The organism is Kocuria tytonicola (assembly GCF_003687175.1).
In the GTDB taxonomy this organism is placed as follows: domain Bacteria; phylum Actinomycetota; class Actinomycetes; order Actinomycetales; family Micrococcaceae; genus Kocuria; species Kocuria tytonicola.
Genome location: NZ_RDEX01000003.1, coordinates 171,666 through 229,336 on the forward strand (window position 1 = coordinate 171,666; position 57,671 = coordinate 229,336).

The 57,671-nt window shown below is 71.4% G+C and carries 47 protein-coding genes (3 of these 47 running past the window's edge); 34 read left to right on the top strand and 13 right to left on the bottom strand.

Annotated elements, in window-relative coordinates:
* Positions 1 to 3, top strand: partial view of a restriction endonuclease gene (locus EAE32_RS11905; RefSeq protein ID WP_207803885.1) — the 3' end only. Its footprint begins 1,599 nt before the window's first position; the window shows 3 of its 1,602 coding nt (coding positions 1,600-1,602); its start codon lies off the left edge, out of view; its stop codon occupies positions 1 to 3.
* A protein-coding gene (locus EAE32_RS10585) for a type ISP restriction/modification enzyme (RefSeq protein WP_207803886.1) crosses the window boundary here: on the top strand, positions 1 to 3,235 show its 3' portion. 107 nt of this gene lie to the left of the window's left edge; 3,235 of the gene's 3,342 nt are visible here — the last part of the coding sequence; its start codon lies beyond the left edge, outside the window; its stop codon occupies positions 3,233 to 3,235. Before EAE32_RS11905 ends, EAE32_RS10585 begins: the two co-directional genes overlap by 110 nt.
* A 185-nt stretch (positions 3,236 to 3,420) precedes the next feature.
* Positions 3,421 to 4,311 (top strand): Abi family protein, encoded by an 891-nt coding sequence (locus EAE32_RS10590; RefSeq protein ID WP_243635688.1) that lies wholly within the window; start codon positions 3,421 to 3,423, stop codon positions 4,309 to 4,311.
* A gap of 203 nt (positions 4,312 to 4,514) precedes the next feature.
* The gene (locus EAE32_RS10595) at positions 4,515 to 5,693 is read left to right on the top strand and encodes a hypothetical protein (RefSeq protein WP_121865139.1); all 1,179 of its coding nucleotides are present in this window, start codon (positions 4,515 to 4,517) and stop codon (positions 5,691 to 5,693) included.
* Positions 5,694 to 5,781: 88 nt separating this feature from the next.
* The gene (locus tag EAE32_RS10600; RefSeq protein WP_121865140.1) at positions 5,782 to 6,540 is read left to right on the top strand and encodes a metal-dependent transcriptional regulator; all 759 of its coding nucleotides are present in this window, start codon (positions 5,782 to 5,784) and stop codon (positions 6,538 to 6,540) included.
* A gap of 13 nt (positions 6,541 to 6,553) precedes the next feature.
* Here the strand turns inward: EAE32_RS10600 and EAE32_RS10605 are convergent, their stop codons facing one another.
* On the bottom strand, positions 6,554 to 7,678 hold the full coding sequence (locus EAE32_RS10605) for a lipid II:glycine glycyltransferase FemX (RefSeq protein WP_243635689.1): 1,125 nt from the start codon (positions 7,676 to 7,678) through the stop codon (positions 6,554 to 6,556).
* Positions 7,679 to 8,004: 326 nt separating this feature from the next.
* On the opposite strand from EAE32_RS10605, the gene EAE32_RS10610 reads away from it, so the two are divergent.
* Positions 8,005 to 9,543: an LTA synthase family protein gene (locus EAE32_RS10610; RefSeq protein WP_121846398.1), complete on the top strand. Its 1,539-nt coding sequence runs from the start codon at positions 8,005 to 8,007 to the stop codon at positions 9,541 to 9,543.
* Between the two features lie 215 nt (positions 9,544 to 9,758).
* Here the strand turns inward: EAE32_RS10610 and pgm are convergent, their stop codons facing one another.
* The 5 genes from pgm to EAE32_RS10635 all read right to left on the bottom strand — a co-directional run bounded on the left by pgm (position 9,759) and on the right by EAE32_RS10635 (position 17,842).
* Positions 9,759 to 11,393: a phosphoglucomutase (alpha-D-glucose-1,6-bisphosphate-dependent) gene (pgm, locus tag EAE32_RS10615; RefSeq protein ID WP_121865141.1), complete on the bottom strand. Its 1,635-nt coding sequence runs from the start codon at positions 11,391 to 11,393 to the stop codon at positions 9,759 to 9,761.
* A gap of 210 nt (positions 11,394 to 11,603) precedes the next feature.
* On the bottom strand, positions 11,604 to 13,124 hold the full coding sequence (locus tag EAE32_RS10620; protein WP_121865142.1) for an amidase: 1,521 nt from the start codon (positions 13,122 to 13,124) through the stop codon (positions 11,604 to 11,606).
* A 139-nt stretch (positions 13,125 to 13,263) separates the two neighbouring features.
* Positions 13,264 to 14,745 carry an amino acid permease gene (locus EAE32_RS10625; RefSeq protein WP_121865143.1) on the bottom strand — a complete coding sequence of 494 codons (1,482 nt, stop codon included), beginning with the start codon at positions 14,743 to 14,745 and terminating at the stop codon, positions 13,264 to 13,266.
* A gap of 210 nt (positions 14,746 to 14,955) precedes the next feature.
* Positions 14,956 to 16,299 carry a 4-aminobutyrate--2-oxoglutarate transaminase gene (gene gabT / locus EAE32_RS10630; protein ID WP_121865144.1) on the bottom strand — a complete coding sequence of 448 codons (1,344 nt, stop codon included), beginning with the start codon at positions 16,297 to 16,299 and terminating at the stop codon, positions 14,956 to 14,958.
* Between the two features lie 67 nt (positions 16,300 to 16,366).
* Positions 16,367 to 17,842 carry an NAD-dependent succinate-semialdehyde dehydrogenase gene (locus EAE32_RS10635; RefSeq protein WP_121865145.1) on the bottom strand — a complete coding sequence of 492 codons (1,476 nt, stop codon included), beginning with the start codon at positions 17,840 to 17,842 and terminating at the stop codon, positions 16,367 to 16,369.
* 299 nt (positions 17,843 to 18,141) lie between these two features.
* Between EAE32_RS10635 and EAE32_RS10640 the strand changes: the two genes are divergently transcribed.
* The gene (locus EAE32_RS10640; protein WP_121865146.1) at positions 18,142 to 19,521 is read left to right on the top strand and encodes an NAD-dependent succinate-semialdehyde dehydrogenase; all 1,380 of its coding nucleotides are present in this window, start codon (positions 18,142 to 18,144) and stop codon (positions 19,519 to 19,521) included.
* Positions 19,522 to 19,698: 177 nt separating this feature from the next.
* On the opposite strand, the gene EAE32_RS10645 is transcribed toward EAE32_RS10640, so the two are convergent.
* From EAE32_RS10645 to EAE32_RS10655, 3 genes are all read right to left on the bottom strand, one after another.
* On the bottom strand, positions 19,699 to 21,327 hold the full coding sequence (locus tag EAE32_RS10645; protein WP_121845282.1) for an amidohydrolase: 1,629 nt from the start codon (positions 21,325 to 21,327) through the stop codon (positions 19,699 to 19,701).
* A gap of 248 nt (positions 21,328 to 21,575) precedes the next feature.
* Positions 21,576 to 23,222, bottom strand: coding sequence for a thiamine pyrophosphate-dependent enzyme (locus EAE32_RS10650; RefSeq protein ID WP_121845281.1), 1,647 nt, complete (start codon positions 23,220 to 23,222; stop codon positions 21,576 to 21,578).
* A 171-nt stretch (positions 23,223 to 23,393) separates the two neighbouring features.
* Complete coding sequence (locus EAE32_RS10655) at positions 23,394 to 25,067, bottom strand: amidohydrolase (RefSeq protein WP_121865147.1); 1,674 nt, start codon at positions 25,065 to 25,067, stop codon at positions 23,394 to 23,396.
* 489 nt (positions 25,068 to 25,556) lie between these two features.
* Between EAE32_RS10655 and EAE32_RS10660 the strand changes: the two genes are divergently transcribed.
* The 4 genes from EAE32_RS10660 (at position 25,557) to EAE32_RS10675 (ending at position 29,916) form a co-directional block, all read left to right on the top strand.
* Positions 25,557 to 27,050 carry an amino acid permease gene (locus tag EAE32_RS10660; RefSeq protein WP_121865148.1) on the top strand — a complete coding sequence of 498 codons (1,494 nt, stop codon included), beginning with the start codon at positions 25,557 to 25,559 and terminating at the stop codon, positions 27,048 to 27,050.
* A gap of 132 nt (positions 27,051 to 27,182) precedes the next feature.
* Complete coding sequence (locus EAE32_RS10665; RefSeq protein WP_121865210.1) at positions 27,183 to 27,518, top strand: rhodanese-like domain-containing protein; 336 nt, start codon at positions 27,183 to 27,185, stop codon at positions 27,516 to 27,518.
* On the top strand, positions 27,515 to 28,516 hold the full coding sequence (gene pheA / locus EAE32_RS10670) for a prephenate dehydratase (protein ID WP_121845278.1): 1,002 nt from the start codon (positions 27,515 to 27,517) through the stop codon (positions 28,514 to 28,516). Before EAE32_RS10665 ends, pheA begins: the two co-directional genes overlap by 4 nt.
* A 5-nt stretch (positions 28,517 to 28,521) precedes the next feature.
* A complete protein-coding gene (locus tag EAE32_RS10675) occupies positions 28,522 to 29,916 on the top strand; it encodes a GntP family permease (RefSeq protein WP_121845290.1) in 1,395 nt (464 codons plus the stop codon).
* Between the two features lie 164 nt (positions 29,917 to 30,080).
* Here EAE32_RS10675 and EAE32_RS10680 read toward each other — a convergent pair whose 3' ends face one another.
* Positions 30,081 to 31,022, bottom strand: a complete 942-nt coding sequence (locus EAE32_RS10680; protein ID WP_121845277.1) for a diacylglycerol/lipid kinase family protein — start codon at positions 31,020 to 31,022, stop codon at positions 30,081 to 30,083.
* Positions 31,023 to 31,148: 126 nt separating this feature from the next.
* Here EAE32_RS10680 and serS point away from each other — a divergent pair, with 126 nt between their 5' ends.
* The 3 genes from serS (at position 31,149) to EAE32_RS10695 (ending at position 34,335) form a co-directional block, all read left to right on the top strand.
* The gene (gene serS / locus EAE32_RS10685; protein WP_121845276.1) at positions 31,149 to 32,453 is read left to right on the top strand and encodes a serine--tRNA ligase; all 1,305 of its coding nucleotides are present in this window, start codon (positions 31,149 to 31,151) and stop codon (positions 32,451 to 32,453) included.
* Positions 32,454 to 32,621: 168 nt separating this feature from the next.
* A complete protein-coding gene (locus tag EAE32_RS10690) occupies positions 32,622 to 33,638 on the top strand; it encodes an HAD family hydrolase (RefSeq protein WP_341537807.1) in 1,017 nt (338 codons plus the stop codon).
* A gap of 64 nt (positions 33,639 to 33,702) precedes the next feature.
* Positions 33,703 to 34,335 (top strand): hypothetical protein, encoded by a 633-nt coding sequence (locus EAE32_RS10695; protein WP_121865149.1) that lies wholly within the window; start codon positions 33,703 to 33,705, stop codon positions 34,333 to 34,335.
* A 15-nt stretch (positions 34,336 to 34,350) separates the two neighbouring features.
* Here EAE32_RS10695 and EAE32_RS10700 read toward each other — a convergent pair whose 3' ends face one another.
* Entirely contained in the window at positions 34,351 to 35,130 is a 780-nt protein-coding gene (locus EAE32_RS10700; protein ID WP_240625013.1) for a hypothetical protein, read from the bottom strand.
* Positions 35,131 to 35,417: 287 nt separating this feature from the next.
* Entirely contained in the window at positions 35,418 to 35,933 is a 516-nt protein-coding gene (locus tag EAE32_RS10705) for an inorganic diphosphatase (RefSeq protein ID WP_121845274.1), read from the bottom strand.
* A 141-nt stretch (positions 35,934 to 36,074) separates the two neighbouring features.
* Here EAE32_RS10705 and dacB point away from each other — a divergent pair, with 141 nt between their 5' ends.
* From dacB to EAE32_RS10805, 20 genes are all read left to right on the top strand, one after another.
* Complete coding sequence (gene dacB, locus EAE32_RS10710; protein WP_121865150.1) at positions 36,075 to 37,508, top strand: D-alanyl-D-alanine carboxypeptidase/D-alanyl-D-alanine endopeptidase; 1,434 nt, start codon at positions 36,075 to 36,077, stop codon at positions 37,506 to 37,508.
* 75 nt (positions 37,509 to 37,583) lie between these two features.
* On the top strand, positions 37,584 to 38,681 hold the full coding sequence (locus EAE32_RS10715) for a zinc-dependent metalloprotease (protein WP_121865151.1): 1,098 nt from the start codon (positions 37,584 to 37,586) through the stop codon (positions 38,679 to 38,681).
* A 53-nt stretch (positions 38,682 to 38,734) separates the two neighbouring features.
* Complete coding sequence (locus EAE32_RS10720) at positions 38,735 to 39,196, top strand: DNA-binding protein (RefSeq protein ID WP_121865212.1); 462 nt, start codon at positions 38,735 to 38,737, stop codon at positions 39,194 to 39,196.
* 4 nt (positions 39,197 to 39,200) lie between these two features.
* Complete coding sequence (gene tilS, locus EAE32_RS10725) at positions 39,201 to 40,421, top strand: tRNA lysidine(34) synthetase TilS (RefSeq protein WP_121865152.1); 1,221 nt, start codon at positions 39,201 to 39,203, stop codon at positions 40,419 to 40,421.
* Complete coding sequence (gene hpt / locus EAE32_RS10730; protein ID WP_121865153.1) at positions 40,418 to 40,969, top strand: hypoxanthine phosphoribosyltransferase; 552 nt, start codon at positions 40,418 to 40,420, stop codon at positions 40,967 to 40,969. The genes tilS and hpt overlap by 4 nt, the downstream gene beginning before the upstream one ends.
* Before the next feature lie 240 nt (positions 40,970 to 41,209).
* Positions 41,210 to 43,339, top strand: a complete 2,130-nt coding sequence (ftsH, locus tag EAE32_RS10735) for an ATP-dependent zinc metalloprotease FtsH (RefSeq protein ID WP_121845269.1) — start codon at positions 41,210 to 41,212, stop codon at positions 43,337 to 43,339.
* Positions 43,340 to 43,987 carry a GTP cyclohydrolase I FolE gene (folE, locus tag EAE32_RS10740; protein ID WP_243635690.1) on the top strand — a complete coding sequence of 216 codons (648 nt, stop codon included), beginning with the start codon at positions 43,340 to 43,342 and terminating at the stop codon, positions 43,985 to 43,987.
* A gap of 2 nt (positions 43,988 to 43,989) precedes the next feature.
* Positions 43,990 to 44,928 carry a dihydropteroate synthase gene (gene folP / locus EAE32_RS10745; protein ID WP_243635691.1) on the top strand — a complete coding sequence of 313 codons (939 nt, stop codon included), beginning with the start codon at positions 43,990 to 43,992 and terminating at the stop codon, positions 44,926 to 44,928.
* A 13-nt stretch (positions 44,929 to 44,941) separates the two neighbouring features.
* Positions 44,942 to 45,352 carry a dihydroneopterin aldolase gene (folB, locus tag EAE32_RS10750; RefSeq protein ID WP_121845268.1) on the top strand — a complete coding sequence of 137 codons (411 nt, stop codon included), beginning with the start codon at positions 44,942 to 44,944 and terminating at the stop codon, positions 45,350 to 45,352.
* Positions 45,349 to 45,873, top strand: coding sequence for a 2-amino-4-hydroxy-6-hydroxymethyldihydropteridine diphosphokinase (folK, locus tag EAE32_RS10755; RefSeq protein WP_121845267.1), 525 nt, complete (start codon positions 45,349 to 45,351; stop codon positions 45,871 to 45,873). Before folB ends, folK begins: the two co-directional genes overlap by 4 nt.
* Positions 45,861 to 46,415, top strand: a complete 555-nt coding sequence (locus tag EAE32_RS10760) for a DUF3180 domain-containing protein (protein WP_121845266.1) — start codon at positions 45,861 to 45,863, stop codon at positions 46,413 to 46,415. Before folK ends, EAE32_RS10760 begins: the two co-directional genes overlap by 13 nt.
* Positions 46,399 to 46,914, top strand: a complete 516-nt coding sequence (locus tag EAE32_RS10765) for a PH domain-containing protein (RefSeq protein WP_121845265.1) — start codon at positions 46,399 to 46,401, stop codon at positions 46,912 to 46,914. Before EAE32_RS10760 ends, EAE32_RS10765 begins: the two co-directional genes overlap by 17 nt.
* Positions 46,915 to 47,180: 266 nt before the next feature.
* On the top strand, positions 47,181 to 48,716 hold the full coding sequence (locus EAE32_RS10770) for a PH domain-containing protein (RefSeq protein WP_243635692.1): 1,536 nt from the start codon (positions 47,181 to 47,183) through the stop codon (positions 48,714 to 48,716).
* A 98-nt stretch (positions 48,717 to 48,814) separates the two neighbouring features.
* The gene (locus tag EAE32_RS10775) at positions 48,815 to 49,837 is read left to right on the top strand and encodes a Rossmann-like and DUF2520 domain-containing protein (RefSeq protein WP_121865155.1); all 1,023 of its coding nucleotides are present in this window, start codon (positions 48,815 to 48,817) and stop codon (positions 49,835 to 49,837) included.
* 2 nt (positions 49,838 to 49,839) lie between these two features.
* Complete coding sequence (panC, locus tag EAE32_RS10780) at positions 49,840 to 50,682, top strand: pantoate--beta-alanine ligase (protein WP_121865215.1); 843 nt, start codon at positions 49,840 to 49,842, stop codon at positions 50,680 to 50,682.
* Positions 50,683 to 50,706: 24 nt separating this feature from the next.
* Complete coding sequence (lysS, locus tag EAE32_RS10785; RefSeq protein ID WP_121865156.1) at positions 50,707 to 52,239, top strand: lysine--tRNA ligase; 1,533 nt, start codon at positions 50,707 to 50,709, stop codon at positions 52,237 to 52,239.
* A 61-nt stretch (positions 52,240 to 52,300) separates the two neighbouring features.
* Positions 52,301 to 52,576 carry a hypothetical protein gene (locus EAE32_RS10790; RefSeq protein WP_240625008.1) on the top strand — a complete coding sequence of 92 codons (276 nt, stop codon included), beginning with the start codon at positions 52,301 to 52,303 and terminating at the stop codon, positions 52,574 to 52,576.
* 229 nt (positions 52,577 to 52,805) lie between these two features.
* The gene (locus tag EAE32_RS10795; RefSeq protein ID WP_121845261.1) at positions 52,806 to 53,153 is read left to right on the top strand and encodes a histone-like nucleoid-structuring protein Lsr2; all 348 of its coding nucleotides are present in this window, start codon (positions 52,806 to 52,808) and stop codon (positions 53,151 to 53,153) included.
* Between the two features lie 286 nt (positions 53,154 to 53,439).
* A complete protein-coding gene (locus tag EAE32_RS10800) occupies positions 53,440 to 56,058 on the top strand; it encodes an ATP-dependent Clp protease ATP-binding subunit (protein ID WP_121865157.1) in 2,619 nt (872 codons plus the stop codon).
* A 161-nt stretch (positions 56,059 to 56,219) separates the two neighbouring features.
* Positions 56,220 to 56,738: an amino-acid N-acetyltransferase gene (locus EAE32_RS10805; RefSeq protein ID WP_121865158.1), complete on the top strand. Its 519-nt coding sequence runs from the start codon at positions 56,220 to 56,222 to the stop codon at positions 56,736 to 56,738.
* Here the strand turns inward: EAE32_RS10805 and EAE32_RS10810 are convergent.
* Positions 56,722 to 57,671, bottom strand: partial view of an HhH-GPD family protein gene (locus tag EAE32_RS10810; RefSeq protein WP_243635693.1) — the 3' portion only. 34 nt of this gene lie beyond the right edge of the window; only the last 950 of its 984 coding nucleotides appear in the window; the start codon falls outside the window, past its right edge; the stop codon is at positions 56,722 to 56,724. The genes EAE32_RS10805 and EAE32_RS10810 overlap by 17 nt on opposite strands.

The following is a 57,671-nucleotide window of genomic DNA, read 5'->3' on the forward strand; positions in this document are numbered from 1 at the left end:
TGAGGCCGAGCCGGAGCAGGACGAGTGCCGCATCCTCACCAACGCGCGGTGCCTCTCCGAGGGTGTGGACGTGCCCAGCCTGGACGCGGTGATGTTCCTCAACCCCCGCAACTCACAGGTGGACGTGGTGCAGTCCGTGGGGCGGGTGATGCGCCGGGCCAAGGACAAGGACTACGGGTACATCATCCTGCCCGTGGGCATCCCCTCCGGGGTGGCTCCGGAGGCCGCGCTGAAGGACAGCAAGAAGTACAAGGTCATCTGGTCCGTGCTCAACGCGCTGCGCTCGCACGACGACCGCTTCGAGGCGATGGTCAACCACATCGACCTCAACCAGGACCGCGACGACCGCCTGGACGTGATCCCGGTGACCGTGGACGACGACTCCACGGTGGTGGTCCCCACCGACCAGAACGGCGAGCAGACCGTGCTGGACCTGCCGTTCGAAAACGCGCAGGAGTGGCGGGACGCCATCTACGCCAAGATCGTGCAGAAGGTGGGGGACCGCGAGTACTGGGAGAACTGGTCCGCAACCATTGCCGAGGTGGCGGCCAAGCACACCGAGCGGATCACCGCCTTGGTCACCCAGGACCCCTCCCCGGAGGTCGCGGAGCAGTTCGAGAGGTTCGTGACGGCGCTGCGGGCCAACCTCAACGACGGCATCTCCACCACGGACGCGATCTCCATGCTGTCCCAGCACCTGATCACCAAGCCGGTGTTCGACGCGCTGTTCGAGGGCTACGACTTCGCCGCGCACAACCCGGTGTCCGTGGTGATGCAGCGGATGGTGGACACGCTGGCCGGGAACAACCTGGAGTCCGAGACGGCCACGCTGCAGTCCTTTTACGACAGCGTGCAGCGCCGCGCCACGGGGATCGACAACCCCGAGGGCAAGCAGCGCATCATCACGGAGCTGTACGAGAACTTCTTCACCAAGGCGTTCCCCAAGCAGGCGGACGCCATGGGGATCGTGTACACCCCGGTGGAGATCGTGGACTTCATCCTGCGCTCGGTGGACGAGCTCTCCCGCCGGCACTTCGGGGTGGGGCTCACGGACCGGGACGTGCACGTGCTGGACCCGTTCACGGGCACCGGCACGTTCATGGTGCGGCTCATCGAGTCCGGCATCATCGAACCCCACGACCTCGCCCGCAAGTACGCGGAGGAGCTGCACGCCACCGAGATCATGCTGCTGGCCTACTACATTGCCGCCATCAACATCGAGGCCACGTACCACGGTGTGCAGGGCGGTATGTACGTCCCGTTCGAGGGGATCGTGCTGGGGGACACCTTCCAGATGTCCGAGGACCGGGACGTGATCGACAGCGAGGTGTTCACGGGCAACAACTTCCGAGCCCAGAAGCAGCTGGATGCGGACATCCGGGTGGTCGTGGGCAACCCGCCCTACTCGGTGGGGCAGACGAGTGCGAACGACAACAACGCGAACCTGGCCTATCCCACGCTCGACGCGCGAATCCGGGACACGTATGCGGCAATGGGGAGTGGGCAGAACAAGAACAGCCTCTACGACTCCTACGTGCGCGCCCTGCGCTGGGGCTCTGACCGGATCGGGGACCGGGGCATCCTGGCGTACGTGACCAATGGCGGGTACATCGACGGGAACTCGGCGGACGGCATCCGCAAGTCGCTGGTCACGGACTTCGACCACCTCCACGTGTTCAACTTCCGGGGCAACCAGCGTACGGCGGGTGAGCAGTCGCGGCGCGAGGGCGGCAAGGTCTTTGGCAGCGGCAGCCGCGCCACCGTGGCGGTGCTGCTCGCCGTGAAAGACCCTGCCCACACCGGGGACTGCGAGCTGCACTACCGGGACATCGGGGACTACCTCTCACGCGAGAAGAAGCTGGAACTCATTGCCACTGCCACACTCGACGACGACGCCTGGCAGACTCTGCGCCCCAACGCCAAGGGGGAGTGGCTCAACCAGTCCACGGACGAGTTCCAGGAATATGCGCCGTTGGGGGACCGCACAAACACTGATGCCGCTCCCAGGATCTTTGACCTCCACAGCCGTGGGGTGGCCACGGGTCGAGATCCGTGGTGCTTTAACTACTCCGCGACGGTTCTCGCCAATAACGTCCGCTCCACCATTGATTACTTCAACGAAATGGCTGAAGTAACAACGCCTTCAGGAGGGACGGCTACGGAAAGGGTGCGGGAAGCCAAGCAAAGCGTTGACTACGATCCTCAGCGGATTAGTTGGTCCAGTGGCTTGTTGGGTGACATCGCCGCGAATCGGCGACTTGAGTTCCAGAGAACAGGGATTCGCCGCAGCGTTTATCGCCCGTTCAGCAAGCAAATGGCCTACTTTGACAAGCACCTCAATGAACGTCGGTACCAGCTGCCCAAGATGTTCCCGACCCCGGAGCACGAGAACTATGGGTTCTACGTGGTCGGTGCCGGATCGGACAAGCCATTCTCGGTCTTAGCAACCGACGCGATCCCGGATCTCGCACTCTGGGGCAGCAGCAGCGGCCAGTTCTTCCCCCGCTACACCTACGAGCCCGTGGACACCCCGGCCGAGGACGAGGAGCCCACGGAACTGGACCTGGGGCTGGGGGAGGGCGAGAGCGGCGTCGTCGTCGGGGGATACCGGCGGCTCGACAATGTGAGTGACGCGACCCTGGCGCGCTACACCGAGGCGTTCGGGGAGGGTGTGAGCAAGGACGAGATCTTCGCGAGCGTGTACGCGCAGCTGCACGACCCGGTCTACCGGCAGACGTACGCGGCGGACCTGAAGCGCCAGCTGCCGCGCATCCCGCTGCCGGGCTCCGCCGAGGACTTTCGGGCGTACGCGGCGGCGGGGCGGGAGCTCATGGACCTGCACATCGGCTACGAGACCGTGGAGCCGTACCCGCTCACGGAGTCGCACGGCATGGGGGACGAGTCCGATCCCGCGTTCTACCGCGTGGGCACCATGCGCTGGGGCGGCCGCGGCAGGGCCAAGGATCGCTCGGTGATCGTCTACAACGGGAACATCACCCTCAGCGGCATCCCGGACGCCGCCCACGAGTACGTGCTGGGCTCGCGCTCCGGGCTGGAGTGGCTGCTGGACCGGTACCGGGTGAAGACGGACAAGGCGTCGGGGATCGTGAACGACCCCAACGACTGGGCGCTGGAGCACGAGGACCCGCGCTACATCGTGGACCTCATCAAGCGGGTGACCACGGTGAGCGTGCGGACCGTGGAGATCGTGAAGGGGCTGCCCGGGGCGGTGTGAGGCGGGCGCAGTGTGGGTGGTCAGTGTGTATTTCACGCTATACACTTGGGCCATCAAGACCGGTTCCGCCCCTCAGGGGGGCCAGGGCCGGTCCTCTTTTTGCGTAGCACGATGACATGCAGCTGCACGGTGATGACCCTCACGGAGGAAGGCCACCCAAGGTCTTTCGAACGTACGCTGACCAGGTGCGTCTGCTGGAGTCGCGCGGCATGCAGGTGGGTGACCGCGACCGGGCCGAGCGGTTGCTGCGCACCACCAACTACTACCGTCTGAGTGGCTACTGGTATCCCTACCGGCAGCGGAGCGCAGACGGTGAGGGCAGAAGCAATACGTTCGTTCACGGGACGACCTTTGACGACGTCATGGCGCTCTACGACTTCGATGCCCGGTTGCGAGCGGTAGTCCTCTCCACACTCGGACCCGTGGAACTCGCCGTCCGGGCGTTGCTCGGGCACCACCTGGGGCGAATCGACCCGTGTGCGCATCTGCACCCGGAGCTGCTGGGACCCAACGCCAGGCAACAGGGCAGCGCGTCCGAACCTTCCCCGGAGTACCAGCGGTGGATCAAGCGCCACACTGACGAGGTCGCCCGTTCACGTGAGGATTTCGTGGCGCACCACCGCCAGCACTACAGCGGTGTGCTGCCCATCTGGGCGGCCGTCGAGGTCATGGACTGGGGCGGTCTCTCTGTCCTGTACCGGCTCTCTCCGCTGAAGGTTCAGGGCACCGTGGCCGATGCGGTGGGCCTCACCAGCGCCCAGTTCGGATCCTGGTTGAAGTCCTTGAACATGCTGCGCAACTACGCCGCGCACCACGGGCGGCTGTTCAACCGGGTGTACACGCTCATCCCCAAAATGCCGCGCTCGGGCCACCCGCAGCTGACCGCGGTGGCCGAAAGTGGCAACGACCGGTCTTTCCTGCAGCTCACCACGGTGCAGCATCTCCTTCGGAGTCTGGACGTGGGCAATCCATGGTTGCTGCCGGCGGTCCTGAAAACGTTTCCCACCGTGGCGCGCCTGGACATCACAACCATGGGGGCGCCGGAGGGGTGGGAAATCCATCCCCTGTGGTCGTAGGGCGGGAGCGCGCGACACTCGGCATGCCGCCGTCCGCACCGCCTGCCGGGCGCCGCAACAACTGAGCAGATGCAGAATCCGGACCCGTTTTCTGCATCTGCTCCGTTATTGCAGGGGGGCAGGGGGCGGGGGGGCAGGGGTCAGCAGCAGGGGCGGTGCCGCGCCGACTGGCCGCCCCCGCCGATGTCCGCAAAGATGATCCCATGCCCCGTCACTCACTCGCCCCCACGCCCCGGGTGGAAACCCTGCGCTCCGAGCTCCGCGGTCTTGGTCTGCCGCTCGTGCTGGAGCCCCGAGCCCGGCTGCACGGCCTGCTGGCCCGCAGCGCACCCGCACTGATGGGCGTGCTGACGTGCCTGGTGGGCATCGACGTCTTCGTGCTCAACATGGCGGACGTCCCCCCGGAGCAGCTGGCGCAACCGTTGGACGAGGACCTGCTGCTGGCGGGCGTCGGCATCCTGATCATGGTCTGCTTCCCCGTCACGTGGTGGGTGCTGCGCCTGGTCCTGCGCCACTGCTCCCGCACCGTGGGAAACGTGGTGGGTGCGGTGCTGCTGGCCACCGTGCTGCTCATTCCGTGGCTGGCCTCCCCGGAGGACGGCATCTCCCTGGGGGATGTGCTGATCATCCTGGGGCTGCTCTTCCTGGCCATGTACTGGGGAGTGGATACCGTCCTCTCCTGGGCCACCCGCCGGGCCGCACGGGAGCTGAACCACCTGGGGTCCATGGTGGGCCGCGTGCTGCCCATCCTGATGCTCGCCCTGCTGTTCTCGTTCTTCAACGCGGAGATCTGGCAGGTGGTGGCGCAGCTGTCCGTGGCCAGGACCTGGGCGATCGTGGGGGTCATGGGTCTGCTGGGCATCGCCCTGGCCACCCTCAACGCCAAGGACGAGATCTCCCAGATCATCCGCACCTACGACGCCCAGGAGGGCGGCACGGACCTGCGCCCCCTGGAGCGTGCCAACATCACGGCCATGTGCGTGCTCATCAGCATCATCCAGGTGACCCTGCTGGGCGTGGTGGTGTTCGTGTTCTACGTGGTTTTCGGGGTGCTCTCGGTGTCCCCGGTGACCGCCACCCAGTGGATCGGCAGCCCGCCCGCGCGGCTGGACGGCATCCTCGCGGCCCTTCCCGTCTCCCTCCCGCTCGTGCAGGTGTGCCTGGTGCTGAGCGCGTTCAGCGCCCTGAACTTCATCGTCAGCATCGGCACGGACACCACGTACCGCGCCACGTTCCTGGAGCCGGCGCTGGACGAGGTCCGCAAGGGCCTGGTGGCGCGGGACGAGTACACCGCCCTGCGGGACGGCCGCACGCCCCCGGCGCCGCGGGGCACCGAGGCTCCTTCGACGACGCACCGGCCCTCCGGGGCAGCGTCCGTCTGAGACCAGCGCGCCGCCGCTGGGGATCCACCGGCACCCAGGACGATGCGGAGCCCTCGGTTCCGTCACGCCACCCCGCTACCCTGAACTCGTGCATCCCGCCGAGCTGAGCGCCTCCACCCAGGACTACGTCAAGACCATCTGGCGGCTGGGCGAGTGGGAGCCGGAGCGGGTGACGACGACGTCGCTCGCCGCCCAGATGGGGCTGGCCCCGTCCACGGTGTCGGAGGCCCTGAAGAAGCTCACGGCGCAGGGCCTGGTGGTCCGGCCCTCCTACGGCGCGGTGCAGCTCACGGAGCAGGGCCGGGAGGTGGCCGTGCACATGGTCCGCCGGCACCGGCTCCTGGAGATGTTCCTGGCCACGGAGCTCGGCTACCCGTGGGACGAGGTGCACGACGAGGCCGAGGTGCTCGAGCACGCCGTCACGGACCGTTTCATCGACCGCCTGGACGAGAAGCTCGGCCACCCGCGGTCGGACCCCCACGGGGACGTGATCCCCTCGAAGGACGGGGTCGTGGCGGCCCCGAGCGCGCTCCCGCTCGCCGACGTCACCGAACCCGCGCTCGTACGGGTCACCCGCGTCTCGGACGCGGACCCGCGCACCCTGCGGCTGCTCGGCCAGCACGGCATCGGTCCGGGGTCTCTGCTCCGGGTGCTCCCGGAGTCCCTGCCCCAGCGTGGGGTGCGCGTGCGTGCGGAGGACGACGCCGCGGCGTCGGCTCCCGGGGGAGGGCTCCCACCGCGGGAGTCACCCGGGCCGCGGCGTCGGGGTCCCTCGGTGGACGGCGTGGAGCTGAGCATCCTGGTGGCGGAGGCCGTGTGGGTGCACCGGGTGGCCCGAGCCCGCTGAGTGCGGAGGGGCCTCAGCCCTGTGGCTCCGCACCGCCCCGTGTGGTGCGCTTGCGCTCCTGGACCGCACTGCGGGCGCGTGCGCGTGCAGTGGACGCGGTGTCCCGCGCGGTGCGCAGAACCCGATACGCGCCGTAGCGCGGCAGGGACACCGGTACGTCCCACGTTCCGCCCAGCGCCACGTCCGCGCCGCCGAAGGACCGCTTGAAGGCGCTGAAACCCGTCCACGGGTGGTCGGGGTCGTTCGGCGGGGCGATGCCGAAGAGGTCCGCCACGGACTGCCCCTGCGCCGCGGCGTCGAGCAGCGCCTGCGCGATCAGCGGCTGGTTGGGGCGCAGCTTGCGGGCCCCGGCGTCCATCCCGGAGTGCGCGAAGATGCGGGTGGTGGGGGAGTCGTAGGTGAGCAGCGCGCTGACCACGGTGCCGTCCACCGTGCTCGTGTACGCGGTGCAGTTCTCGGTGGGGCCCAGGCTGCGGGCGGCGGTGCGCAGGTAGTCGCCGGACTGTGCGGTGAACCCGTTGCGCCCGGCGGTGCGGTGCAGCAGCTCCACCACCTCCTCGGCGGCCTCCACACGGTGGGACGAGGCGAGCGTGATGCCCTTGTCCCGGTGGCGACGCCACAGGTTGCGGTTGGTGCCCGTCATGGCCTTGAGGATCTCCTCGGGGGAGCGGGTGAGATCCACCCAGCGGGTGAAGGCCGGCTGGATGTCCCGCGGTGCGGGCTGTGCGCCGAGAGACCGCAGACCAGCGGCCAGGGACGCCGCGGTGGCGTTCTGCCGGCGCACGGTGTCGGAGAACGAGGCCCCGATCCTCGGCGGGCACTGCGGCTCCACGCGCAGCCAGGAGATGCCGTGATCCCGCGCTGCCTCCTGCAGGGACGCCAGAGCCTCGGGGAGCACGGCCGGGGTCTCCACCACCGGCCCGTACGGCGCGTACCAGAGCGGGCCCACGGCGGTGTGCTCCTCGACCACGAGGGCCTGCCACCCCGTTCCGCCCAGTCGGTGCGCCGTGCGGTCGAGGGACCCCTGGAACTCCTGCCACGCGGCGGACTGCAGCACGCTCGCCGGGCCGAGGACGGGTGAGGCGCTGGAGCCGGGGATCTGGACGGGGGCAGCGGTTGGCGTGGCCGGTCGCATCATGGGGGGAGTGTCCTTGGGGGGAGTGCGCCGGAAGCAACGTGTTCGTGGCGCGTGTGAGTTCAGGATAGCCGCCTCTGGTGGGAGGGGACTGGGGGCAGGTGGGCGCGAGGCGCGAGGCGCGCGGCGCAGACCGCACCCCGCGGGCGACCTCCCGGTGACCGGGAAATGTCCTACCCTGGAACAACGGGTGAACGGAGCACCGCCCCCCGGTCCCGGGACGTCGGCGGATGCTGGGACACCGGCGGGTGCTGAGACGACGGCGGGCGCTGCGGCGCCGCTGTGTGCGCCCGCCACCCTGCCCACCGACGTGGACCACGAGGAGACGAATGTCCGGGCGAACCGCGCGCGTGATCCGGCGTGCTGCTCCGGTGCTGGCCAGAAGCACCGGCTACCTGCTGCTCTGGGCGGGTCTGGTGCTGCTCGCGGCGGCCTCCGTGATCCGGCACTACTGGGGGCCCATCTCCGTGGGTCAGATGAAGCTGAACCTGGTCTCCGTGCAGGCCGACGGCGGCGGCGGTTCCATCGTGTGGGTCGCCATCACCGCGATCGGCGTGCTGCCCGTCCTGATCACCGGGGCGTTAGCCGCGGGACTGCACGTCTGGCGACGCCGCTCCCCGGCCTGGCGCCTCTCCCGCCGGTCCCGCGCCGCGGCCCGTTCCGCGTCCGCCCTGGCGGTGGCCGCCGTGGTGATCAGCGGTTCCGCCACGTTCGCCTCCGCAGTGGGTCTCAAGCAGTACGTCAAGGCCGCGAAGTCCTCCTCGGACATCGGCGACTACTACGCGGACCCCGCCGTCACGGATTCCTCCGGCACGCGGAACCTCGTGGTCGTCTACCTCGAGTCCGGTGAGCAGACGTTGGCGGACGACCAGCTCTTCGAGAAGAACGCGTTCGCGCCCCTCGAGGACGTCACCACGCAGGCCGAGGGCTGGCGCAGCGTCCCCGACTTCCAGCAGTACGAGGGCGGCGGCTGGACCATGGCGGGGCTCGTGTCCACGCAGTGCGGGATCCCCCTGAAGGGTTCCGGACCGGGTGGCGGCGGGAACGACATCGGCGGCGGGATGGGCGAGTACCTGGGCGGGGTCACGTGCCTGGGGGACGTCCTGCAGCGGCACGGCTACACGAACGTCTTCCTGGGCGGTGCCAACTCCTCCTTCGCCGGCAAGGACGTGTTCCTGCGAACCCACGGGTACACGGAGGACAAGGGCCTGCAGGACTGGCGTGCCGCGGGCGAGCCCCCGGAGAACTTCCGCGGCGACTGGGGGCTGAGCGACGAGCGCCTCATGGCGCACGCCAGGGACGAGGTGGACCGGCTGCACGCGGAGTCCGGGCGCACGGGGCGGCCGTTCAACCTGTCCGTGCTCACACTGGACACCCACGAGCCCGTGCACGTCTACGACTCGTGCGACGTGGACACGCAGAACGAGGTCACGTCGGTCTTCGCGTGCTCCATGACCCAGGTGGCCGGATTCGTGCAGCACATGAAGGACCGGGGATACCTGCAGGACACCTCGGTGGTCGTCATGGGCGACCACCTCAAGCACATGAGCGCCGGGGACGCGTTCCACGAGCAGCTGGACGACAACCCGGACCGCACCATCTTCAACCGGATCTGGATCCCCGAGGAGACGGAGCAGACCCCAGTGCGTCCCGGCGCCAATCAGCTCGACATGTACCCCACCCTCCTGGAAGCCGCCGGTCTCCCGCCGCGCGACGGACGGGCCGGGCTCGGCGTCTCGGTCCGCAGCCCGCAGCTCCCGCGGGACGCGGCCCAGGCCCTCGACCCCGCCGCCTACAGCGAGTTGCTCGCCTCCCTCTCCCCGCGCTTCTACGCCCGCGCGTGGAACCAGCCGGAACCCACGGGGTGAGACCGCCGGCCGGCGACGGCGCACGGCCGGGCGAGCGCGTGGCGCGGCCGGGTGCGGGGTCGCCTGCCGGACGGGTGGCTCCCGGTGCGGCGGGGCGGGGCGTGTGACCGGTGCCCGCGCAGGTGGTGGCCTCGCGGAAGAACAGGAACGAACCCGCGCCGCCCGGCGCCCCCTGCGCACCGCGCCGCCGAGGAGTGCATCCGGGACGTGTGAGCTCAGCCGATGACCGAGTCCACGAGCGCCTTGGCCTCCTGCTGGACCTGCTTCAGGTGCTCCTCGCCCTTGAAGGACTCGGCGTAGATCTTGTAGACGTCCTCGGTGCCGGAGGGGCGGGCGGCGAACCACGCGTTCTCGGTGGTCACCTTGAGACCCCCCACGGGGGCCCCGTTGCCGGGGGCCTCGGTGAGCTTGGCGGTGATGGGCTCACCGGCCAGGGTGTCTGCGGCGACCTGGTCCGCGGAGAGCTTCTTCAGGGCGGCCTTCTGCTCGCGGTTGGCGGGGGCGTCGATGCGCTCGTACACGGGGTCCCCGAACTGCTCGGTGAGCTCGCGGTAGCGCTGGGACGGGGTCCTGCCCGTGGTGGCGGTGATCTCCGCGGCCAGCAGCGCCAGGATGATGCCGTCCTTGTCCGTGGTCCACACGGAGCCGTCACGGCGCAGGAACGATGCGCCCGCGGACTCCTCCCCGCCGAAGCCGATGGAGCCGTCCAGCAGACCCGGCACGAACCACTTGAAGCCCACGGGGACCTCGTCCAGGCGGCGTCCGAGGGATTCCGCCACGCGGTCGATGATCGAGGACGAGACGAGGGTCTTGCCCACGCCCGCGTCCGCGCGCCAGCCCTCGCGCGTGCGGTAGAGGTAGTCGATGGCCACCGCGAGGTAGTGGTTGGGGTTCATCAGCCCGGCGTCCGGGGTGACGATGCCGTGGCGGTCGCTGTCGGCGTCGTTGCCGGTGGCCACGTCGTACTTCGACCGGTTGCCGATGAGCGAGGCCATGGCGGACGGGGAGGAGCAGTCCATGCGGATCTTCTCGTCCCAGTCCAGGGTCATGAACGCCCACTGCGGGTCCACCGTGGAGTTCACCACCTCCAGGTTCAGCCCGAAGCGCCGGCCGATCTCCTCCCAGTACGCCACGGAGGCGGAGCCCATGGGGTCCGCCCCGATGTGCACCCCGGCGGCCCTGATCGCCTCCAGGTCGATGATCTCGGGCAGCGCGGAGACGTAGCTGTCCAGGAAGTCGAACGTGCCCGTGGTCTCCGCGGCCTTCGCCTCGTCCAGTCCGACGCGCCGCACGCCGTCCAGGCCGGCGGCGATGAGCTCGTTCGCACGGTTCGCGATCCACTCCGTGGCGTCCGTGTCCGCGGGACCGCCGTGCGGGGGGTTGTACTTGAAGCCGCCGTCCGCGGGCGGGTTGTGGGACGGGGTGATCACGATCCCGTCCGCCTGCTCCACGGGCTCGGACGCGTTGTAGGTGAGGATCGCGTGGGACAGCGCCGGGGTGGGCGTGTAGCCGTCCCGCGAGTCCAGCAGCGTGCGCACGCCGTGGGCCGCGAGCACCTGCAGCGCCGTGTCCTGCGCGGGCCCGGACAGCGCGTGGGTGTCCCGGCCCATGAACAGCGGGCCGGTGATGCCCTGCCCGGCGCGGTACTCCACGATCGCCTGCGTGATGGCCGCGATGTGGTGCTCGTTGAAGGACGTCTTGAGCGAGGAGCCGCGGTGCCCGGAGGTGCCGAACACCACGCGCTGGTCCGGGTCGCCCGCGTCCGGCACACGCTCGGTGTAGGCCGCCAGGAGCTGGTTGATGTCCACGAGGTCACTGGGTTGGGCAACGGTGCCCGCACGGTTGGTCATGCCCCCAACCTAGTCCCGATTCCGCGCCCCGTCAGGCCGGGAACGCAGGGTTGCGCCCGCACGCCACCGCAGGGGACGACGACGCCGCACGGCTCCCGGGCGCGTCCGTCACCCACGGCCAGGAGCGGGCGCGCAGACGGGGCGGATGCACTGCCTCGCCGTCGGCTTCCGCCTGAGGGCAGCGTCATCGGCCTGCCTCGAAGGGCGGCGTCATGCCACGAGGCGGGCCTGCGGCGTCGTGGGCGGGTCCAGCTGGGCGGCCAGTGCGAGCAGCCAGGCCTCCGCGGACGGCCGCCCCACGAGCTGCACACCCATGGGGACCGGCCCCGGGTAGTCGCCCGCGGCGGGCACGGACCACGTGGTGGGAACGGTGATGGCGGGCAGCCCGACCACGTTCACCACCGAGGTCCAGGGCGTGTACTGGCACTGGCGCATGTAGTCCTGGTCCGCGCCGGCGGGGTCCGCGAGGTCGTAGCCCTCGTGGAACCAGCCCACGGGTCGCGGCGGCATGGCCAGGGCCGGGGTCAGGACCATGTCGAACCGTGAGAACTGGCGGATCAGGTCCGCCTCGATCCGGCGCAGCACACCAAAGGCGTCCGCGAGCTCCACCGCGCTGCGGGCCAGGGCGCGCTCGCGGAACGTGCGGGCCAGTCCGGTCAGCAGCTCTTCCGTGCCGTCCAGCGGGAGCTGCCCCGTGGCAGTGGTCCACAGCTGGGAGAACGCCTCGGGGTAGGCGGGGTCGTAGTGGATCTGTGCGTCCCCGACCGCGTGACCGAGCGCGCTCAGCCGCCGCACGCCCGCCTCCAGGGCCGTGCGGGCCTCGGGGGACACCGTGATCTCGTACGTCGCGTCGAAGGGCGAAGCCGTGCTGACACCGATCCGCAGCGGCCGGCGTCCCCACGGCGGGGCGCCGTCCAGGGTGCGGCGCACCGCGTCCCGGAACGACGGTTCCGGCACCGCGGTGACCGGGCGGTGGATCTCCTCGTGCCCGGGGGTGTGGCACAGCACGTCCATCAGCAGGGCGGCGTCCTCCGCGGTGCGGGCCAGGGGCCCGTTCACGCCCAGCTGCCCGATGTTCGACAGGGCGTCACTGCTGGGCACCCGCCCCCGGCCGGGCTTGAGCCCGATCAGTCCGCACGCCGCGGCCGGAATCCGCACGGACCCGCCACCGTCGGAGCCGATGGCCGCGGGGAGAATCCCTGCCGCCACCGCGGCGGCCTGCCCTCCCGAGGACCCGCCCGGCGAGCAGTCCAGCGCGAACGGGTTGCGCGCCGGGGGGAACATGCGGTTCTCGGAATAGCAGTTCAGCAGGAACTCTGGAACCTGGGTCTTGCCCAGGATGACGGCCCCACTGTCCTGGAGCGTGGCCGCGAGCTCGTCGGCGGAGGTCGCGGGCGGGGTGTTCCCGGCCTGGCCGCGGGACGTGAGCGATCCCCAGCTCGTGGGCATCCCGGCGACGTCGTGCCCGTCCTTCAGCGCGGTGGGCACCCCGAGCAGGGCGGGGAGATCGCCCGAGGGTGCGGGGGTGCCGCAGGTGCTGCCGTGAGCCCGCCGGGCATCGGCCGCGCGGGCCGCGGTGAGGGCGCCCTCACGGTCCACGTGCACGAACGCCCCGAGGTGGGGGTTCAGGGCGTCGATGCGCTCCAGTGCCCTGCGCGTCAGCGTCTCGCTCGTGGTCTCGCCACTGTGTAGGGCGGCCACGGTCTCGGTCAGGGCGGGGAAGTGCGCCACGGGTTCCTCTCGGATGGGTTGGTGGTGGCCCGGCGCCGACCCTCCGTGCGGGTCTGCCCTGGGGCGGGCGGAACGCGCCGACGGCAGGCACACGCCGGGACAGCGGACCGGTCGTGTGGCGAGCGGGGGAGGGGGCGGTTCAGGAGGTGGGCGCGGACGCGTCGTTGGCAGCCGCAGCGGCCCCGCGGCGTCGCAGGTTGCGGCGCACGAGCGGCCAGAAGACGGCGAGGACGGCGACGGCCACGAGGCTCGTCCACACCTGGGTGCGGCTGGCGTCACCGGAGACGAGCATGACGCCCACGATGGCCACCACGCACACGATCACGAAGACCCCGAGCCACGGGTGCAGCCACATCTTCAGGGACAGGTTCTCGCGCTCCGCCGGGCTCATGCGGGAGCGCAGCTTCATCTGCGTGATGGCCACGAACACGTAGACGAACAGGGCCACGAGTCCCGCGGAGTTCATGATGAAGTCGAAGATCCCGGACTCCGGGGCCACGAAGTTCACGATCACCGCGGCGTAACCGCCCAGCGTGGAGGCGATGACCGCGACCACGGGAACACCGTTCGTCGACTTCCGGGCCATGATGCGCGGGGCAAGCCCCTCACCGGCCAGAGCGGAGAACATGCGGGCGGCGGAATACAGGCCGGAGTTCAGCACCGAGCACACGGCGGTGAAGATCACCACATCCATGATGAGCCCGGCGCCGGGCAGTCCGAACAGGCTGAAGACGTGGGCGAACGGGGCCTGCTCGTCCGGATCCGGCAGCTCGTTCCACGGCACGATGGTCACGATCAGCAGGACGGAGCCCACGAAGAACAGCAGGATGCGCCACACCACCGTGACGGTGGCCTGCCGGACACCCTTGGCGGGGTCCTCGGACTCCGCGGCCGCCATCACGGCGATCTCCGTGCCGAAGTAGGAGAAGATCACCACGGCCACGCCCGAGATCACGGCCCAGCCGCCCTGGGGAGCGAATCCGCCGTGCTCCCAGAGGTTGGGCACCGAGAACGAGGCGTTCGGCCACAGCCCCATGGCGAAGAGCGTCCCGAGCCCCAGGAACACCACGATCACGGTGACCTTGACGCTCGCGAGCCAGAACTCCACCTCGCCGAACGAGCGCACGGAGATCAGGTTCGTGACCGTGAAGACCAGCAGCAGGATCACGGAACCGAGCCACACCGGCACGCCCGGGAACCACCCGTTGAGGATGGACCCGCCCACCGTGGCCTCGAACGCGATCACGCCCACCCAGAAGTACCAGTAGAGCCACCCCACGAAGTACCCGGCCCACTCGCCCAGACCCACGCGTGCGTACTCCATGAAGGAGCCCACGGCGGGCCGGGCGGCGGCCATCTCGCCGAGCATCCGCATGGCCAGGAACACCAGCAGCCCGCCCAGCAGGTAGGACAGGACGGCCGCGGGGCCCACCATACGGATCACGTTGCCGGACCCCACGAACAGGCTCGCGCCGATGATCCCGCCCAGCGTGATCATGGTGACGTGGCGGGAGCGCAGGGCCTTGTGCGTGACGTCCGGCGCGTCCTGTCCTGCTCCGGCGGGAGCCGGGGAGGACCCGGCGGGAACCGCCGCGCCGCGTGAGGGGCTGCTGTTGCTCATGGCCTGTCCTTTCGCCCGGCGCAGCTCGGGGAGGTGCCGGAGGGGTCGGGAAACGCGGAGGAATAGGTGAGTTCTACCACAGGACGGGGCCGTGCGGCGTCGTCGTCCCCGGCCCAGGAGCGCCGATGACGTGGGGAGACACGGCGAGAGCGAGCGGGCGGCCACCGGAAACCCGGTGACCGCCCGCTCGGCGTGTGCAGGAAGGAAGGCTCAGGCCTCGACCTCCTGGATGGCCGCGGCGAACACGCCGAGGGCGTCGCGCAGCAGGTCCATGTCGATCACCAGCGGCGGGAGCAGACGCACGATGTTGCCGAAGGTGCCGCACGTGAGGATCGCCACCCCCTGCTCGAGGCAGCGGGCCGCGATCTGCTTGGCGGCGTCCGGGTGGGGTTCGTGCGTGCCGGGCTTCACGAACTCCAGTGCGATCATGGCGCCGCGTCCGCGCAGGTCGCCCACCACGGGGGAGGACTCCGCGACGGAGCCCAGCTCCTCTCGGATGACCTTCTCGATCTCGCGCGCGCGCTCCACGAGACCCCACTCCTCGATGGTCTCCAGCGCGCCCAGCGCGGCGGCGCACGCCACGGGGTTGCCGCCGTAGGTGCCGCCCAGGCCACCGGGGTGCACGGCGTCCATGATCTCGGCGCGGCCCACCACACCGGACAGCGGCATGCCGCCCGCGATGCCCTTGGCGAAGGTCACCAGGTCCGGCTCCACACCCTCGTGCTCGGACGCGAACCACGCGCCGGTGCGCGCGATGCCCGCCTGCACCTCGTCCGCCACGAACACGGCGCCGTTGTCCTTGCACCATGCGGACAGCGCGGGCAGGAAGCCCTCTGCGGGGACGATGAAGCCGCCCTCGCCCTGGATGGGCTCGATAACCACGGCGGCCACGTTCTCCGCGCCCACCTGCTTCTCCACGAGCGTCAGGGCGCGCTGCGCGGCCTCGGCGCCCGTCATGCCCTCGGGATCGCGGAACGGGTAGGACATGGGCACGCGGTAGACCTCGTTCGCGAACGGCCCGAAGCCCTGCTTGTACGGCATCACCTTGGCGGTCATGGCCATGGTGAGGTTGGTGCGCCCGTGGTAGGCGTGGTCGAAGACGACCACGGCCTGCCGCTTGGTGTGCACGCGCGCGATCTTCACGGCGTTCTCCACGGCCTCGGAGCCGGAGGTGAACAGTGCCGTGCGCTTGTCGAACGACCCCGGGGTCAGCTGGGCCATCGTCTCGCCCACGGCCACGTAGTCCTCGTACGGGGTGACCATGAAGCACGTGTGCGTGAACTTGGCCACCGCGTCCTGGACGCGCTGCACCACCTTGGGGGCGGAGGCGCCCACGGAGGTCACGGCGATGCCGGAGCCGAGGTCCACCATCTGGTTGCCGTCCACGTCCTTGATCACGCCGCCGTCCAGCTCGTCCGCGAAGACGGGCAGGGAGGAGGCGACGCCGGCCGCAACGGTCTGCGCGCGGCGCTCGGCGAGCGCCTGGGACCTGGGGCCGGGAATGCTGGTCACGAGCTCGCGCTTCTGCGGGAGCCGGTATTCGATCTCTGCCATCTCAGGACTTCCTTTCGTGCTGTGCCCGGGGTGCGGCGACACCCCGGGCGGGAGGTGCGGGGCGGGATCAGGCCCAGGGGGAGGGCATGCCCATGTACTGGACGGTGGTGTACTCGGCAATGCCCTCGGCACCGCCCTCGCGGCCCACGCCGGACTCCTTGACGCCGCCGAACGGAGCGGCCGCGTTGGAGATGACGCCCACGTTCAGGCCCAGCAGGCCGTACTCGATGCGTTCCCCGATGCGCAGCGCGCGGGAGATGTCCTCGGTGAACACGTAGGAGGCCAGGCCGTACTCGGTGGTGTTGGCCAGGCGCACGGCGTCGTCCTCGTCCGTGAAGGTGATCACGGGCGCCACGGGCCCGAAGATCTCCTCCTGGAACACGCGGCACTCCTCGGTCACGCCGGTGAGCAGGGTGGGCTCGAAGAAGTAGCCGGGCCCGTCCACGGGCTTGCCGCCCACGACGGCGCTCGCGCCCTTGCTCAGCGCGTCCTGCACGAACTCGTTGACGGAGTCCAGGGCCTTCTTCTCCACCATGGGACCCACGGCGGAGTCCTCCTCCAGACCGTTGCCGGGCTTGAGGGCGGCGAGCTTCGCCGCGAACTTCTGCGAGAACTCCTCGGCCACGGACTCGTGCACCAGGAAGCGGTTGGCCGCGGTGCACGCCTCGCCCATGTTGCGCATCTTCGCCGCCATGGCGCCCTCCACGGCCTTGTCCAGGTCCGCGTCCTCGAAGACGATGAACGGGCCGTTGCCGCCCAGCTCCATGGAGGTGCGCAGCACGTGGTCCGTGGCGGTCTTCATGAGCTGCTTGCCCACCGGCGTGGAGCCGGTGAAGGACACCTTGCGCAGGCGCGGATCCGCCATGATGGGGTCCGAGACATTGGCCGCGGACTTGGAGGAGACCACGTTCAGCACACCCGCGGGGATGCCCGCCTCGATCATGAGCTTCGCGAAGAACTGCGAGGTCAGTGGGGTGAGGCGCGCGGGCTTGAGGATCATGGTGCAGCCGGCGGCCACGGCGGGAGCCACCTTGCGGGTGGCCATGGCCAGCGGGAAGTTCCACGGGGTGATCAGCAGGCACGGGCCCACGGGCTTGTGGGAGACGAACATCCTGAGGTTGCCCTCGGGGGTGGACGCGTAGCGGCCGTAGTGGCGGACGGCCTCCTCCGAGAACCAGCGCAGGAACTCACCGCCGTAGACCACCTCGCCGCGGGCCTCCTTCAGCGGCTTGCCCATCTCCAGGGTCATCAGCAGCGCGAGGTCCTCGGCGTGCTCCTGCACCAGGTCGAACGCGCGGCGCAGGATCTCGGAGCGCTCGCGGGCGCTCGTGCGGGCCCAGGACTCCTGCGCGTTCGCGGCGGCGTCCATCGCGGCGCGCGAGTCCTCCTCGGTGGCCGAGGCCAGGGTGGCCAGCACATCGCCGGTCGCGGGGTTCTCGACGTCGAACGTGCCGCCGTCCGAGGCGTCCCGCCACTCGCCGTTGATCAGCAGGCCCTTGGGCGTGGCCTCGAGAACGGCGGAAACCTTGTCGTGGATGCTCATCTGTGTCCTTTCGGCGCGCACGGGTGCGCTTCGGTCTCGGGTTCGTGGGACAGAGCTGTCTGCGTTCATCGTATGCCCGGGCGCAAGGGGCGCCGGGCCGGAATCCTCCATTGTCCTGGGGCAACCCGCTGACGCGTCGAATGTGCCGGTTCGTGACGCCGGCCACGACGGGGCGTCTTACGGGGTGCGACGCCGGACGGCCGGCTCGGCAGCCGGGGGGCACCGGGCGTCGTCGTCGTGTGCTCTCGCCCAGGGTGAAACCCCTGCCACCCGGGTGTGACGACGCCTACGCTGGGGCCATGGCTTACGCAACCACCAACCCCGCGACCGGGGAGACCGTCAAGACCTTCGAGACCGCCACGGACGAGCAGATCCGGGACGCCGTGGCCCGCTCCGCCGCCGAGTACCGTTCCTGGCGCTGCGTGCCGGTGGCCGAGCGCGCGAAGCTCATGCACCGCATGGCGGAGCTGTACCGCGAGCGTCAGGACGCGCTGGCCGCCCTGATCACCGAGGAGATGGGCAAGCCGGCCGCGCAGGCGGTGGGCGAGGTCCAGCTGGTGGCGGACATCTACGACTACTACGCGGACAACGCCGCGGAGTTCATGAAGGGCCGCACCCTCACCCCGTCCACCGGGGGAGAGGCCCGCGTGGTGCTGGACTCCACGGGCGTGGTGCTCGGGATCATGCCGTGGAACTTCCCCTACTACCAGGTGGCGCGCCTGGCCGCGCCCAACGTGATGCTCGGCAACACCGTGCTGCTGAAGCACGCCCCGAACGTCCCTCAGTGCGCGCTGGTCCAGGAGCAGCTGTTCCGGGAGGCCGGATTCCCGGAGGACGTCTACCTCAACATCTTCGCGTCCAACGAGCAGATCGCGGACATCGTGATCCCGGACCCCGCCGTGCAGGGCGTGTCCCTCACCGGTTCCGAGCGCGCGGGCGCGGCCGTGGCCGCCACCGCGGGCAAGAACCTCAAGAAGGTGGTGTTGGAGCTCGGCGGTTCCGATCCGTTCATCGTGCTGGACGACCAGAACGTGGAGCGCACCGTCAAGCAGGGCGTGTTCGGGCGCATGCTCAACAACGGCCAGGCGTGCACCAACGCCAAGCGCTTCATCGTGCTCGAGGACGCCTACGACACCTTCGTGGAGAACTTCGCGCAGGCCGTTCAGGGCGTCACCCCGGGGGACCCCACCGACCAGAAGACCTTCCTGGGCCCACTGTGCACGGTGGCGGCCCGTGACGGGATCATGGAGCAGGTCCAGGACGCCGTGGACAAGGGTGCCACCGTCCTCGCCGGCGGCAAGAAGCTGGACAAGCCGGGTGCCTGGATGGAGGCCACCGTGCTCGCGGACGTCACGCCCGAGATGCGCGCCTACACCGAGGAGATCTTCGGCCCCGTGGCCGTGGTCTACAAGGTCAAGGACGCCGACGAGGCCGTGGAGCTCGCCAACTCCTCGCCGTTCGGCCTGGGCGGCTCCGTGTTCGGCGCGGACGAGGCCGCAGCCCTGGAGGTGGCCCAGCGCGTGGACTCCGGCATGGTGTTCGTCAACGAGGTCACCGGCACCGCCCCGGACATGCCCTTCGGTGGCGTCAAGCGCTCCGGCGTGGGCCGCGAGCTCGGCCCGTTCGGCATCGAGGAGTTCGCCAACAAGAAGCTGATCCACACGCCGAAGAAGAAGTAGCGCCCCGCGCGCCGCACCCGCCGCCCCCGCGCCTGCACAGGCGCGGGGGCGGCGTCGTGTCGGCGTGGGGACGGCCACGTGGGGGCCGGGCGGTGCGGTGGGCGACGCCGCTGCGCGCGGTGAGCGGGCGGCGTCGACTGCCGGGACAACGCCGCCGGGCGCAGTCCCCGGGGCCGGTCAGTCCTCGCGCTGGTAGCGGATCTGGGCGCCCACCACGGTGGCCTCCACCACCGTGTCGCGCACGGCCTCGGCGTCCACGGCGAAGATGTCCCGGTCCACGCTCACGAAGTCCGCGAGCATGCCGGGGGCCAGGCAGCCCTTGAGGTTCTCCTCGTAGGACGCGCGGGCCACGGCGTGGGTGTAGTAGGTGACGGCCTCGGGGCGGGTGACCACCTCGTGGGGCTGCCAGCCGCCCTCGGGGGCGCCGTCGCGGGTGCGGGTGATGGCGGCGTGGATGCCGTGGAACGGGTTGGGGTCCTCCACGGGGGCGTCCGAGCCGAAGACCAGCTCCACGCCAGCCTGCCGCAGGGTGTTCCACCCGTACGCCACGAGGTCGCGGTCCGCCAGGAAGCCGTTGAGCGGGATGTCCGTGGTGCAGTGCAACGGCTGCATGGAGGCCGTGACCCCCAGCTCGCGCAGCCGGGGGACGTCGCTGCGCTTGATGTACTGCGCGTGCTCGATCCGGTGGCGCAGCCCGAACGCGCGGGCCACGGACTGGCTCGCCGCCATGGCGTCCAGGGCCTCCGTGGCGGCCTGGTCCCCGATGGCGTGCACCGCCGCCGCGATCCCGGCCGAGGCCGCCGTGCGGATCCAGTGCTCGATCTCCCCGGGCTCCATGACGGCCATCCCGTGGTCGTGGGTGCCCGGCCACGCCTCGGACATGTGGCACGTGTGGGAGCCCAGGGCACCGTCCGCGAAGAGCTTGAGGGGACCCATGGAGATCCACTCGTCCCCGGAGTGGGTGCGGATCCCGCGCTGGATGAAGTCCTGGATCTGCTCCTGCCGCAGGATCTTGTGCACGCGCAGGTCCAGCTCGCCGCGCTCGTGCAGCTTCCGGTAGGCGTGCAGGCAGTCCACGCCGTCGATGTCGTGGAGGGACGTGATGCCCCGCTTGAGCAGCTCCCGCTGGCCCAGGGGCAGATAGGAGTCGATGCTTCCGGAGACGTCCGACTGCATGAGCCCGTCCCGGATGGGGATGGCCGCTGCCTCCTTGAGCACGCCGGTCAGCTCGCCGTGCTCGTCCCGTTCGAACTCCCCGCCGTCCGGGTCCTTCACCGTGCGGTCCAGGCCCAGTTCCTGCAGCGCCCGGGAGTTCAACCAGAGGGTGTGCAGGTCCAGGGAGCTCAGCGCCACGGGAACGTCCGGGGCCACGGAGTCCAGCACCCGGCGGTCCGGGCGCTGCGGCGTGGTCCACGCGTTGATGTTCCACTGCCCGCCGAAGATCCACGTGATGGTGGGGTCCACCCGGGCCTGCTCCACGTAGGGCCGCAGCACGGCCAGGGCCTCGTCCAGGGTGGTGCAGTGGCGCATGTCCGGCTCGATGAGCGAGCGCGAGTACATGGCGGAGTGGATGTGGCCGTCGCCCATGCCCGGCAGGACATACGTCCCGCCCAGGTCCGTGCGCTCGGTGCCCAGCGGGGCCAGGTCCCGCAGCTCGCGGTACTCGCCCACCGCCACGATCCGGTCCTCGGAGGTGAGGATCGCGTTGGGGTGGGGCATGTCGTGGGAGTGCCACTGCCCCTGCGGCGTCCAGCCCGTGGCCGGGTTCATGGCGTGGACCGTGGCGTTGTGGAACAAGCGGTACATCGGGGAACTCCTCGTGGTGCGCCGGGCACGGCGACGGCCCGGCAGCCGCCGGTCGTCAGGCACCACCCTACGACGCCGCCGCCGCGCCGGGTCGGGCACCTCGCGCTCACCCGGGCGCCCGGCGGGGACCGCGCCACGGTGCCGAACGGCGGGTGCCGCAGCGCACGCGCCTGGCCACGGGGCGGACAACGCCCGGGCTCCCGTGGCCCGGGGGCGTGGCGCCGCGGCGCCGCCGTGCGGGGCTCGGACTACATGCCGGGGAGCAGCTTCGCGGGGTCCGCGAGCACGTGCACCACGGCCGGGACCCGGTCCTCGGTGACGGCGCGGACGGCGTCGGCAATGACGCCCTCGATGTCCTCGTTGCGCTCCAGACGCGCACCGAAGGCCCCGTAGCCGCGCGCCACGGTGGCGAAGTCCGGGTTCTGCAGCTGGGTGCCGGAGACGCGGCCGGGGTAGTGGTTCTCCTGGTGGGCGCGAATGGTCCCGAACTGGCCGTTGTCCACCACGATGATCAGCGGGTGGGCGCCGAACTGGCGGGCGGTGGCCAGCTCCTGCGAGTTCATGAGGAACTCGCCGTCCCCGGCGATGGCGAACACGAACCGCTCCGGCTGCTCCAGGGACACGGAGACCGCGCCGGGCACGGAGTAGCCCATGGTGCCGTTGCGTACCGAGAGCTGCGACGGGAACGCACCCGTGGGCACGTACGTGTTGGCCCATGCGGTGTGGTTCCCGGAGCCGTACACCACCGCGGCGTCCTCGGGCAGGTGGGGGATGAGCGCCTTCATCACCAGTTCCATGTCCGCGGTGCCCTCGGCGTTGTTCCCCGCGGTGGCCGGGATCTCGAAACGCCTGCGGCGGGCAGCCACGGGGGTCTCGAGCCACGCGGACCAGTCCGGGTGCTCGCCGAGCTCCAGCTCGGCCAGGGCGCGCCCGAACGCCACGGGAGAGGCGAGGATCTGCCGGGTCACCGCACCGGAGTGCTGGCGCAGCGAGGAGTCGATGTTCACGATCCAGTTCACCGCGGCGGGGTCCTGGCGCACCGTGAAGCCGTCCGTGGGGATGTCCGAGAGGGTGCCGCCCACCACGAGCAGCACGTCCGCGTTCTCCAGCGTCTCCACCGTCTCCCGGCTGCGGCCGTAGCCGGTCTCGCCCGCGTTCACGGGGGACGTGCCCGGCACGCGGTCCGCCGCGCGCCAGTCCGAGACCACGGGGATGCCGTGGCGCTCGGCGAACTCCGTGACCTGCCGCGCGGCCTCCGGGGTCCAGCGGGGCCCGCCCACGAGGATCGCGGGGCGCTGCGCACTTTCCAGGGCCGCGCGCAGGTCCGCGAGGTCCTCCCGCCCCACCGCGCCCTCGGTCACGGGCACGGGCTGGACCACGGGGGCGTCGGTCTGCCGGGTGATGACGTCCTCGGGCAGGCCCACCACCACGGGGCCGGGGCGCCCGGACGAGGCCGCGAAGAACGCCTCTGCCACGTACTCGGACGCCCTGTCCGGGTCGTCCAGGACCAGCACGCGCTTGGCCTGGGAGCCGAACCACTGGTGCGGGTCGAACTCCTGGAATGCCTCCCGCTCCCGGTGGGCCACCGGGACGAGCCCCACGAACAGCACCAGGGGAGTGGAGTCCTGCCACGCCAGGTGGATGCCCACGAAGGCATTGGACGCACCCGGCCCGCGGGTCACCATGGCCACGCCCGGCCGCCCGGTGAGCTTGCCGTGCGCCTCGGCCATGTAGGTGACCCCGCCCTCCTGGCGGCACACCACGTTCTGCACCCCGGAGTCGTAGAGCCCGTCCAGCACGTCCAGGAAACTCTCCCCGGGCACGCTGAACACACGTTCCACCCCGTGGGCCTTGAGCGATTCGACGATGAGGTGGCCGGCGGACTGCTGCGCCATGGGTTCTCCTGACTCGGGTGCGGGTGCGGGTGCCCTGCCGGTCGTGGGTGTGACCGGGAGCACCTGCGGTGGCTCGTGCGGCGATCCTACCGCCGGGCCCTGCGCAGCCCGTCCCCTCGAGCCCGCAGTTCCCGTCCCCGCCCCCGACGAGGCCGACGCCGCCCGGAAGGTTCACAGCGTCCCGTGCACCACCTCACCGCCCACCACCGTGGCCGTCACGCCCAGGTCCTTGATGGTCGTGGGGTCCACCGCGAAGATGTCCGCGGAGAGCACCGCGAAGTCCGCGAGCATCCCCGGGACCAGCCGCCCCTTCTCGTGCTCCTGGTGGGAGGCGTACGCGCTGCCCACGGTGTAGGCGTGCACGGCCTGCGCCACCGTGAGGCACTCCTCGGGCACGAACTGCGCCCCGGAGGCGGTGCGCCGGTTCACCATGTCGTGGATGTTGGCCAGCGGCGGGTAGTCCACCACGGGCGCATCGGTGGAGGCGGGGACCTGCATCCCGGCGTCCAGCAGGGACCTCATGCGGTAGCACAGCCGGGTGCGCCGCTCGCCCATGGCCGTGGCGATCCCGTCCCCGAGCTCGTTCACGAACCGCCCCTGCGGCACGGGCACCACCCCGAGGGCGGCGGCGCGCGCCACCTGCTCGACACTGGCCACGCCGAAGTGCTCGATGCGGTGGCGGCAGTCCTCGCGCGGGAACCGCCGCTGCGCCTCCTCGAGCACGTCCAGGACCACGTCCACGGCGCCGTCGCCGATGGCGTGCACCGCGAGCTGCCAGCCGTTGGCGTGCGCCGCGACCAGGTGCTGCGCGAGCCAGTCCCGCGAGAACTGCAGGTACCCCGCGTTGTCGACTCCCCGTGCGGCGTCGGCCGCGTAGTCCTCCGTCATGAAGGCCGAGCGGCCGATGAGCGAACCGTCGGAGAGCACCTTGACCGCCCCGATCCGCAGCCGCTCGTCCCCCAGCCCCGTGCGCAGACCCAGGTCCAGGCCGAAGGGCCGGTCCGCCAGGTCCGTGGCCTCGTCGTGCCCGTCCTGCGGGCCCACGGTGTGCAGCGTGGTCAGGTACGGCATGACGGTGGCGCGCACCCCCAGTCGCCCCTGCTCGCGCGCGAGCTGGTACGCCGCGACGTCCGTGACGGACTGCCCCAGGTGCTCCGGGGCGCCCAGCCCCGGTTCCGTGACGGACGTGATCCCGGCGGCCAGGGCGACGTCGCTCGCGGCCCCGATCTGCTCGGCCACCTGCGCGGCGGTCTTGGGCGGCATGGCTCCGGAGACGAGGCCGCGCGCCGTCTCCTCGAGCAGTCCCCGGGCGGCGCCGTTCGCGTCGAGCGGCACGCTGCCGCCCTCGGGGACCGTGAACCCGGTGCGTCCCGGGTACCCGGCGGCCTCGAACGCCGCGGTGTTGACCACCGCCATGTGCCGGGAGTTGTGCCACAGCCACACGGGATTCTGCGGTGCCACGGCGTCCAGTTCCTCGGCCGTGGGGTGCTCGCCGCCCAGGTGGTTCTGGTCGTAGCCCTGGCCCAGGACCCACGCGCCCGGTGCGGCCCCGCGCGCGGCGGCGGCCACGACGTCGAGCAGCTCGGCCATGGTCGAGACGGTCGAGGGGCGCAGGTCCGCCTGCACCAGGGTCTCGCCCAGCATGGTGAGGTGGCAGTGGGCGTCGTGGAAACCGGGCACCACGGTGGCACCGTGCAGGTCCACCGAACGCTCGAACACCTCCGTGGGCAGCTCGTCGTCCAGGCTCACGACTCTGCCCCCGTGGACCCCCAGGGAGTGCACCACCGGCCGGTCCGGGTCCTGCGTGTGGATGCTGCCGTTGCGGTAGATGACGTCGAGAGCCATGGGGCGCCGTCCTCGGGGATCGCGGGCTGCGGACCGTGGAGGCACGTCTGCCCGACGTGCCGCCGCCGGCCGGTCCGGGGACGCGCGGCGGTTCCCCATGCTCTCGCGCGGAGGTGCGCCGTGTCACGTGCCCTGCTGAACGGTCCGGCAGGCCTGTGCCGCACCGCAGCCGTGCGGAGGCCCTGGTGACCGGCACTCCCGCGCCCGCCTGGGTGAACGCGTCCACCCGTCCGGTCCGCGCGCCGTCGCCGGCCCGACCGGAGCCGCCTGCACCGGCACCGGGACCGGTGCGCGATGTTCTCCAGGTCACTGGGCGGGGCGCTACCCTCGTGGACAGCACTCAGCACTCAGCACTCAGCACTCAGCACTCAACACTCAGCGCTCGGCACTGCTCGACCTGCGCCGCACCGCTCCACCTGCACCGCACCGCCGGCGCCGCGCAGAGCCGAGCCCACCCGGTCGTCCTGCCCCTCGCACCCAGGAGAACCCATGCCCTTCGATCCCCAGGCACCGGCCACCGGCCCCATGCCCGTCTACCAGGAACGGGGTGACCAGGGGTACAAGAAGTCCCTGGGCAACTTCCAGATCCAGATGATCGGCATCGGCGGTGCCATCGGCGTGGGCCTGTTCCTGGGCATCGGCGGACGTCTCGCCGCGGCCGGTCCCGCCCTGATCGTGTCCTACCTGGTGGTCTCCACCGTGGTGTACCTGCTCATGCGGGCCCTCGGGGAACTCGTGATCCACCGCCCCACCACGGGCGCGTGGGTGTCCTACGCACGCGAGTTCGTGGGGGACCGGTTCGCGTTCATGACCGGGTGGATCTACGTGGCGCTCTCCGCCGTGGCGGGCGTGGGCGAGATCGCGGCGCTCGCGGTGTACGTGCAGTTCTGGTGGCCGGAGATCCCGGGGTGGATCCCCTCGCTCGTGGCCGCCATGGTGATCGTGGGCTGCAACCTGCTGAGCGTGAAGCTCTACGGTTTCATCGAGACGTGGGCCGCGGCCATCAAGGTGCTCGCCATCCTGCTGTTCCTGGCCGCGGGCATCATCCTGGTGGTGGCCGGGGACATCTTCCACGCCCCCACGGCCGCGTCCGTGAGCAACCTGTGGAACCAGGGCTTCGCCCCCCAGGGGGTGCTGGTGCTCGTGGTCGTGATGACCGGCGTGGTGTTCTCGTTCTCCGCCATCGAGATCGTGGGCGTCTCCGCGGGTGAGGCCAAGGATCCCGAGAAGTCCATGCCCAAGGCCATCAACTCCGTGGTGCTGCGCATTGCCATCTTCTACATCGGCTCCATCCTGGTGCTGTCCCTGCTGCTGCCCACGGACCAGTACTCCGGGGAGCAGTCCCCGTTCGTGACCGCCCTGTCCTCCCTGAACATCCCGGCGCTCGCGGGCATCATGAACTTCGTGGTGCTCACCGCGGCAGTCTCCGGCGTGAACGCCACCCTGTACGCGTGCGTGCGCCTGCTGCGGAACCTGGCCGCCCACGGACAGGCCCCCGAGGTGATGTCCAAGGTCTCGGAGCGCGGTGTGCCCTCCGGCGCGCTGGTCTGCATCTTCGGCTTCGACCTGCTGGGCATCGCGCTGATCTACGTGCTGGGCGCCTCGGACGCGTTCGAGGTGGTGCTCAGCGCCTGCTCGGTGTTCGTGCTCTTCGGGTGGATCTCGATCTTCGTGTCCCACCTGGGCTACCGCCGCCAGGTCTCCCGCGGACTCCTTCCGGGCGTGCACTTCAAGATGCCCGGCGCGCCCGTGACCAACTGGGTGTGCCTGGTGTTCCTGAGCGTCCTCTCGCTCTACATCATGTTCGACCTCTCCAACCCGCACTGGTACTACAGCCTGCTGGCGGGCGTGCTGATCCTCGTGGCCACCAACATCGGCTACGAGTTCTCCAAGCGCCACGTGGCGAAGAACGGCCTGCCCGAGCTCACGACCACCGGCGAGGGGGACGACGTGGAGGAGGCCCCGCGGACCGAGGCGCGCTGAGCGGCGTCGTCGTCGCACGCTCCGGCACGGGGCAGGCACGCGGTGCCACGGCGTGGGGCGGCCCGCGGACGTGGCCGCTGCCACTAAGGTGGACCACCGAACGAATCCGTGCGAGCGATGATGGAGAACGCCGTGGACAACGTGAACAACCTGCCGTCCGCCACCGTGGACGAGATCCCCGAGGGTGCCCCCGTCCTGGACGTGCGCGAGCAGGACGAGTGGGATGCCGGGCACATCGACGGCGCCCAGCACCTGCCGCTCTCCCAGCTCGCGGAGCGCACCGAGGAGGTGCCGCTGGACCAGGACGTCTACGTGATCTGCCGCTCCGGGGGTCGCTCGCTGCGCGCCACGGCGTACCTCGCGCAGTACGGCTACGACCCCGTGAACGTGCTGGGCGGCATGGGTGCGTGGGCGGACGCCGATAAGCCGATGGTCTCCGAGACGGGCGAGGCGGCGCGCGTTCTGTGAACGCAGCTCTCTCCGGCGTGGCCTCGGGTCCTGCGGATCCGGGGCCACACGCCCGTCAGTACGCCTTTCTGGGGCCCGCGGGCACGTTCACCGAGGCGGCGCTCATGCAGGTCCCGGGGGCCGACGCCGCCGTGCGCACCCCCATGAGCTCGGTGCCCGCCGCGCTCGCGGCCGTCCGTGAGGAACGTGTGGACGCGGCGGTGGTGCCCATCGAGAACTCGGTGGAGGGCGGGGTGACCGCCACCCTGGACGACGTCTCCTTCGGGGCGGAGCTGCGGATCCTGCGCGAGATCGTGGTGCCCATCCGGTTCACGCTCGTGGCCCCGGCCGGGACCGAGCTCGCCGAGGTCCGCACCATCTCCACCCACACGGTCGCGTGGGCGCAGATCCGCCGCTGGGTTGCGGAGAACCTTCCCGAGGTGGCCTACGTGCCCGCCCCCTCCACGGCGGCCTCCGCGGTGGCCATGCTCGACGGCGCCGGGGGAGTGAGCACCGACGGCCTCGGCTACGATGCCGCCGTGTGCTCGCCCGTGGTGGTCGAGCAGCACCCCGAGCTGCACGTGCTGGCCGAGGACATCGGGGACAACAAGCAGGCCGTCACACGCTTCGTGCTCGTGGCCCGCCCGGACGCCCCCATGCCCGCACCCACGGGGGCGGACAAGACCTCCCTGGTGGTGCCCCTGTGGGAGGACCGCCCCGGTGCGCTGCTGGACATCCTCGAGCAGTTCGCCACCCGGGGGGTCAACCTCACCCGGATCGAGTCCCGCCCCACCAAGACCCACCTGGGCGACTACTTCTTCTCCGTGGACATCGACGGGCACATCCAGGACGACCGTGTGGCGGACGCCCTCATGGGCGTGCGCCGGATCTGTCCCCGCACCCGGTTCCTCGGTTCCTACCCCCGCGCCGACGAGCGCGCGGTACCCGTGGCCTCGCAGCACAGCGACGCCGCATTCATCCAGGCCCGTTCGTGGGTCGACAACCTGAAAGGACAGTGACGTCCATGGAGATCGAGGGCTGGAGCCAGACGCTCACAGCGGGGCCCCTCCTGCTCATTGCAGCGGCGGCCATTGCGGTGCTGCTGGTGCTCATCATCAAGTTCCGGGTGCACGCGTTCCTGGCGCTCATCATCATCTCGGCCCTCACCGCTTTCGCCACGGGCATCCCCACCGACCAGGTGGTGCCCGTGATGCTCGACGGGTTCGGGAAGACACTGGCCAGCGTGGCCCTGCTCGTGGGCCTGGGGGCCATGCTCGGGCGGCTGCTCGAGACCTCCGGCGGTGCCCAGGTGCTCGCGGACCGGCTGATCCAGGCGTTCGGCGAGAAGCGGGCGCCCCTGGCGCTGGGCGTGGCGTCGCTGCTGTTCGGCTTCCCCATCTTCTTCGACGCCGGCCTGGTGGTCATGCTGCCCGTGGTCTTCTCGGTCGCGCGCCGACTGGGCGGCAGCGTGCTCACGTATGCGCTGCCGGCCGTGGGTGCGTTCTCCGTGATGCACGTGTTCCTCCCGCCCCACCCGGGCCCGGTCACCGCGGCCACGTTCTTCGAGGCCAACGTGGGCTACATCATCCTGGTGGGCCTGATCTGCGCGATCCCCGCGTGGTACATCTCCTCCTACCTGTTCGGCAAGATCGCCGGGCGTCGCATCGACCTCCCCGTGCCCAGCATCCTGGGCCGCGCGGAGGACGTGTCGAACCCGCCGAAGGTGGGCACCGTGGTGGCCATGCTGCTGCTGCCCATGGTGCTGATCTTCCTCAACACCGGTCTGGGGACCCTCGCGAAGTCCGGTGCGGTGTCCAAGGACACGGCGTCCCAGACCTGGTTCCAGCTGCTGCGGGCACTCGGTGAGACCCCGATCGCGCTGACGGTCACGCTGATCATCGCGGCCCTCACGATCGGCCGCGCGCGCGGTCTGAGCGGCAGCGCCATCGAGAAGACCTTCGAGTCCGCCCTGGGCCCCGTGTGCTCGGTCATCCTGATCACCGGTGCGGGCGGCATGTTCGGCGGCGTGCTGCGCACCTCCGGCATCGGCGCCGCCCTGGAGGACGTCCTCTCGGACCTCGGCATCCCCGTGATCCTCGCGGGCTTCCTGATCGCCGCCGTCATGCGCGTGGCGCAGGGCTCCGCCACGGTGGCGCTGACCACGGCCGCCGGCCTCGTCGCTCCCGCCGTGCTGGCCGGGGGCTACAACGGGATCCAGCTCGCGGCCGTGGTCGTGGCCGTGGCCGCCGGTTCCGTGGTGCTCTCCCACGTCAACGACTCCGGGTTCTGGCTCGTGGGCCGCTTCCTGGAGATGGATGTGCGCACCACGTTCAAGACCTGGACGGTGCTCGAGACGATCATCGGCGTGGTGGGCTTCGCTCTCGCCGCGGTCGTCTTCGCGGTGGCCGGTCTCGTGTGACACCTCCCGCGCCGGGGTGCTCGGCACCCGCGTGACGAACGGCCCGCCGTCTCCCCGCAGGGAGGCGACGGGCCGTTCGCGTGGGGCGGTGCGGCGTCGTCGTGCGGCCCGGCGCCCGTGCGCGGCCGTGCCGCTCGCACTGCCGGGGGACGACGCCGCCCGCGTCAGTCCGCGTGGGACGGCGGGACGCGCACCTTGAGGGACTTGTGGTCCACCACGGTCTCGAAGGCCTTGACGGAGCCCAGGGGATCCCCGTCCACCTCGGACTCGATGGGCTCGTGGAACTCCACGCGCACGGAGCGGCCGCTGAAGTAGTTGATGACGGGCAGCTCGTGGCGGTGGCGGAACACCAGCATGGCCGCCATCCGCAGCCAGCCCACGGCAGTGCGCGGGGTCATCACCACGAGGTCCAGCAGGCCGTCGTCCAGCCTGGCCCTGGGGGCGAGCACGAGCCCCGCGGTGAGCTCACCGCAGTTGCACACCATCACCGAGCGCACCAGCCGGGCGTCCCACGGCCCGCCGTCCACGCTGAACCGCGCCCAGCGCGGACCGTTGAAGAGGTGCCTGGCCCCGGCCTCGGCATAGGCGGCCCACCCCACCATGTCCTTGAGGTCGTCCCGGGTGTCCGCCATGATCTGGGCGTCGAAGCCCGCGCCGCCCATCACGAGGAACCGGTGGTCCTCGGTGCGCCCGTCCTCGGTCTCCAGGTGCATGGAGATGGTGTCGATGGCCTTCTCCGAGCCGAACAGCGCCACGTCCACCGAGTTGTGAGGGTCCGCGAGATCCGCCTGCAGGTTGCGGGCCAGCAGGTTGCCCGTGCCCAGGGGCACCAGGCCCAGGGGGATGTCCGTTCCGGACAGGGACTCGCCCACGGCGCGGATGGTCCCGTCACCGCCCGCGGCGAGCACCACGTCCACCCCCATCTCCACCGCCCTGCGGGCCATGGAGAAACCGGGATCGGCCGCCTCGGTCTCGAGGATCACGGGGTCGGGCCACCCGGCCTTGCGGCACGCGATGATCACCGCGTCCTGCGCGACGTGCGCGAGGGTCTTGGTCGGGTTGACGACGACGGCCACTCGCTGGGGCGTCCATGAGGTGTGACGCACGGGCTCCCTTTCCTGGATCGGTTGAAGGGCGGCTGGAGAGTCCCCCAAGTGTACGGGCGCGGGCCGCACGGCCCGCCCCGGGACGCTGCATCGCGTCCCCGAGCATCCGTTGGATACCCTGGTGCCGTGATCGACATCAACGAGCTGCGCGCAGACCCCGAAACCTACCGAGCCTCCCAGACCGCCCGCGGGGCGGATGCCGGTCTGGTGGACCGCGTCCTGGAGGCGGACGAGCGGCGTCGCAGTGCGATCACGGACTTCGAGTCCCTGCGGGCGGAGCAGAACGCGTTCGGCAAGCGGGTGGCCAAGGCCCAGGGCGAGGAGAAGCAGCAGCTGCTCGCCCAGGTCAAGCAGCTCGCCGCAGACGTGAAGACCGCGCAGGCGGCGGCGGACGAGGCGCAGGCCGTGCAGCAGCAGCTCGTGGCGCAGTTCCCCAACCTCGTCGTGGAGGGCATCCCCGCGGGTGGCGAGGACGACTTCGTCCAGCTGCGCACCGAGGGCACCCCCCGGGACTTCGCGGCCGAAGGCTTCGAGCCCCGGGACCACCTGGAGCTCGGCGAGCTGCTGGACGGCATCGACATGGAGCGCGGCGCCAAGGTGTCCGGCTCACGGTTCTACTTCCTCAAGCGGGACGTCGCCCGGCTCGAGACCGCGCTGCTGATGGCGGCCCAGGACCTCGCCCTGGACAACGGCTTCATCCCCATGACCACGCCCAACCTGGTGCGCCCGGCCGTGATGAACGGCACCGGCTTCGACGTGGAGCACGACGACGAGATCTACCGCGTGGGCAAGGACGACCTCTACCTGGTGGGCACCTCCGAGGTGGCCCTGGCCGGCTACCACATGGACGAGATCCTGGACCTCTCCGGGGGCCCGCTGCGCTATGCCGGGTGGTCCTCGTGCTACCGCCGCGAGGCCGGCTCCGCGGGCAAGGACACCCGCGGGATCATCCGCGTGCACCAGTTCAACAAGCTGGAGATGTTCGTCTACTGCCACCCCGAGGACGCCGCGGCAGAGCACGAGCGGCTGCTCGCGTGGGAGGAGCAGATGCTGCAGGCGTGCGGCCTCGCGTACCGCGTGATCGACACCGCCGCCGGGGACCTGGGCACCTCCGCGGCCCGCAAGTTCGACTGCGAGGCGTGGATCCCCACCCAGGGCAGGTACCGCGAGCTGACCTCCACCTCCAACTGCACCACGTACCAGGCCCGCCGGCTCAACATCCGCGAGCGGCTGCCCGAGACCACGGACGCGAACGGCAAGGTCAAGAAGGGCGGCACGCGCGCCGTGGCCACCCTCAACGGCACGCTCGCCACCACGCGCTGGCTCGTGGCGCTGCTCGAGACCCACCAGCAGGCCGACGGCTCCGTGACCGTCCCCGAGATCCTGCGGCCCTACCTGCGCGGCCAGGAGGTCCTGCGCCCGGTCGCCTGACCGGTCCGCCCCTCCGGCCCTCGACGCCGCCCGCCCACCGTGCCCGCGCACGGCGAGCGGGCGGCGTCGTCGCGTGTGCGGAGGGAATGTGGTGGGCCCGTCACCCGCGCTTCACCGGCGGGTCCGCGCCCGGTCATGCGGGCGTGCTCGTGTGACACCATGACAGTCATGACTCACATCCAGGCCGGCACCGACGACCGGCACACCGACAAGAACCTCTCCCACGGCGGGGCCGAGGACCGCACGAAAGAGCACCACGCGGCCGGGGCTTGCCCGTCCGACGACCCCGTGGCCGCCGCCCGCACGGCCGACGAGCGTGCGCAGAGTGCGGCCGGCGCGTTCGCACCCGTGGAGGTGCAGACCCCGCGCTCGAGCGGCTGGGCCCTGGAGCCCGGGGTCTCCTACCTGGTGGCACTGGACGTGGACGGCACCCTGGTGGACCACGACGGCCACATGTCCCGCGGCGTCAAGGACGCCCTGCGCGCGGTGGTGGCCGCCGGGCACCACGTGGTGATCTCCACGGGCCGCTCCAAGGGGGCCACCCTGCCCGTGATCCGGCAGGCGCACATCGACTCCGGCTTCGCGGTCTGCTCCAACGGGGGCGTGACCCTGCGCCTGGACCCGCAGCTGGAGGAGCACTACGAGGTCACCGACCGCGTGAGCTTCGACCCCGCCAACGCCCTGAAGGCGCTGGCGAGCAAGTTGCCCACCGCCAAGTTCGCGCTCGAGGGCGCGGACGGCCGGTTCTACTCCACGGAGCGCTTCCAGGACGCGTCCTTCGGGATCGAGGCCGTGGGCGTGGACATCCACGAGCTCGCCGAGATCCCGGCCGTGCGCCTGGTGGTCTACAGCGCCACGGACGCCCCCGGGGACTTCGCGGACGCCATCGAGCAGGCCGGGCTCCACGGCGTCGCCTACTCCGTGGGCTGGTCCTCGTGGCTGGACGTGGCCGCGAACGGCGTCTCCAAGGCCAGCGCACTGGAGCAGATCCGTCAGCAGCTGGGCGTGGACCCGGCCCACACCGTGGCCATGGGGGACGGCCGCAACGACATCGAGATGCTGCAGTGGGCGGCCCGCGGCGTGGCCATGGGCCAGGCCCCGGACGAGGTGGCGCAGATCAGCCGGGAGGTCACGGGCAGCGTGTACGAGGACGGCGCGGCGGCGGTGCTGCGCACCCTCCTCTGAACCGCGAGGGGACCACTCGCGGGACACGACCTGTGAAACCTCATGGAACTGCGATACTGGGACCGTGTTCGTCCTGACCCTGACCCAGCGCGTGGCGGACGCACCCCGCCCGGATCCCGCCGTGGACCGCGAGGTGTGTCGGCTGCTGAGCGGGCTCCCCGCGCGGGCACCGTTCCAGCCCACGGGGCCGGGCCTGGTGCGCGGGCTCACCGAGGACGCAGACGCCGCGGTGGACGCCACCATGGTCGCGCTGCGGGGGAACCGCTACGCCGTGGGCATCGGGGTGGGGGACGTGTTCCTCACCCGCGTGGACCAGGAGGACGGCCGTGTGGCCGTCACGGCCGAGGGCCCGGGCATGGGTTTCGGCCACGACGCCGCCCAGTACGTCCGCGGCGCGGGCCGGGTGTCCGTGCGGGTCAGCGCGGCGGATCCGGTGGCCGCCGAGCAGGCCGAGGCGGTGCTCACCCTGGTGGGCCAGATCGTGAGCGAGCGCAGCGAGGCCGAGTGGCGCGTGGTGGACCTCATGGTCCCGGGCGCCCGCGGGCAGCAGAAGGCCGCGGCGCAGCAGCTCGGGATCACCCCCCAGGCGGTGTCCAAGGCCGTGGTCCGTTCCCTGTGGCACGAGGAGTGGCGGGCCCGCCCCGCGGCGGCCACCCTGCTGCGGCTGTGCGAGTCCACGGAGCCGTTCTGGGACTGAGGAGTCGGCCGCCACTCACCACCAGGTGTCCACCGGGTGACCGGCGGCCGTGAGGTCCGCCTCCAGCAGGGGCAGGCACTCGGCGGGCAGCCGCAGGGAGCCGGCAACGTCCCGCGCGTCGAAGTAGCCCGTGAGCCACGAGAACGCGGGGTGCTCCCGTGCCAGGGCCTCGCAGCGGGCCACGACGTCCGGGACGTCCTCCTCCGGGGCGAACACCCAGAAGGACTCCAGGTCGGTCAGCTGGAACAGCCCGATCCCGTGGTGCGGTGCACCGCCCGACCGGTTGGCCTGTGCCGCGGGCACGGCGGGTCCGGGCTCGTCCCAGGCCTGAGCGGGGCTGCGGACCCACCCGCCCGACGCCGCCGGGCCCAGGGCCGGGGCCAGCGGGTCCAGTTCCCAGCGGGGCGCCTCCGCGAGCCAGTCCGGGGGGCTCGGCGGGAACAGCGGTCCGTGGGTGGGCTCGGGCCAGCTGCTCTGCCACGTGGCCCAGCTGCCGGCCTCGACCCGCTCCCAGAACGCGTCCGCACCGAGTTCCACGGAGACCTCGGCCACGGAGCTGCGCTCCCGGGGCCACGGCAGCGGGCGCCCGTCCCCGGGGTGCTGGGCCGATTCTGCGGTGAAGGGACGTGAGGCGATGTCCGGGTGCCCAGGGGGAGCGGAGGCGGGAACCACTCCTGCGGCGGAGAGCAGGGTGCGCACCCGGTCCATGAACTCTGCCGGGCCGAGCACCTGGGTGCACCCGGTGCCGTGGAAGACGTACACGCGGTCGGCGGCATCGTGCTGCGGGTCGAACACGGGAACCACCTCCGGGAGGGAACGGACGAGCAGCGGGACGACCGCGCGGGCGCAACCGCCCGGTGGTGCGAACACCCCGGGCGGCTGCGGCGTGGTGCGGCGCCCGCTCTGCAAGCATCCCACCACGGCCCGCCGACAGGCATAAGCAGCAGCCACGGGAACGGGGTTCCCGTCGCCGGTTGGTGCACCGGCTGCGGGAACCCCGTGGTGGAGCGTGGAGGTCGCGTCGCGCTCCTCGCGGCCCGGCGGGGGTGCCGCTGGCGGGGTCGGAGAGGCGCGGGGCGGACTCAGTCGTCCTGCTCGGCCTCCGCGGCGTTGTCGTACTGCGACTGCTGGAAGCGTTCCTGCGCCTCGACGATCAGGCGCTCGGCGGTCTCCTTGCCCTCCCAGCCCTCGCCCTTGACCCACTTGTTGGGCTCCAGGTCCTTGTAGCGCTCGAAGAAGTGCTGGATCTCCTTCTGCAGGAACTCGTTGACGTCCTCCAGGCCCTGGATGTCGTCGTAGCGCTTGTCGGTGGAGACGCACAGCACCTTGGCGTCCCCGCCGGCCTCGTCCGTCATGTTGAACACGGCGATGGGGCGGGCCTCCACGATCACGCCGGGCATGATGTCCACGTCCATGATGACCATGGCGTCCAGCGGATCGCCGTCCTCGCCCAGGGTGTCCTCGAAGTAGCCGTAGTGGGTGGGGTACTGCATGGAGGTGAAGAGCACGCGGTCCAGCCGGATCCGACCGGTCTCGTGGTCGATCTCGTACTTCACGCGTGAGCCGCGCGGGATCTCGATGGTGACGTCCAGCTCCATGGTGAAACTCCTTGGGTCGTGGTGGTGTGAACCGGGCTGTGCGTCCACCCGGCGCCCGGGCGCACACCTCGGTGCGCGCGGACGGACGAGACCACGATACCGGCCGTTGTGCGTGTCGGGCGGGTTCAGGAGGATGGGACCATGCCGCAGACCTCGCCCTCCCCGCCCCGCCGCTCGGGCTGGTCGCTGGTGTGCGCGGTGCTGGCGGTGGTCCTCGGCATCGCCGCGGCCCTCGTCGCGCCCGGGGTGCTGGCGGAGATCCGCCCGGCCCTGGCCGGTGCCCGCACCGAGGCGGCTGCCTCCCCGGCGGCCACCGGCAGCACCGCGGCGGTCCCGGCGTCGCCGTCCGCGCCCGTGTCCACGGACGCGGTGGAGCGCGCCCTGCGCTCCGGGCTCGACGGCGCCCCGGGCACCACGGCGGCGGTCGTCACCGAGGCGGGCGCGGACCGGGTGCTCGCGGGTGAGGCGCAGACCCGCCCCGTGGTCCCGGCCAGCAACCAGAAGCTGCTCACCGCGCTCAGCCTCGCGGAGCACGTGGGCCCGTACGAGCGCCTGGCCACCCGGGTGGTCGTGGGGGAGGCGCCGGGGGAGCTCACGCTCGTCGCGGGCGGGGACACCCTGCTCGCCCCGGGAGAGGGGAACCCCGAGCAGGTGAACGGCCGCGCCGGACTGGGCACCCTGGCGCAGCGCACCGCCCGGGCCCTGCGCGAGCGCTCGCCGGACGCGGCGTCGGGCCCCGTGAGCGTGGCCGTGGACACGAGCTTGTTCACCGGCCCGGACACCAACCCCGCGTGGGACCCGGAGGACCTCGAGAGCGGGGAGATCACGCGGGTGGCGCCCATTGCGCTGTACTCGCACCGGGTGCCCACCGGGGACGGCGGTGATCCCGGTGGTCGCGGGGACCGCCCGGGGGACCCCGCCGGGGCGGCCGTTGCGGAGTTCGCGCACCGGCTGGGGGAGGAGCTCGGCGGGACGGAGGTCACCGTGCGGGCCACCTCCCGGGCCCCGGAGGACGCCACCGAACTCGCCCGGGTGGAGTCCGCGCCCGTGCACGAGCAGAGCGCCTACATGCTGGCGCACTCGGACAACTCGCTCGCGGAGACCCTGGCCCGCGTCGCGGCATCCCGCTCGGGGCGGGAGGCCGGTGTGGACGGTGTGCGGGAGCTGCTCCCGGCCACCCTGCGGGAGCACGGGATCGACACCACCGGGCTGCGCGTCCTGGACGCGAGCGGGATGGCCGCGGCGGACCGTGTCACCGCCACCACCCTGGCCGAGACCGTCAACTCCCTGATCTCCGAACCCCGCTGCGGTCCCTACGGGCGCGGGCTGCCCGTGGCCGGGGGCGCCGGAACCCTCTCCGAGCGGTTCGACGACCCGCCGGAGGACCCTGCCCGCGGGATCGCGCGCGCCAAGACGGGCACGCTGCTGGACGTCGTGGCCCTGACCGGCTACGTGCAGCGTGCGGACGGGCGCGTGCTGGTCTACTCGATCGTCCTCAACGGCGTGAGCGGCCACGCGGACGAGGCCAAGGACCGGGTGGACCGCACCGTGGCGGAGCTGGCCCGGTCCGCCTGAGATCCGTCGCGGCGGTGGGGGGAGTTGCCAGCCGGCGCGCCTCCGCGGGTCGGAGCCGTGTGGTTGAGTGAGCGCATGAGCCGAGAACTGACGCACCGTTCGCTCGTGGACTGGGACGCCGCCGCGCAGATCGCCGCGAAGGTGACGCCTCCCGGTCCCACACCTGCGCCCCGTGAGATGTCCCGCGCCGTGGAGTCCCTGCGGTACTTCGCGCACGAGTCCGTGCACCACGTCCACACCATCACGGGTCTGGACGCCGCCGAGAACCTGCGGGACTCCACCATCCTGGTGGTGGACCGCGCCGGGTGGGCCAAGGCCAACACCCAGACGTTCTCCGTGCTGATGCAGCCCGTGTTCGACCGGTTGCAGGCCAAGGACCCCGCCAAGTTCGGCGCCGCGCAGCGCGGGATCGCGCCCACGGCCACCGCTGCGGAAATGGGTGCCCTGGTGGGGTTCCTCTCCTCCAAGGTGCTGGGCCAGTACGACCCCTACGCGGGACTCGTCTCGGAACAGGCCGCGCGGAGCCACCCCGGTGGGCGGCTCATGTTCGTGGCCCCCAACGTGCTGTGGACGGAGCGGGAGCTGAACGTGGCACCCGAGGACTTCCGGCTGTGGGTGTGCCTGCACGAGCAGACCCACCGCGTGCAATTCGCGGCGGCCCCGTGGCTGCGGGACCACATGCTGGGCCAGATCACGCAGCTGGGCTCGCTGGACGCCACGGCGTGGCAGCGGCTGCGGGCCGTGGGTTCCTCCCTCGCGGGGCGGTCCAGGGGCTCGCACCCGGACACCGGGCTCGGGCCGCTGACCCACCTGCTCACGGAGTCCGAGCGGGAGACCGTGTCCCACGTGACGGCCGTGATGTCCCTGCTGGAGGGCCATGCCAATGCCGTGATGGACGCCGTGGACGCGAGCATCGTGCCCTCCGTGAAGACCATCCGCCGCCGCTTCGACGCCCGCTCCTCCACGCACGGCGCCCTGGACCGGCTCATCCGCTCCCTCATGGGCATGGACGCGAAGATGCGCCAGTACAGCAACGGGCAGAAGTTCGTGGAGCACGTGGTGCAGCGCGTGGGGATGGAGGCGTTCAACACGGTGTGGACCTCGCCGCAGACCCTTCCCACGGAGGCGGAGATCCACGATCCGCAGGCCTGGGTGCGCCGCGTCCTCGGCTGACCCATCCGGGAGCGCAGGGGAATCCCCATGGTCCGTGTGCCAAGATGACCCCCGTGAGCTCTGAAAACATCAATCAGCAGATCCGGCTGTACGGTCAGCCGTTGTCAGAGCGTTTTGGCGCCGTGGTGGGGGCTTACGGCATCACGCAGCGCAGGCTGGCCCAGGTCCTGGGCCTGTCCGCGCCGATGCTCTCCCAACTCATCAGCGGCAGACGCATCAAGATCGGCAACCCGGCGGTGTATGAACGCCTGGTCATGCTCGAGGACAGCGTGGGGTCCTCGGACCGGGAAGCGGTGCTCTCCCGCGTGGAGGCGTCCCAGCCGGTGCTCTCCACGTCCCAGATCCGTTCGGGCATCACCACGGACACGGACGCCGTCTCCGCCCTCGCCTCCGTGGTTCCCGCGGGGGAGCTGGAGCGGGCGCTCGTGATGCTGGGGGAGAACACCCCGGTGCTGTCCAAGGTGCTGGCCATGGCCGAGGAGAGCGCCCGCCGCTCCGGCTCGTCCCAGGGCTGAGCGCGTGCAGCACGGACGCAGCGGTCGGCTGCACCCGGCCGTCGCACGCGCACGGCGCGCCGTGGCCCGCGCGGTCAGGCCCCTGCTCGCCGACGCCGCGGGGGGCGGTCCCTCGCGGCCGCCCCTGGTGCTGGTCGGCTGCAGCGGCGGCGCGGACTCGCTCGCGCTGGCCGCGGCCACGGTGCACCTGCAGCGGCGGGGCGAGGTGCGCGTGGGCGCGGTGGTGGTGGACCACCAGCTGCAGCCCGGGTCCGCCGAGGTCGCCGCGCGAGCGGCCCGCACCCTGCGCGAGACGGGCCTGGACCCCGTGCTCGTGGAACGCGTGAGCGTGCACCGCGGGGGCGCGGGTCCCGAGATGGCCGCGCGGCTCGCCCGTTACGGTGCGTTCCGCGGTGCCGCCGAACGCACCGGGGCCGCCGCCGTCCTGCTGGGCCACACCCGTGACGACCAGGCCGAGACCGTGCTGCTGGGGCTCACCCGGGGCTCGGGCACCCGCTCGCTGTCCGGGATGCCCGGCAGTCTCGTCCGGGACGGGGTGCGCTACCTGCGCCCCCTGCTCAACATCACCCGGGCGGAGACCGAGACGGTCTGCGCGGCCGAAGGGCTCGAGCCGTGGCACGACCCCACCAATGCGGACACCGCACTGACCCGTACCCGCATTCGGCACGAGGTGCTCCCGTTCCTGGAGGCGCAGCTCGGGCCCGGGGTGGGCCGTGCGCTCGCGCGCACCGCAGCGGTGCTCGGGGCGGACGCCGACTACCTGGACGAGCAGGCCGAGGCCGCGTACGACGCCGCCCTGGTCACCCCTCCTGCCCCGGTTGCCGCTCCCTCGGCGTCCCCGCTCCCCGCACCGGAGGACGGGCACGCAGCGGGCAGCGAGCGGACGACGGCCCCTGGGCACGCGGGGGCTGGAGCGGCGTCGCGGACCTCCGTGGTGCTGGACTGCCGCCTGCTGCGGGAGACCCCGGCGGCGCTGCGGCGTCGTGTGCTCGCGAGGGCGTGCGTGGCCGCGGGTGGCGAGACCCCCACGTTCGAACGGCTCGGAGCGCTCGAGGACTTCGCCCTGGGCTACGGCGCCGCGGGCCCCGTGCAGATGGCGGGTAAGGTGACAGCGTGGCGGCACCGCTCGGACGCGGCCCACGCGCGGGGGTGCCTGGAGCTGCGGGGTGGGAGCACGCCGCACGAGAGTACGACCAGCCAGAACAACCCCGGGAGCGCCCAGTGAAGGCCGAACACGTCAAAGACGACCTGAGCAGCATCCTGTTCACCAAGGAACAGATCGCGGAGAAGGTCAGCGAACTCGCGCAGCGGATCGACCACGACTACCAGGGCCGCGACGTCCTGCTCGTGGGGGTGCTCAAGGGTGCGGTGCCGATCATGGCGGACCTGATGCGCCAGCTCGACGGGCAGTACCCCATGGACTGGATGGCGGTCTCCTCCTACGGCTCCGGCACCAAGTCCTCCGGTGTGGTGCGGATCCTCAAGGACCTGGACACGGACCTGCACGGCAAGGACGTGCTGATCGTGGAGGACGTGATCGACTCGGGGCTCACCCTGTCCTGGCTGCGCACGAACCTCGAGTCCCGCGGCACGAGCTCCGTGGAGATCTGCGCCCTGCTGCGCAAGCCGGAGGCCATGAAGACCAGCATCGACGTCCGCTACGTGGGCTGGGACATCCCCAACGAGTTCGTGGTGGGCTACGGCCTGGACTTCGCGGAGCAGTACCGCAACCTGGACTGCATCGCCACGCTCGCCCCTCACGTCTACGAGTGACCCGGAGGCGGCGCCCCCCCCGTTCTCACAGTCAACGCAGGGCCGCCGCATGTACCGTGACGACTTCGTGTGCGCTGAGAAAGAACGGGCTGCGCACGGGACGCCACGGCGTCAAACGAAACGATAGATTGTGCCGTACGCGCCACGGTCGCCGCATCCGGGTCCGGGATCCCTCGGGGTCCGGTCCGCAGGCAGGCCCACCGTCACGGCGCGTGTCACGTCCACGGGAGGATCAACGGCTTGGCCACGGCAAAAAAACCCACCAGCTTCTTCAAGGGCCCCTACTTCTGGATCCTTCTGGCCGTCGTGGTCCTGGTGCCCGTGGGTGCCAGCCTCTTCAGCCCCACCACGTCCCGCGTGGACACCAACGTGGGCCTGGACCTGTTGCAGGACGGCAAGGCCAAGGAAGCCAAGATCTACGACGGCGAGCAGAAGGTGGAGCTCTCCCTCAAGGACGACTACCACCAGGGTGACCAGAACCTCGGCAAGGACGTGGAGTTCTACTACGTCAAGCCGCGCGCCGAGGACGTGGTGCACGCCATGGACAAGGCGACCCTGGAGGGCTTCACGGACCAGCCCGTGGAGAACAACTGGTTCCTCTCCCTCGTGCGGTTCCTGCTGCCGTTCCTGATCATCATGGGCCTGTTCTGGTTCATCTTCTCCCGCATGCAGACGGGCGGGCAGGCCATGAAGTTCGGCCGTTCCAAGGCCAAGATGTTCAACAAGGAGAACTCCGAGGTCCTCTTCGCGGACGTGGCCGGCGCGGACGAGGCCGTGCAGGAGCTGGACGAGATCAAGCAGTTCCTCGTGGAGCACGACCGCTTCACCGCCGTGGGCGCGAAGGTGCCCAAGGGGGTGCTGCTCTACGGCCCTCCCGGCACCGGCAAGACCCTGCTCGCCAAGGCCGTGGCGGGCGAGGCGGGCGTCCCGTTCTACTCGATCTCCGGCTCCGACTTCGTGGAGATGTTCGTGGGCGTGGGCGCCTCCCGCGTGCGGGACCTCTTCCAGCAGGCCAAGGAGAACGCCCCTGCCATCATCTTCGTGGACGAGATCGACGCCGTGGGCCGCCAGCGCGGTGCCGGCATGGGCGGCGGCAACGACGAGCGCGAGCAGACCCTGAACCAGCTGCTCGTGGAAATGGACGGCTTCGACGCCAACACCAACGTGATCCTGATCGCCGCGACCAACCGCCCGGACGTGCTGGACCCCGCGCTGCTGCGCCCGGGGCGTTTCGACCGGCAGATCGGCGTGGACGCCCCGGACATGAAGGGCCGCGAGCAGATCCTGCGCGTGCACTCCAAGAACAAGCCCCTCGCGGACAACGTGGACCTCGCGGCCGTGGCCAAGCGCACCCCCGGGTTCACCGGCGCGGAGCTGGCCAACGTGATGAACGAGGCCGCCCTGCTCACCGCCCGCTCCCACGCGCAGCTGATCGACGACCGCGCCGTGGACGAGGCCATCGACCGCGTGATCGCCGGGCCCCAGAAGCGCTCCCGCGTGATGAAGGAGCTCGAGCGCAAGGTCACCGCCTACCACGAGGGCGGCCACGCCCTGGTGGCCGCGGCCCTGCGGAACACGGACCCGGTCACGAAGATCACCATCCTGCCGCGCGGGCGGGCGCTGGGCTACACCATGGTGATGCCCTCGGACGACAAGTACTCCACCACCCGCAACGAGCTGCTGGACCAGATGGCCTACGCCATGGGTGGGCGCGCGGCGGAGGAGATCGTGTTCCACGACCCCTCCACGGGTGCCTCCAACGACATCCAGAAGGCCACGGACACCGCGCGCAAGATGGTGACCCAGTACGGGATGAGCTCCAGGATCGGCTCCGTGAAGATCGGCGGAGACAACTCGGACCCGTTCGTGGGCCGCGAGATGGGTTCCGGCTCCAAGGAGTACTCGGACCGCACCCTGGCCGTCGTGGACGACGAGGTGCGCGTGCTGCTCGAGCAGGCGCACGACGAGGCCCACCAGATCCTGCTGGAGAACCGCGACGTCCTGGACCGGCTCGCGCTCGAGCTGCTGGAGAAGGAGACCCTCAACGAGGCCCAGATCCGGGAGATCTTCCACGACGTCCGCCAGCGGGAGCTGCGCCCGGTGTGGCAGTCCGGCGAGGAGCGCGAGATCTCGGGCGTCCCGCCCGTCGTGACCTCCGCCGAGCGCGAGGAGGCCCGCCGCAAGAACCTGCAGGACCCCGGCACCATGGCCCCGCAGGACCAGGCCGTGGCCGCCAAGCCCGAGCACCCGCTCGAGGTCCCCGAGCACCAGGACCCCCGGCCCGGTGGTGAGGGGCAGTCCGGACCCGGCAGCTCCGCTGGTGGGGACACCGGCCAGGAACCGGGCGGTGTGCGGCGGGAGAACCGCTGAATGGCGCCCCCGCCCCTGCACGAGACCCCGGAACCCGTCTCCGGGTCCTTCGCCGAGCACTCCGGTGAGGGCGTGTCCCCGGCCATCGACCAGCCGCGCATTGCCGCGGCCGTGCGGGAGATCCTGCTGGCCGTGGGCGAGGACCCGGACCGCAATGGGCTGCGGGACACCCCTGCCCGTGTGGCCCGCTCCTACGCCGAGGTCTTCGCGGGCCTGCACGAGGACCCCGCGGAGCTGCTCGCCACCTCCTTCGACATCGGCCACTCGGAGATGGTGCTGGTGCGTGACGTCCCGTTCTACTCCACGTGCGAGCACCACCTGATGCCGTTCCACGGCGTGGCGCACGTGGGCTACATCCCGGGTCCGGAGGGCAAGGTCACGGGGCTGTCGAAGCTCGCGCGGCTCGTGGACCTCTACGCCAGGCGCCCGCAGGTCCAGGAGCGGCTCACCACCCAGGTGGTCGAGGCCATCGTGGAGCACCTGCACCCGGCCGGGGCCATCGTGGTGGTCGAGTGCGAGCACCTGTGCATGTCCATGCGCGGGGTCCGCAAGCCCGGGGCTAAGACGGTCACGTCCGCGGTGCGGGGCCAGCTGCGCAACCCCGCCACCCGCGCGGAGGCCATGAACCTGATCGCGTCGGGTCACTGACCGTGAGCGCCCCGCACGACGCCGCCGGGTCCCGTCCGGACGCGCCGGCCCCACCGCACGGCGACCGTCTCGGATGGGGGTCCTTCGACGCCCTGCCGCAGCACCGCACGCTCGTGATGGGTGTGCTCAACGTGACCCCCGACTCCTTCAGCGACGGCGGGGTCCACGACTCCGAGGAAGCGGCCATCGCCCACGGGCTGCGCCTCGCGGAGCAGGGCGCCGACATTGTGGACGTGGGCGGGGAGTCCACACGACCGCACTCGCAGCGGGTGGACCCGCGCGAGGAGCGGCGCCGTGTGCTGCCCGTGATCCGGGAGCTGAGCCGCAGGGGCGTCGTCGTCAGCGCGGACACGTTCAACGCCGGGACCGCGGAGGCGGCCGTGGCGGCGGGGGCGCACATCGTCAACGACGTCTCCGGCACGAACGTGAGCCCGGAGATGGTCGGGTTCGCGGGCGCGAGCGGCATCCCGTACGTGCTCATGCACTCCCGCGGCACGCCCCAGACCATGACCACCCTCACGCACTACGAGGACACCGTTGCGGACGTGCTCGCCGAGCTGTGCGCGGTCCGCGAGCGGCTGTACGCGGCCGGCGTGCGCCCGGAGCGGCTCGTCGTGGACCCCGGGCTGGGGTTCGCCAAGGCCGGCGGGCAGGACTGGGAGCTGCTGCGCGCCCTGCCCCGCTTCCGTGGGCTGGGGAACAGGGTGCTCGTGGCGGCCTCCCGCAAGCGTTTCCTCGGCGCACTGCTCGCGGCGGACGGCGCACCCCGGCCGGTCACGGAGCGGGACGGCGCCACCGCCGCGATCAGCGCGCTGGCCGCGTTCGGGGGAGCGTGGGCCGTGCGCGTGCACGACGTCCGCGGCACGTGCGACGCGGTGGCCACCGCCCACGCGTGGCTCGGCATCGACCCGCCGGTGCTGCGCCCCCGCGACCACGACTGAACGGAGCACCAGCATGGACAGCCCTCACCAGCCGCCCCTCGACCGCATCACCCTCACCGGCCTGGGCGCCGTGGGGTACCACGGGGTGTTCGAGAAGGAGCGGCGCAGCGGCCAGCCGTTCTTCGTGGACCTCGTGCTGCACGTGGACCTGCGCCCCGCCGCCGCCACGGACGACCTCACCCTCACCGTGCACTACGGCGAGGTGGCGGAGATGGTGCGGGAGATCATCATCGGCACCCGCTTCCAGCTGATCGAGGCGCTCGCGGAGGAGATCGCCCGCGCCCTCCTCGCGAGTTTTCCGGCCATCGTCGCACTGGACGTGACCGTGCACAAGCCCAAGGCGCCCATCGACGTCACGTTCTCCGACGTGGCGGTGAGCATCTGCCGCACGCGCGCCGGCCTCCCGGATGGAGGCGCACGGTGACGGCCCGGTGCATCGTGGCCCTGGGCGCGAACCTCGGGGACCGGGTGGCCACCCTGCGCGCGGCCGTCCGGGACCTGGCAGGATCGCCCGGAACCACCGTGAGCGCGGTGTCGCCCGTGGTGGCCACCCGGGCCGTGGGCGGTCCGGGGGACTCCCCGGACTACCTCAACGCCGTGGCGGAGCTGCGCACGGAGCTCACCCCGGAGCAGGTGCTCTCCGTGTGCCAGGAGATCGAGAACCGGCACGGCCGCACCCGGGAGGTCCGCTGGGGACCCCGCACCCTGGACCTGGACGTCGTGAGCTTCGAGGGGGTGTGCAGCACGGACCCGCGGCTCGTGCTGCCGCACCCCCGGGCGCACGAGCGGGCCTTCGTGCTGCAGCCGTGGGCCCTGATGGACCCCGCGGCAGAGCTGGCCGGCGCCTCCGTGGCCGAGCTGGCCCGCGCGGCACCGGACCTCGCGGACCTGACCGTCACCCACCACACCCTGAGACCGGAGGAGGAGCCGCCGTGCGCTACCTGAACCTGCCGTCCCTCGCGGCGGCCGCCGCGGTGGCCGGGGCCGTGGGGTGGAGCCTCGACCGCGTGGCGGGCGGCACCGTCCAGAGCCTGCTGATCCTGCCGTGGCTCAGCCTGGTTGCGGAGCTCGGCGCGGCACTCGTGCTGGGCTACCTGGGCCTGCGCGTGCGCGCCTACCGGGACCCGCACAAGGGGAGCGGGCGGCGTCGTGATCCCGCCCGGCGCGCGCCGTACGACCCGGTGTGGGCCGTGGGCACCGCGGCGGCGGCGCAGGCCGTGGCGTTCTACGGTGCCCTGTGCGCCGGGTGGCACGCCGGGATCGGGGTGGAGCAGATCGCGCTGCTCGGCGTGCGCTCCACCCAGGAGCCGTTGTGGCTGTGCGTGGTGCACGTGGTCGCGGGCATCCTGCTGGCGGTGCTCGGGTGGATCGTGGAGAAATTCTGCAGGCTCCCTCCGGATGACCCGGACGCGGAGGAGGAGACCCCTTACGGTGGACGGCAGGATCCGTACGCCGCCGGAGAGGGAGGATATGCCCGCGACCACTGAGCTCAGCCCGCCGGGCCTGCAGTGGCGGCACGTGTCGCCCAAGTACCTGCGGGTCCGCCTGATCGGCGCCGTGATCACCACGCTCGTGTGGGCGGTGGTCGTCTCCGTGCCGCTCGTGCTGCACCTGCTGGGCACGTGGGAGGGGAGCGCACCGTGGTGGCTGTGGCTGCCCGCCGGCGTGGTGCTCGTGTGGGGCGGGGTCAACCTCTTCCTGGTGCCGCGCCGCGTGCGAGCCATCGGCTATGCGGAGGCGCCCACGGAGCTGTGGCTGCGCAAGGGGTTGTTCTTCCGCACGGTGACCGTGGTGCCCTACGGCCGCATGCAGTACGTGGACATCAAGACCGGGCCGGTGCTCAACGCGTTCGGGCTCGCCTCGGTCACGCTCCACACTGCCTCCGCGAGCACTGACGCCGTGCTTCCCGGGCTGCCCCGGGAGGAGGCGGACCGACTGCGCGAGCAGCTCACGGAGCGCGGGGAAGAGCACATGGTGGGGCTGTGACGGGCGGGGAGGAGACCCGTCCGGAGCTGCCCGCAGCCCCCTGGGAGAGGTCCGGGGGCGGAACCGCGGACCCCGGCACCCCGTCACCCCCGGCTGCGGCATCCGCCCCAGCGCCCCCGCCGGGCGGTTCCCCCTCGCCACACCGAGCGCCCTCGGACGGCCCGGGTCCAGCCGTCGCGCCCGGAGCACCCCAGTCCCGCGACGCCGCGGCCCCGGGCGGGGAGGTGGACGGCGAGTGGCACCGGGTCCACCTCCTCACTCCCTTCGTGCGCAGCTGGCTGCTGCTCGTGGCGCTGGTGTGGGGCTTCGCCAACACGTTCGTGGACGACGTCGTCTCGTCCTTCGTCAAGCACGAGCCGATCCAGGTGGACGTGGGCGGTGCGGTCCGCGTGGTCGGCGCCGGTCTCGGGCTCGCGGTGCTGTGCGGTGTGCTGGGGGTGCTGATCGGTTTGGGCCTGCTGTCCTGGTGGTTCACCCGCTATCAGATCACGGGCGAGCACGTGCGGTTTCGCAGTGGCTGGCTCTTCCGCACCCAGCGGCAGGCGCGCCTGGACCGGGTGCAGGGCATCGACGTGGAACGCCGGTTCCTGCCCCGCGTCCTGGGGCTGTCCTCCCTGAAGTTCGACGTGGCCGACGGCGGCTCCAGCGTGCTCGAGCTCTCCTACCTGGGACGTGACCACGCGCGGGAGCTGCGGAGCCAGCTCCTCGTGGCCGCCCACCGTGCCGCCGAGCGGCAGGAGACGGCCCGGGCGACGTCGCCCGCGGCCGTTCCGGACGCCGAGGCGGGCAGCGCCGGTGCAGACCCGGCCCCCGGCACCCGGTCCGGGCGCTCCCGCGAGGGCGTGGACGTCCGGGTGGCGCAGAAGTACGGGATCCTCAGCGAACGGGACGAGCTGCGGCGGGTGTTCACGGTCCCCACCGCCCGCGTGCTGCTCGCGCTCGTGTGCTCCCCGCCCGCCGTGGTGCTGCTGCTGCTCGCACTGCTCACGGCGGGTCTGTCCGTGTGGTTCCCCGAGGCGCTGGTCGTGGTGCTGCCCACGGCCGTCCCGCCCCTGCTGGGCGTGGTCTCCGGGCTGTACTCCCGGCTCGAACGCAGCTGGGGATTCACCCTGAGCGAGGTCCCCGAGGGCGTGCGGACCCGGTCGGGGCTGTTCAACGAACGCTCCTCCACCATCCCCACCGGCCGGGTGCAGGCACTGGAGGTCACCGCGCCGTTGCTGTGGCGGTTCTTCGGCGGCCACCGGGTCACGGTCACCACGGCGGGCAAGGGAGGGGCCGGTGGGACGGAGACGCTCGGCTCCGTGGTGCTGCCCGTGGGCACGTGGGAGCAGGTCCGCGACGTGCTGGAGCTGGTGCTGCCGCTGGAGCAGACCCCCACGGATCTTGTGACCGAGGGGCTCCGCGGAATCGGGGGCAGCGAGAACTTCACCACGAGTCCGCGGCGGGCGCGCTGGCTGGACCCGCTCACCTGGCGGCGCACCGGTTTCGCGATGGACGAGGCGGTTCTCGTCCTTCGGCGCGGACGACTCGCCCGCCACGCGAGCGTGGTCCCGCATCACAAGACCCAGTCCGCAGCACTGTCCCAGGGGCCTTTGGAGCGTCGGTTCGGGCTCAGCGACCTCTCGGTGCACGTGACCCCTGGCTCCGTGACCACGGCGGTGGCCCACCTGGATGTCGCGGACGCCCGTGCCCTGCTGGAGCGGCACACGCAGCTCGCCCGCGCGGCCAGGGCCCGGGTCGGCGCCCGCGCGCCCGAGCGGCCCTGGAGCACGGCGGCCCCGGCACCCGACACCGTGCGCTAGCCTGTGCGTGCCGTGGCCGCACGTGCTCCCGCCGCGCAGACCACCATCCCGTCTGCGGTGCGGGCGCGCCCGGCCGTTCCCCTGCAAGGAGTCTTCGCGTGTCCTCACCCAGTCACCGTCCCGGCCGTCTCGGCGTGGGAGTCATCAGCGCCGGAAAGGTGGGTGCGGTCCTGGGGGCCGCGTTGCGGGCGGCGGGCCACGCCGTGGTGGGGGTCCACGCGTCGTCGGCGCAGAGCCACGAGCGGGCCGCGGCCCTGCTGCCGGACGTCCCGGTGCTGGACGTGGAGACCATTGTGGAGCGCAGCGAGCTCGTGCTGCTCGCGGTCCCGGACGACCAGCTCCCGGGACTCGCGGCCGGTCTCGCGGCCACCGGTGCGTGGCAGCCCGGCCAGCTGGTGGTGCACACCGCGGGCCGTTTCGGCACGGACGTCCTGGAACCCGTTCGCTCCGCCGGCGCCATCGGGCTGGCCGTGCACCCCGCCATGACCTTCACCGGGCTGAGCATGGACCTGCAGCGGCTCGTGGACTGCAGCTTCGGGGTGACCGCCGCGGCCCCCGTGCTCCCCATTGCCCAGGCGCTCGTGGTGGAGATGGGGGCCGAGCCCGTCGTGGTTGCGGAGGCCGACCGCCCGCTGTACCACGCCGCTCTCGCCCACGGCTCCAACCACGTGATGACGGTGCTCGGCGAGGCCATGCAGATCCTCGGGGAGATCGGTGTGGAGCACCCCGACCGCGTGCTGGGCCCCCTCGTGCGCGCCACGGTGGACAACGCCCTGGCCTCGGGGGAGTCCGCGCTCACCGGGCCGGTGGCCCGCGGGGACATCTCCACCGTGGCCGCCCACGTCGCAGCGCTGCGCGAGCTCTCCGGTCAGGGCGGCGTCGCCCCGGGAGCGCACGCGGTCGACGCGGCCCGCGACGAGGACGGCGCCCGGGCGCCTGCCGCCGACGCGGCCCACGCGCCGTCGGAGGTGCGTTCCGCAGCGGGGGCCAGCCCGGGAGCGCAGCTGCTGGCCGGGTACCGGGCGCTGGGGCGGCAGACGGCGGCCCGCGCGGTGACCTCGGGCAGACTGGATGCCACGACGTACCGCGCGGTGCTGGCCGCGCTCGAGGACGAGGAGTGACCGTGGGCGAACCCGTGGTGTGCACCACCGTGGCAGGACTGCGCGAGGCGATCGCGCAGCGGGTGGCGGGCGGTGCCGAGAGCCTGGGCCTGTTGCCCACCATGGGTGCGCTGCACCGCGGGCACCTGGAGATCGCGCGGCGCACGCGGGCGGAGAACGACCTCGCGGTCGTCTCGGTGTTCGTGAACCCGCTGCAGTTCGGCCCGGGGGAGGACTACGAGAGCTATCCCCGGCAGCTGGAGCAGGACGTGGCGCTGCTGGCCCGGGAGGGCGTGGACCTCGTGTTCGCCCCGGACGTGCGGGAGATGTACCCGGACGGCACGCCCGTGGTGTCGGTGACCTCCGGAGCCGCGGGATCGATCCTGGAGGGCGCCACCCGGCCCGGGCACTTCGACGGCGCACTGACGGTGGTCAGCAAGCTCTTCACCATCATGGCCCCGGGCCCCGGCGTCCCGTTCCGCGCCTACTTCGGGGAGAAGGACGCCCAGCAGCTGCTGCTCATGCAGCGCATGGTGCGTGATCTCGACCACCGGGTGGAGATCCGCCCCGTGCCCATCGTCCGCTCCCCGGAGGGCCTCGCGCTGTCCTCGCGCAACCAGTACCTCTCCCCGGAGCAGGCCGGGCACGCGCTGGTGCTGCACCGCACGCTCAGCGCCCTCGCCGCCGGGGAGCTCACGCTGGAGCAGGCCCGACGCCGCGTGGCCGCCGAGCCCGACGTGCGCCTGGACTACCTGGTGACCGTGGACCCCGCGAACCTCGCGCTCGTGGAGCCCGCTCCCGGGACGCTCGCGCTCGTGGCCGCGTGGGTGGGGCCCACCCGGCTGATCGACAACATGCGGATCTGAGCGCGGACGGTATCCTGGTCCACTGTGACCGAGCAGCCTGAGACCACCGTTCCCGCCGAGCCCGCCAGCACCGATCCGGAGCTGAGCGCGCGCGAACTCAACGACCAGATGGCCGTGCGCGCCGCCAAACGCCAGGCCGCCGCGGACTCCGGCATGGAGCCGTACCCGGTGGACGTCCACCGCACCACCACCCTCGCCAGCGTGCGCGAGGAGTTCGGCCACCTGGAGCCCGGTGAGGAGACCGACCACGTGGTCACCGTGGCGGGGCGCGTGGTGCACGTGCGCAACACGGGCAAGCTGTGCTTCGCCACCGTGCAGGAGGGGGACGGCACCCGGCTGCAGGCCATGCTCTCCAAGGCCAATGTGGGGGACGAGGCGCTCGCGCAGTGGAAGTCCGTGGTGGACCTCGGGGACTTCGTGGCCATCACGGGCCGCGTCATCAGCTCCCGCCGCGGGGAGCTCTCCGTCATGGCGGACTCCTGGACCCTGGCCTCCAAGGCGCTGCGGCCGCTGCCCACCATGCACAAGGAGCTCAACGAGGAGACCCGGGTGCGCCAGCGCTACCTGGACCTGATCGTGCGCCAGGAGGCGCGCGACGTCGTCCTCACCCGCTCCCTGATCACGCGCACCGTGCGCCGCGTCATGGAGGAGCAGGGCTACGTGGAGATCGAGACTCCCATGCTCCAGCTGGTGCACGGCGGCGCGGCGGCACGGCCGTTCGAGACCCACCTCAACGCGTTCGACCAGGACATGACCCTGCGGATCGCCACGGAGCTCTACCTCAAGCGCGCCGTGGTGGGCGGGATCGACAAGGTCTTCGAGATCGGCCGGGTCTTCCGCAACGAGGGCGTGGACTCCTCCCACAGCCCCGAGTTCACCACCCTGGAGGCGTACGAGGCCTACGGGGACCAGTTCACGATGGCGGAGCGGATCAGGGAGATCATCCAGGAGTGCGCCCGCGTGCTCGGTGTGGAGGGCATCGACACCCCGCAGGGCCGCATCGAGCTGTTCGGCGAGTGGGCCTGGGTGCCCGTGTACCCGGGCCTGTCCGAGGCCGTGGGGCGCACCGTCACGCCCGAGACCCCTGTCGCGGAGCTGCGGGAGCTCGCGGCGGAACGCGGGATCGCCGTGAACCCCGCGTGGGATGCGCAGAAGCTCGTCATGGAGCTCTTCGAGGAGATCGTGGAGCCCACCCTGCTCCAGCCCACGTTCGTGTACGACTACCCGCCGGCCGCCCAGCCCCTCGCGCGTCCGCACCGCAGCCAGCCGGGACTGATCGAGGCGTGGGACCTCATCATCGGCGGCATGGAGCGCGGCACAGCCTTCTCCGAGCTCGTGGACCCCGTGGTGCAGCGGGAACGACTCGTGGAGCAGTCCCGGCTCGCGGCGGCCGGTGACGACGAGGCCATGCAGCTGGACGAGGACTTCCTGCGCGCACTGGAGCACGGCGCTCCCCCCATGGGTGGCCTGGGTCTGGGCCTGGACCGGCTCATCATGCTGTTCACAGATCTGGGGATCCGGGAAACCATTCTCTTCCCGCTCATGAAACCCGAGTGAGCCCCGCGCGGGCATTCCCGCGCCCAGGAACCGTCCAGTCCCGGAGAGGATCATCACCACCATGGAATACCTGGCAGTCTTCGCCCCCTCTCTCGGTGTGGGGGTGGTGTTCTACCTGATCATGCGGTGGTTGCTGCGCGGCGACAGGGCGGAACGCGGTGCCCAGAAGGACGCCCAGGAGGATGCCGAGCAGTGGTACCGCGCGGTGCAGGAGCGTGAGGGGGAGAACACCCCCTTCGGCAGCACGGAGGAAAACCCCCGCGCGCAGCGCGGCCTGGGACTGCGGGGCAGCATTCCCATTCGTGATTCATCCGAGGACCACAATCGCGGGAAATAGCCCGTGATGACATTCCTGCAATGCCGTGCAATGATGGACGCAGTGATTCAGCAATAGATCTCTCTCCCCGCGCGAACCGGGTATTCACCCCCGCGTTGATCCCAGCGGCATTTGCGGGAATACACGGTCCGGCAGCCGGGACGAGATCCTGTGTTTCACCTCACACCATTGACGTGCAAGTGCGCACAATTCGACGAGACAGCCCGCGGGGCGTTTGGAGGAGCTGACCATGGCTCAGACCGTGAAAATCATCCTGGAAGACGACATCGACGGTGGCGAGGCCAACGAGACCGTGCGTTTCGGCCTCGACGGCGGCCAGTACGAGATCGACCTCAGCTCCGAGAACGCCACCAAGCTGCGTGACGCGCTGCGCCCCTACGTGGCGGCGGGCCGCCGGGCCACGTCCTCCGCGAAGGGGGCCCGCAGCTCGGGGACCACCACGCGCCCGAGCCGCTCCGGCAACCCCGAGACCCCCAAGATCCGCGCCTGGGCCAAGGAGCAGGGCCTGCAGGTCTCGGACCGCGGCCGCATCCACCAGGACATCCAGGACAAGTACTACGCCGCCCACAACGGCTGAGGTCTCCCGCACGTCGCCCGGTGGAAGCACCGCGCGGCGCGCGGTGTGACACCCGGGCCGCCCGGGAATACCGCAGATCCTGCCGCACCGGCCGGAATGCGCCAGAGATGGCGCGTTCCGGCCGCTGCTGTTCCCGGCCCCGGATGGGAACGGTAATCGCGGCCCCGCCGCACCGGAAAACGCGGATATCGCTGAGAGCCGCACACCGTGCGCCAGTGGCGAACAGTGCCCATGGCGGCGAATCGGGTGCCTAGCATCGTGGGCAGAGATCAATGAAGGAGTATCCATGTTCGAACGCTTCACCGACCGTGCCCGCCGGGTGGTCGTGCTGGCCCAGGAAGAGGCCAGGATGCTCAACCACAACTACATCGGGACCGAGCACCTGCTGCTCGGCCTGATCCACGAGGGGGAGGGCGTTGCCGCCAAGGCCCTCGACTCCATGGGGATCACCCTGAGCGCCGCGCGGGAGCAGGTCCAGGACATCATCGGCCCGGGGCAGCAGGCCCCCTCGGGCCACATCCCGTTCACGCCCCGCGCCAAGAAGGTGCTGGAGCACTCGCTGCGCGAGGCGCTGCAGCTGGGGCACAACTACATCGGCACCGAGCACATCCTGCTCGGCATCATCCGCGCCGGCGAGGGCGTGGCCTCCCAGGTGCTGGTCAAGCTCGGGGCGGAGCCCGCCAAGGTGCGGGCCACGGTCCTGGAGCTGATCTCCGGCTACCAGTCCGGCAGCTCCGGTGGCGAGAAGGAGGCCGCCGGTGTGGGCGGCGGTGGCCGTGCGGAGGGCACCCCTGCGGGCTCCGCCGTGCTGGACCAGTTCGGCCGCAACCTCACGGCCGCGGCGCGCGAGTCCAAGCTGGACCCCGTCATCGGGCGCTACCGCGAGATGGAGCGCGTCATGCAGGTCCTCTCGCGCCGCACCAAGAACAACCCCGTGCTGATCGGCGAGCCGGGCGTGGGCAAGACCGCGGTGGTCGAGGGGCTCGCCCAGGCCATCGTGCGCGGAGACGTGCCCGAGACCCTCAAGGACAAGCAGCTCTACACGCTGGACCTCGGCTCCCTGGTGGCCGGTTCCCGCTACCGCGGTGACTTCGAGGAGCGCCTGAAGAAGGTGCTCAAGGAGATCCGCACGCGCGGGGACATCATCCTGTTCATCGACGAGATCCACACCCTGGTGGGCGCGGGTGCCGCCGAGGGCGCGATCGACGCCGCCTCGATCCTCAAGCCCATGCTGGCCCGCGGTGAGCTGCAGACCATCGGTGCCACCACGCTGGACGAGTACCGCAAGCACATCGAGAAGGACGCCGCGCTGGAGCGCCGCTTCCAGCCCATCCAGGTGGACGAGCCCTCCGAGGCCCACGCCGTGGAGATCCTCAAGGGGCTGCGGGACAAGTACGAGGCGCACCACCGGGTGTCCATCTCGGACGAGGCCCTGGAGTCCGCGGTCAGCATGTCCGCTCGCTACGTCTCGGACCGGTTCCTCCCGGACAAGGCCATCGACCTGATCGACGAGGCCGGTGCCCGGCTGCGCATCAAGCGCATGACGGCCCCGCCCGAGATCAAGGCCCTGGACGAGCGCATCGCGGAGACCAAGAGCGCCAAGGAAGCCGCGATCGAGGACCAGGACTACGAGAAGGCTGCCTCCCTGCGCGACACCGAGCAGAAGCTCATCGCGGAGAGGGACGAGAAGGACACGGCCTGGCGCGAGGGCGACGACCAGATCTCCGAGGTCACCCCCGAGGTCATCTCCGACGTCCTCTCGGCGTCCACGGGCGTGCCCGTGTACAAGCTGTCCGAGGAGGAGTCCGGCCGCCTGCTGCACATGGAGGACGAGCTGCACAAGCGCGTCATCGGGCAGAACGAGGCCATCAAGGCCCTGTCCCGCTCCATCCGGCGCACGCGTGCGGGTCTGAAGGACCCGCGTCGTCCCGGGGGCTCGTTCATCTTCGCCGGGCCCACCGGTGTGGGCAAGACCGAGCTGGCCAAGGCGCTCGCCGAGTTCCTGTTCGGTGACGAGGACGCCCTCATCACGCTGGACATGTCCGAGTACCAGGAGAAGCACACCGTCTCGCGGCTCTTCGGTGCCCCTCCGGGCTACGTGGGCTACGAGGAGGGTGGCCAGCTGACCGAGAAGGTCCGCCGCAAGCCGTTCTCCGTGGTGCTCTTCGACGAGGTGGAGAAGGCCCACCAGGACCTCTTCAACTCCCTGCTGCAGATCCTCGAGGACGGTCGTCTCACCGACTCGCAGGGCCGCGTGGTGGACTTCAAGAACACCGTGATCATCATGACCACGAACCTGGGCACCCGGGACATCTCCCGCACCGTTCCCGTGGGCTTCCAGGCCAGCGGTGACGCCGCCACGTCCTACGACCGGATGCAGGCCAAGGTGCAGGAGGAGCTCAAGGAGCACTTCCGCCCCGAGTTCCTGAACCGCGTGGACGAGATCATCGTGTTCCCGCAGCTGAGCGAGTCCGAGATCGTCCAGATCGTGGACCTGTTCGTGGCCCGGCTGCAGCAGCGGCTGCGCGAGCAGGACATGTCCATCACGCTCACGGACGAGGCGAAGAAGCTCGTGGCGAGCAAGGGCTACGACCCCGCCATGGGCGCCCGTCCGCTGCGGCGCACCATGCAGCGCGAGATCGAGGACCAGCTCTCCGAGCGGATCCTGTTCGGGGAGATCGCCTCGGGCGAGAAGATCACGGTGGGCGTCGAGGGCGAGGGCGACGCCGCCACGTTCACGTTCGCCTCCACGCCCATGTCCGAGCTGTCCGACGAGGAGATCCAGGAGATCGAGAACACCCCGACCCTCTCGGACCGCGACGACAGCCAGTCCGGCAAGGACGTCCCGCGGGCACCGCACACCGGCGGGGACACCGGCGGCGGGGCGGCCCAGGCGCAGGCCTGATCCCGCGGCGCTGACGCCCTGCCGAGGCGCGGGGCGCGGTCACGACGAGCGGGCGGCGTCGTCCACCACCACGGTGGACGACGCCGCCCGGTCGCGCATTCCGGGACGGCCTGCGGGCGCACGGGGCGGCGGGCACCGTGGCCCCGCGTACAGTCGGAACCATGGCTGAGATACGCATCCGTCCCGCGAGGACGTCCGACGTGCACGGCATCAAGGAGCTCGTGGCTCCCATGGCGGCCGAGCGCATCCTGATCACCAAGGACACCGTCACGTACTACGAGAGCATCCAGGAGTTCGTGGTCGCGGAGGACGAGTCCGGCACCCTGGTGGGCTGCGGGGCGCTGCACGTGATGTGGGAGGACCTGGCGGAGGTGCGCACCCTGGCCACGTCCCCGGCGGCACGCGGTCACGGTGTGGGAACGCGGATGCTACGCGAGCTGATGGCCCGCGCCGAACGGCTGGGGGTCAGCCGCGTCTTCTGCCTCACGTTCGAGGTGGGCTTCTTCGCGGCTCACGGCTTCGAGGTCATGGCCAACCAGGAGACGATCCCCGCCGAGGTGTTCGGCGAGCTGCTGCGCTCCCACGACGAGGGCGTGGCGGAGTTCCTGGACCTCGCGCGCGTGAAGCCCAACACGCTGGGCAACACGCGGATGATCCGGTCCCTCAGCCCGGGAGCCTGATCCCCGCCGGCTCCTCTGCCGCCAGACCGTCGGCCAGCAGCCCGGCCAGGGCCCGTTCTCGTTGCTCCGTGGGCGCATCCAGCCGCCACAGCGCACCGAGCCGTTCCACCACCACGTCCGGGGGCGCACTGTGCCCGGCCGCGAGCTGCTCGGAGCCGGCGAGGTCCGTGAGGAGCAGGGGCCTGGGCACGGGGTCCTGGGCGGCCCGCAGCACGGCCATCACGGCGCCGCGCACCTGGCGGTCGGTGCCCTGCCACGACTGGCCGCGGGGCTTCTCCGCCGCGGGCGGGCTGCCGGCGGCCACCCACGCGCACTCGTCCCGCACGGGACACTGCCCGCACCGGGGTGCCCGGGCGGTGCACACGAGCGCACCGAGCTCCATGACCGCCTGGTTCCACGCCACGGACCCGGCCACGTCCTCGGGCATCACGGCCTCTGCCAGCCGGTTCTCCGCCGCGGTCAGGGAGCGCGCGGGCAGGGCGTGGCCGGTGAACAGCCGCGCGTGCGCCCTGCGGATGTTGGTGTCCACCACGGTGTGGCGCTGCCCGAACGCGAAGACCGCCACGGCGGCCGCGGTGTAGGCGCCGATCCCGGGCAGGGCGAGCAGCTCGGCGTGGTCCTCGGGCACACGTCCGCCGTGGATGTCCCGGATGCGCTGGGCCGCCGCGTGCAGCCGCAGCGCGCGGCGGGGATAGCCCAGCCGGTCCCAGGCCCGCACGACATCCGCGGGACTCGCCGCCGCGAGGTCCGTGGGCTCGGGCCACCGCTGGAGCCACCGGGTCCACACCGGCAGCACCCGCACCACGGGCGTCTGCTGCAGCATGATCTCACTGACCAGAACGCCCCACGGGGTGCGGTCCGGGGCGCGCCACGGCAGGTCCCGCGCCTCGCGCCCGTACCACTCCACCACCGCCCGGTGCAGGCGCGGCAGGG

Coding starts and splice junctions, on each gene's coding strand:
- EAE32_RS10595 (WP_121865139.1), top strand. CDS start 4,515: ATGCCCCGTCACTCACTCGCCCCCACGCCCCGGGTGGAAACCCTGCGC.
- EAE32_RS10605 (WP_243635689.1), bottom strand. CDS start 7,678: ATGATGCGACCGGCCACGCCAACCGCTGCCCCCGTCCAGATCCCCGGC.
- EAE32_RS10610 (WP_121846398.1), top strand. CDS start 8,005: ATGTCCGGGCGAACCGCGCGCGTGATCCGGCGTGCTGCTCCGGTGCTG.
- pgm (WP_121865141.1), bottom strand. CDS start 11,393: ATGACCAACCGTGCGGGCACCGTTGCCCAACCCAGTGACCTCGTGGAC.
- EAE32_RS10625 (WP_121865143.1), bottom strand. CDS start 14,745: ATGAGCAACAGCAGCCCCTCACGCGGCGCGGCGGTTCCCGCCGGGTCC.
- gabT (WP_121865144.1), bottom strand. CDS start 16,299: ATGGCAGAGATCGAATACCGGCTCCCGCAGAAGCGCGAGCTCGTGACC.
- EAE32_RS10635 (WP_121865145.1), bottom strand. CDS start 17,842: ATGAGCATCCACGACAAGGTTTCCGCCGTTCTCGAGGCCACGCCCAAG.
- EAE32_RS10640 (WP_121865146.1), top strand. CDS start 18,142: ATGGCTTACGCAACCACCAACCCCGCGACCGGGGAGACCGTCAAGACC.
- EAE32_RS10645 (WP_121845282.1), bottom strand. CDS start 21,327: ATGTACCGCTTGTTCCACAACGCCACGGTCCACGCCATGAACCCGGCC.
- EAE32_RS10650 (WP_121845281.1), bottom strand. CDS start 23,222: ATGGCGCAGCAGTCCGCCGGCCACCTCATCGTCGAATCGCTCAAGGCC.
- EAE32_RS10655 (WP_121865147.1), bottom strand. CDS start 25,067: ATGGCTCTCGACGTCATCTACCGCAACGGCAGCATCCACACGCAGGAC.
- EAE32_RS10660 (WP_121865148.1), top strand. CDS start 25,557: ATGCCCTTCGATCCCCAGGCACCGGCCACCGGCCCCATGCCCGTCTAC.
- EAE32_RS10675 (WP_121845290.1), top strand. CDS start 28,522: ATGGAGATCGAGGGCTGGAGCCAGACGCTCACAGCGGGGCCCCTCCTG.
- EAE32_RS10690 (WP_341537807.1), top strand. CDS start 32,622: ATGACTCACATCCAGGCCGGCACCGACGACCGGCACACCGACAAGAAC.
- EAE32_RS10705 (WP_121845274.1), bottom strand. CDS start 35,933: ATGGAGCTGGACGTCACCATCGAGATCCCGCGCGGCTCACGCGTGAAG.
- dacB (WP_121865150.1), top strand. CDS start 36,075: ATGCCGCAGACCTCGCCCTCCCCGCCCCGCCGCTCGGGCTGGTCGCTG.
- EAE32_RS10715 (WP_121865151.1), top strand. CDS start 37,584: ATGAGCCGAGAACTGACGCACCGTTCGCTCGTGGACTGGGACGCCGCC.
- folE (WP_243635690.1), top strand. CDS start 43,340: ATGGCGCCCCCGCCCCTGCACGAGACCCCGGAACCCGTCTCCGGGTCC.
- folB (WP_121845268.1), top strand. CDS start 44,942: ATGGACAGCCCTCACCAGCCGCCCCTCGACCGCATCACCCTCACCGGC.
- EAE32_RS10765 (WP_121845265.1), top strand. CDS start 46,399: ATGCCCGCGACCACTGAGCTCAGCCCGCCGGGCCTGCAGTGGCGGCAC.
- EAE32_RS10790 (WP_240625008.1), top strand. CDS start 52,301: ATGGAATACCTGGCAGTCTTCGCCCCCTCTCTCGGTGTGGGGGTGGTG.
- EAE32_RS10795 (WP_121845261.1), top strand. CDS start 52,806: ATGGCTCAGACCGTGAAAATCATCCTGGAAGACGACATCGACGGTGGC.
- EAE32_RS10800 (WP_121865157.1), top strand. CDS start 53,440: ATGTTCGAACGCTTCACCGACCGTGCCCGCCGGGTGGTCGTGCTGGCC.
- EAE32_RS10805 (WP_121865158.1), top strand. CDS start 56,220: ATGGCTGAGATACGCATCCGTCCCGCGAGGACGTCCGACGTGCACGGC.